The sequence below is a fragment of the Nocardia sp. NPDC006982 genome (genome assembly GCF_042869435.1).
GTDB lineage: Bacteria > Actinomycetota > Actinomycetes > Mycobacteriales > Mycobacteriaceae > Nocardia.
Genome location: NZ_JBIAFV010000013.1, coordinates 56080 through 112428, shown reverse-complemented (window position 1 = coordinate 112428; position 56349 = coordinate 56080). Strand labels below are relative to the sequence as shown.

Annotated in this window: 53 protein-coding genes and 1 riboswitch (2 of these 54 cut by a window edge); of the genes, 18 read left to right on the top strand and 35 right to left on the bottom strand. The window is 66.2% G+C overall.

Annotation, left to right across the window (positions count from 1 at the left end):
- The 3 genes from ACFYOW_RS36385 to ACFYOW_RS36375 form a co-directional block, all read left to right on the top strand.
- A protein-coding gene (locus ACFYOW_RS36385; protein ID WP_387294587.1) for an SAM-dependent methyltransferase crosses the window boundary here: on the top strand, window positions 1-612 show its 3' portion. It extends 27 nt beyond the left edge of the window; only the last 612 of its 639 coding nucleotides appear in the window; its start codon lies beyond the left edge, outside the window; the stop codon is at window positions 610-612.
- Window positions 613-681: 69 nt separating this feature from the next.
- Window positions 682-1938 (top strand): bifunctional glycosyltransferase family 2/GtrA family protein, encoded by a 1257-nt coding sequence (locus ACFYOW_RS36380; protein ID WP_327094245.1) that lies wholly within the window; start codon window positions 682-684, stop codon window positions 1936-1938.
- Window positions 1935-4007, top strand: a complete 2073-nt coding sequence (locus ACFYOW_RS36375) for an ArnT family glycosyltransferase (protein ID WP_387294586.1) — start codon at window positions 1935-1937, stop codon at window positions 4005-4007. Before ACFYOW_RS36380 ends, ACFYOW_RS36375 begins: the two co-directional genes overlap by 4 nt.
- Before the next feature lie 123 nt (window positions 4008-4130).
- On the opposite strand, the gene ACFYOW_RS36370 is transcribed toward ACFYOW_RS36375, so the two are convergent.
- Complete coding sequence (locus ACFYOW_RS36370; protein WP_387294585.1) at window positions 4131-4904, bottom strand: SDR family oxidoreductase; 774 nt, start codon at window positions 4902-4904, stop codon at window positions 4131-4133.
- Window positions 4905-5120: 216 nt separating this feature from the next.
- On the opposite strand from ACFYOW_RS36370, the gene ACFYOW_RS36365 reads away from it, so the two are divergent.
- Window positions 5121-5510 (top strand): hypothetical protein, encoded by a 390-nt coding sequence (locus tag ACFYOW_RS36365; RefSeq protein WP_387294584.1) that lies wholly within the window; start codon window positions 5121-5123, stop codon window positions 5508-5510.
- A gap of 40 nt (window positions 5511-5550) precedes the next feature.
- Window positions 5551-6585, top strand: a complete 1035-nt coding sequence (locus ACFYOW_RS36360) for a hypothetical protein (RefSeq protein ID WP_387294583.1) — start codon at window positions 5551-5553, stop codon at window positions 6583-6585.
- Window positions 6586-6705: 120 nt separating this feature from the next.
- On the opposite strand, the gene ACFYOW_RS36355 is transcribed toward ACFYOW_RS36360, so the two are convergent.
- Genes ACFYOW_RS36355 through ACFYOW_RS36325 form a run of 7 tightly spaced genes read right to left on the bottom strand, consistent with a single transcriptional unit; the run spans window position 6706 to window position 15881 of the window.
- A complete protein-coding gene (locus ACFYOW_RS36355; protein ID WP_387294582.1) occupies window positions 6706-7344 on the bottom strand; it encodes a TetR/AcrR family transcriptional regulator in 639 nt (212 codons plus the stop codon).
- A 4-nt stretch (window positions 7345-7348) separates the two neighbouring features.
- Window positions 7349-8131, bottom strand: a complete 783-nt coding sequence (locus ACFYOW_RS36350; protein WP_387294581.1) for an enoyl-CoA hydratase family protein — start codon at window positions 8129-8131, stop codon at window positions 7349-7351.
- 10 nt (window positions 8132-8141) lie between these two features.
- The gene (locus ACFYOW_RS36345) at window positions 8142-9302 is read right to left on the bottom strand and encodes an acyl-CoA dehydrogenase family protein (RefSeq protein WP_387294580.1); all 1161 of its coding nucleotides are present in this window, start codon (window positions 9300-9302) and stop codon (window positions 8142-8144) included.
- Window positions 9302-11422: an acetyl/propionyl/methylcrotonyl-CoA carboxylase subunit alpha gene (locus ACFYOW_RS36340; RefSeq protein WP_387294579.1), complete on the bottom strand. Its 2121-nt coding sequence runs from the start codon at window positions 11420-11422 to the stop codon at window positions 9302-9304. Before ACFYOW_RS36340 ends, ACFYOW_RS36345 begins: the two co-directional genes overlap by 1 nt.
- Window positions 11423-11428: 6 nt before the next feature.
- The gene (locus tag ACFYOW_RS36335) at window positions 11429-13027 is read right to left on the bottom strand and encodes an acyl-CoA carboxylase subunit beta (protein WP_387294578.1); all 1599 of its coding nucleotides are present in this window, start codon (window positions 13025-13027) and stop codon (window positions 11429-11431) included.
- Complete coding sequence (locus ACFYOW_RS36330) at window positions 13024-14172, bottom strand: acyl-CoA dehydrogenase family protein (protein WP_387294577.1); 1149 nt, start codon at window positions 14170-14172, stop codon at window positions 13024-13026. Before ACFYOW_RS36330 ends, ACFYOW_RS36335 begins: the two co-directional genes overlap by 4 nt.
- Window positions 14169-15881 carry an acyclic terpene utilization AtuA family protein gene (locus tag ACFYOW_RS36325; protein ID WP_387294576.1) on the bottom strand — a complete coding sequence of 571 codons (1713 nt, stop codon included), beginning with the start codon at window positions 15879-15881 and terminating at the stop codon, window positions 14169-14171. Before ACFYOW_RS36325 ends, ACFYOW_RS36330 begins: the two co-directional genes overlap by 4 nt.
- 157 nt (window positions 15882-16038) lie before the next feature.
- Here ACFYOW_RS36325 and ACFYOW_RS36320 point away from each other — a divergent pair, with 157 nt between their 5' ends.
- The gene (locus tag ACFYOW_RS36320; protein WP_387294575.1) at window positions 16039-16182 is read left to right on the top strand and encodes a hypothetical protein; all 144 of its coding nucleotides are present in this window, start codon (window positions 16039-16041) and stop codon (window positions 16180-16182) included.
- Window positions 16183-16348: 166 nt separating this feature from the next.
- On the opposite strand, the gene ACFYOW_RS36315 is transcribed toward ACFYOW_RS36320, so the two are convergent.
- From ACFYOW_RS36315 to thiO, 8 genes are all read right to left on the bottom strand, one after another.
- Window positions 16349-17272: an adenylate/guanylate cyclase domain-containing protein gene (locus ACFYOW_RS36315; protein ID WP_387294574.1), complete on the bottom strand. Its 924-nt coding sequence runs from the start codon at window positions 17270-17272 to the stop codon at window positions 16349-16351.
- Between the two features lie 369 nt (window positions 17273-17641).
- Window positions 17642-18400: an ABC transporter permease gene (locus ACFYOW_RS36310; protein WP_387294572.1), complete on the bottom strand. Its 759-nt coding sequence runs from the start codon at window positions 18398-18400 to the stop codon at window positions 17642-17644.
- The gene (locus ACFYOW_RS36305; protein ID WP_387294571.1) at window positions 18400-19407 is read right to left on the bottom strand and encodes an ABC transporter ATP-binding protein; all 1008 of its coding nucleotides are present in this window, start codon (window positions 19405-19407) and stop codon (window positions 18400-18402) included. The genes ACFYOW_RS36310 and ACFYOW_RS36305 overlap by 1 nt, the downstream gene beginning before the upstream one ends.
- 389 nt (window positions 19408-19796) lie before the next feature.
- Window positions 19797-20111: a hypothetical protein gene (locus ACFYOW_RS36300; RefSeq protein ID WP_387294570.1), complete on the bottom strand. Its 315-nt coding sequence runs from the start codon at window positions 20109-20111 to the stop codon at window positions 19797-19799.
- Between the two features lie 197 nt (window positions 20112-20308).
- On the bottom strand, window positions 20309-21469 hold the full coding sequence (locus ACFYOW_RS36295; protein WP_387294568.1) for a helix-turn-helix domain-containing protein: 1161 nt from the start codon (window positions 21467-21469) through the stop codon (window positions 20309-20311).
- Between the two features lie 125 nt (window positions 21470-21594).
- Entirely contained in the window at window positions 21595-22368 is a 774-nt protein-coding gene (locus tag ACFYOW_RS36290; protein ID WP_387294567.1) for a thiazole synthase, read from the bottom strand.
- Window positions 22361-22573, bottom strand: a complete 213-nt coding sequence (thiS, locus tag ACFYOW_RS36285) for a sulfur carrier protein ThiS (RefSeq protein WP_387294566.1) — start codon at window positions 22571-22573, stop codon at window positions 22361-22363. Before thiS ends, ACFYOW_RS36290 begins: the two co-directional genes overlap by 8 nt.
- Complete coding sequence (thiO, locus tag ACFYOW_RS36280) at window positions 22570-23667, bottom strand: glycine oxidase ThiO (protein WP_387294565.1); 1098 nt, start codon at window positions 23665-23667, stop codon at window positions 22570-22572. Before thiO ends, thiS begins: the two co-directional genes overlap by 4 nt.
- 57 nt (window positions 23668-23724) lie before the next feature.
- Between thiO and thiE the strand changes: the two genes are divergently transcribed.
- Window positions 23725-24435 carry a thiamine phosphate synthase gene (thiE, locus tag ACFYOW_RS36275; RefSeq protein ID WP_387294564.1) on the top strand — a complete coding sequence of 237 codons (711 nt, stop codon included), beginning with the start codon at window positions 23725-23727 and terminating at the stop codon, window positions 24433-24435.
- A 336-nt stretch (window positions 24436-24771) separates the two neighbouring features.
- On the opposite strand, the gene ACFYOW_RS36270 is transcribed toward thiE, so the two are convergent.
- Entirely contained in the window at window positions 24772-25479 is a 708-nt protein-coding gene (locus ACFYOW_RS36270) for an NUDIX domain-containing protein (protein ID WP_387294563.1), read from the bottom strand.
- Between the two features lie 114 nt (window positions 25480-25593).
- On the opposite strand from ACFYOW_RS36270, the gene ACFYOW_RS36265 reads away from it, so the two are divergent.
- The 3 genes from ACFYOW_RS36265 to ACFYOW_RS36255 are packed head-to-tail and all read left to right on the top strand — an operon-like array spanning window position 25594 to window position 30511.
- Window positions 25594-26973, top strand: a complete 1380-nt coding sequence (locus ACFYOW_RS36265; RefSeq protein WP_387294562.1) for a hypothetical protein — start codon at window positions 25594-25596, stop codon at window positions 26971-26973.
- The gene (locus tag ACFYOW_RS36260; protein ID WP_387294561.1) at window positions 26970-27947 is read left to right on the top strand and encodes a glutamate ABC transporter substrate-binding protein; all 978 of its coding nucleotides are present in this window, start codon (window positions 26970-26972) and stop codon (window positions 27945-27947) included. The genes ACFYOW_RS36265 and ACFYOW_RS36260 overlap by 4 nt, the downstream gene beginning before the upstream one ends.
- 5 nt (window positions 27948-27952) lie before the next feature.
- Window positions 27953-30511, top strand: a complete 2559-nt coding sequence (locus ACFYOW_RS36255; RefSeq protein WP_387294560.1) for a tetratricopeptide repeat protein — start codon at window positions 27953-27955, stop codon at window positions 30509-30511.
- Window positions 30512-30781: 270 nt separating this feature from the next.
- Here the strand turns inward: ACFYOW_RS36255 and ACFYOW_RS36250 are convergent, their stop codons facing one another.
- Window positions 30782-31990 carry an acetate kinase gene (locus ACFYOW_RS36250; RefSeq protein WP_387294558.1) on the bottom strand — a complete coding sequence of 403 codons (1209 nt, stop codon included), beginning with the start codon at window positions 31988-31990 and terminating at the stop codon, window positions 30782-30784.
- Between the two features lie 90 nt (window positions 31991-32080).
- The gene (gene pta / locus ACFYOW_RS36245) at window positions 32081-34153 is read right to left on the bottom strand and encodes a phosphate acetyltransferase (RefSeq protein ID WP_387294557.1); all 2073 of its coding nucleotides are present in this window, start codon (window positions 34151-34153) and stop codon (window positions 32081-32083) included.
- A gap of 94 nt (window positions 34154-34247) precedes the next feature.
- On the opposite strand from pta, the gene ACFYOW_RS36240 reads away from it, so the two are divergent.
- Entirely contained in the window at window positions 34248-34751 is a 504-nt protein-coding gene (locus tag ACFYOW_RS36240; RefSeq protein ID WP_387294556.1) for a nitroreductase family deazaflavin-dependent oxidoreductase, read from the top strand.
- Window positions 34752-35025: 274 nt separating this feature from the next.
- On the opposite strand, the gene fgd is transcribed toward ACFYOW_RS36240, so the two are convergent.
- The gene (gene fgd / locus ACFYOW_RS36235; RefSeq protein WP_387294555.1) at window positions 35026-36036 is read right to left on the bottom strand and encodes a glucose-6-phosphate dehydrogenase (coenzyme-F420); all 1011 of its coding nucleotides are present in this window, start codon (window positions 36034-36036) and stop codon (window positions 35026-35028) included.
- 335 nt (window positions 36037-36371) lie between these two features.
- On the opposite strand from fgd, the gene ACFYOW_RS36230 reads away from it, so the two are divergent.
- Window positions 36372-37169 (top strand): HAD-IIA family hydrolase, encoded by a 798-nt coding sequence (locus ACFYOW_RS36230; RefSeq protein WP_063047175.1) that lies wholly within the window; start codon window positions 36372-36374, stop codon window positions 37167-37169.
- Between the two features lie 138 nt (window positions 37170-37307).
- On the opposite strand, the gene ACFYOW_RS36225 is transcribed toward ACFYOW_RS36230, so the two are convergent.
- The 4 genes from ACFYOW_RS36225 to ACFYOW_RS36210 form a co-directional block, all read right to left on the bottom strand.
- Window positions 37308-37760 carry a MarR family winged helix-turn-helix transcriptional regulator gene (locus ACFYOW_RS36225; protein WP_387294554.1) on the bottom strand — a complete coding sequence of 151 codons (453 nt, stop codon included), beginning with the start codon at window positions 37758-37760 and terminating at the stop codon, window positions 37308-37310.
- Complete coding sequence (locus tag ACFYOW_RS36220; protein ID WP_387294553.1) at window positions 37757-38395, bottom strand: DJ-1/PfpI family protein; 639 nt, start codon at window positions 38393-38395, stop codon at window positions 37757-37759. Before ACFYOW_RS36220 ends, ACFYOW_RS36225 begins: the two co-directional genes overlap by 4 nt.
- A 40-nt stretch (window positions 38396-38435) precedes the next feature.
- Window positions 38436-38882, bottom strand: coding sequence for an RpiB/LacA/LacB family sugar-phosphate isomerase (locus ACFYOW_RS36215; RefSeq protein ID WP_387294552.1), 447 nt, complete (start codon window positions 38880-38882; stop codon window positions 38436-38438).
- Between the two features lie 87 nt (window positions 38883-38969).
- Entirely contained in the window at window positions 38970-39713 is a 744-nt protein-coding gene (locus tag ACFYOW_RS36210) for an SDR family NAD(P)-dependent oxidoreductase (RefSeq protein WP_387294551.1), read from the bottom strand.
- 145 nt (window positions 39714-39858) lie between these two features.
- Here ACFYOW_RS36210 and ACFYOW_RS36205 point away from each other — a divergent pair, with 145 nt between their 5' ends.
- On the top strand, window positions 39859-40341 hold the full coding sequence (locus tag ACFYOW_RS36205) for a DUF456 domain-containing protein (RefSeq protein WP_387294550.1): 483 nt from the start codon (window positions 39859-39861) through the stop codon (window positions 40339-40341).
- Between the two features lie 151 nt (window positions 40342-40492).
- Here the strand turns inward: ACFYOW_RS36205 and ACFYOW_RS36200 are convergent, their stop codons facing one another.
- Together ACFYOW_RS36200 and ACFYOW_RS36195 are read right to left on the bottom strand one after the other, a co-directional pair.
- Window positions 40493-41365 carry an amidohydrolase family protein gene (locus ACFYOW_RS36200; protein ID WP_387294549.1) on the bottom strand — a complete coding sequence of 291 codons (873 nt, stop codon included), beginning with the start codon at window positions 41363-41365 and terminating at the stop codon, window positions 40493-40495.
- Between the two features lie 124 nt (window positions 41366-41489).
- A complete protein-coding gene (locus ACFYOW_RS36195; protein WP_387294732.1) occupies window positions 41490-42905 on the bottom strand; it encodes an FAD-dependent oxidoreductase in 1416 nt (471 codons plus the stop codon).
- A gap of 356 nt (window positions 42906-43261) precedes the next feature.
- Between ACFYOW_RS36195 and ACFYOW_RS36190 the strand changes: the two genes are divergently transcribed.
- The 3 genes from ACFYOW_RS36190 (at window position 43262) to ACFYOW_RS36180 (ending at window position 45541) form a co-directional block, all read left to right on the top strand.
- Window positions 43262-43717, top strand: coding sequence for a hypothetical protein (locus tag ACFYOW_RS36190; protein WP_387294548.1), 456 nt, complete (start codon window positions 43262-43264; stop codon window positions 43715-43717).
- Window positions 43718-43782: 65 nt separating this feature from the next.
- Window positions 43783-43899: riboswitch (SAM riboswitch) on the top strand.
- Window positions 43900-43913: 14 nt separating this feature from the next.
- Complete coding sequence (locus ACFYOW_RS36185) at window positions 43914-44330, top strand: rhodanese-like domain-containing protein (protein WP_040686280.1); 417 nt, start codon at window positions 43914-43916, stop codon at window positions 44328-44330.
- Window positions 44327-45541, top strand: coding sequence for an O-succinylhomoserine sulfhydrylase (locus tag ACFYOW_RS36180; RefSeq protein ID WP_387294547.1), 1215 nt, complete (start codon window positions 44327-44329; stop codon window positions 45539-45541). Before ACFYOW_RS36185 ends, ACFYOW_RS36180 begins: the two co-directional genes overlap by 4 nt.
- A gap of 121 nt (window positions 45542-45662) precedes the next feature.
- On the opposite strand, the gene ACFYOW_RS36175 is transcribed toward ACFYOW_RS36180, so the two are convergent.
- Window positions 45663-46319, bottom strand: a complete 657-nt coding sequence (locus tag ACFYOW_RS36175; protein ID WP_387294545.1) for a hypothetical protein — start codon at window positions 46317-46319, stop codon at window positions 45663-45665.
- A 90-nt stretch (window positions 46320-46409) separates the two neighbouring features.
- A complete protein-coding gene (locus tag ACFYOW_RS36170) occupies window positions 46410-47156 on the bottom strand; it encodes a hypothetical protein (protein WP_387294544.1) in 747 nt (248 codons plus the stop codon).
- 366 nt (window positions 47157-47522) lie between these two features.
- Between ACFYOW_RS36170 and ACFYOW_RS36165 the strand changes: the two genes are divergently transcribed.
- The gene (locus tag ACFYOW_RS36165) at window positions 47523-47999 is read left to right on the top strand and encodes a hypothetical protein (RefSeq protein WP_387294543.1); all 477 of its coding nucleotides are present in this window, start codon (window positions 47523-47525) and stop codon (window positions 47997-47999) included.
- Here ACFYOW_RS36165 and ACFYOW_RS36160 read toward each other — a convergent pair.
- The 4 genes from ACFYOW_RS36160 to ACFYOW_RS36145 form a co-directional block, all read right to left on the bottom strand.
- On the bottom strand, window positions 47966-49177 hold the full coding sequence (locus ACFYOW_RS36160; protein ID WP_387294542.1) for a cytochrome P450: 1212 nt from the start codon (window positions 49175-49177) through the stop codon (window positions 47966-47968). The two genes, ACFYOW_RS36165 and ACFYOW_RS36160, sit on opposite strands and share 34 nt — an antisense overlap.
- A 46-nt stretch (window positions 49178-49223) precedes the next feature.
- Window positions 49224-49424, bottom strand: a complete 201-nt coding sequence (locus ACFYOW_RS36155) for a ferredoxin (protein WP_387294541.1) — start codon at window positions 49422-49424, stop codon at window positions 49224-49226.
- A 3-nt stretch (window positions 49425-49427) separates the two neighbouring features.
- A complete protein-coding gene (locus tag ACFYOW_RS36150; protein ID WP_387294539.1) occupies window positions 49428-49565 on the bottom strand; it encodes a hypothetical protein in 138 nt (45 codons plus the stop codon).
- A 340-nt stretch (window positions 49566-49905) separates the two neighbouring features.
- Window positions 49906-50550, bottom strand: coding sequence for a hypothetical protein (locus tag ACFYOW_RS36145; protein WP_387294538.1), 645 nt, complete (start codon window positions 50548-50550; stop codon window positions 49906-49908).
- A gap of 309 nt (window positions 50551-50859) precedes the next feature.
- Here ACFYOW_RS36145 and ACFYOW_RS36140 point away from each other — a divergent pair, with 309 nt between their 5' ends.
- Window positions 50860-54069 carry a BTAD domain-containing putative transcriptional regulator gene (locus ACFYOW_RS36140; RefSeq protein ID WP_387294537.1) on the top strand — a complete coding sequence of 1070 codons (3210 nt, stop codon included), beginning with the start codon at window positions 50860-50862 and terminating at the stop codon, window positions 54067-54069.
- Here ACFYOW_RS36140 and ACFYOW_RS36135 read toward each other — a convergent pair.
- From ACFYOW_RS36135 to ACFYOW_RS36125, 3 genes are all read right to left on the bottom strand, one after another.
- Window positions 54053-54814, bottom strand: a complete 762-nt coding sequence (locus tag ACFYOW_RS36135; protein ID WP_387294536.1) for an ABC transporter permease — start codon at window positions 54812-54814, stop codon at window positions 54053-54055. The two genes, ACFYOW_RS36140 and ACFYOW_RS36135, sit on opposite strands and share 17 nt — an antisense overlap.
- Window positions 54811-55755, bottom strand: a complete 945-nt coding sequence (locus ACFYOW_RS36130) for an ATP-binding cassette domain-containing protein (RefSeq protein ID WP_387294535.1) — start codon at window positions 55753-55755, stop codon at window positions 54811-54813. The genes ACFYOW_RS36135 and ACFYOW_RS36130 overlap by 4 nt, the downstream gene beginning before the upstream one ends.
- A 95-nt stretch (window positions 55756-55850) precedes the next feature.
- A protein-coding gene (locus ACFYOW_RS36125) for a TetR/AcrR family transcriptional regulator (protein ID WP_387294534.1) crosses the window boundary here: on the bottom strand, window positions 55851-56349 show its 3' portion. Its footprint extends 68 nt past the window's final position; the window shows 499 of its 567 coding nt (coding positions 69-567); its start codon lies beyond the right edge, outside the window — the gene reads right to left on this strand; it ends in the stop codon at window positions 55851-55853.

Below are 56349 nucleotides of genomic sequence, written 5' to 3'. Positions count from 1 at the left end.
ACCCAGGAGTTCTGGGAGGGGTTCTATCAGGATCGGGATCAGGTGTGGACCGGGAATCCCAATCCGTTGTTGGTGCGGGAGGCCGTGGAGCTCGAGCCGGGGACCGCATTGGACCTCGGATGCGGTGAGGGCGCGGACGCTGTTTGGCTTGCGGGGCTGGGGTGGCGCGTGACCGCGGTCGATGTGTCCCCGACAGCGCTGCGACGTGCGGCTGCACATGCCGACGAGGCGGGCGTCGGGGAGCGCATCACATTCGCGGAACATGATCTGGCGCAATCGTTTCCGGACGGCGAGTTCGATCTGGTTTCGGCGCAGTTCTTTCATTCGCCGGTGGCGCAGGACCAGGAGCGGACGAAGGTTCTGCGGCGGGCCGCCGAGGCGGTGGGCGTCGGCGGGGTCTTGTTGATTGCGGGGCATGCGGGATGGCCGTCGTTTGTCGAGGATCGGCATGACGTGCACTTTCCGACGATGGATGAGGTGCTCGACGAGCTGGCTCTCGGGCCGGACTGGAACGTGGAGACCAAGGATGCGGTCGAGCGGGAAGTCACGTGGCCGGAGGGGCAGGTGGGGCTGCGTACCGATACCGTGTTACGGATTCGGCGAGTGCGGTAGCCGCAGTCCCCAGGAACCTCACAGGTAGAGCCCAGCTAGGGTCCAGCGCGGTTCGCGAGGGTAGTCACCATGACCGAATCGACGACCGCCGCGCACCGGGCGGAAATGACCGAAACGGTGATCACGCCCGTGCTGGACGTCGTGATCCCCGTCTACAACGAAGAGGCCGACCTGGGTGTCTGCGTGCGGCGGTTGCACGCCTACTTGCGCGACGGGTTCCCGTTCCCGGCGCGGATCACCGTAGCCGACAATGCGAGCACCGACGACACCATGCAGGTCGCGCAGTTGCTCGCCGATGAACTCGATGACGTGCGGGTCGTGCACCTCGACGCCAAGGGCCGCGGCCGCGCACTGCGCGCGGTGTGGGAGCACTCCGACGCCCAGGTCGTCGCCTACATGGACGTGGATCTGTCCACCGACCTCAATGCGCTGCTGCCCCTGGTCGCGCCGCTGATCTCGGGCCACTCCGATCTGGCCATCGGCACCCGGCTCGACGCGGCGTCGCGAGTCGTGCGCGGACCCAAGCGCGAAATCATCTCGCGCTGCTACAACCTGATTCTGAAAGCCTCACTGCAGGCGCGCTTTTCGGATGCGCAGTGCGGGTTCAAGGCGATGCGCACCGATGTGGCGCGGCGGCTGCTGCCGTTGGTGGAGGACGGTGAATGGTTCTTCGACACCGAGCTCTTGGTACTCGCCGAGCGGGCCGGGCTGCGCATCCACGAGGTGCCGGTCGACTGGATCGACGATCCGGACAGCCGCGTCGACATCATCGATACCGCGCGCAAGGATCTGCTCGGCGTGTGGCGACTGCTGCGCGGACTGACGACCGGTGCGCTGCCGTTGGACGAGCTGCGTCGCTCGGTCGGTCGTGAACCACTGGTTCCCGGTGTGCCGTTGGGGATGGTCGGGCAGGTGGTGCGGTTCGCGATAGTCGGCGTCATCTCCACGCTCGCTTATATGCTGCTGTACCTGGTGTTGCAGCCCATGACCGGCGCGCAGGTCGCGAACTTCGTCGCGCTGCTGATCACCGCGGTCGGCAATACCGCCGCCAACCGCGCCTTCACCTTCGGGGTGCGTGGGTCGAATGGCGTTGTGTCACACCAATTCCAAGGCCTGCTGATCTTCGGCTTCGGCTTATTGGTCACCAGCGGATCGTTGTTCGCCCTGCACCGTTGGGCACCCGACGCCGCCGTTCATCTGGAATTGTTCGTACTCGTGGTCGCCAATCTCATTGCCACGCTGATCCGATTCGTCGGCCTGCGCTGGGTCTTCCGTAACCCGACCGCCACCCGCACGGCACTGGTCACCGAGGGCGGACAGCAGTGACGGCTACGCTCACGCCACCGTCGACAGCGGTACCGCCGCAGGCGCGCCCCGAGCGCGAGAGCGGCTGGGAATACCCGGCATTGGCGGTACTGCTGCTCGGCACCGGAATCGCCTACCTGTGCAACCTCAGTGCCAGCGGGTGGGCGAATTCCTTCTATTCCGCCGCGGTACAGGCGGGTTCGGAGTCCTGGAAGGCCTTCTTCTTCGGCTCCTCGGATGCGGCCAACTCGATCACCGTCGATAAACCACCGGCCTCACTGTGGCTTATGGAACTGTCGGTGCGGGCGTTCGGACTGAATTCCTGGAGCATCCTGGTTCCGGAAGTCCTGCTCGGCGTCGCCTCGGTGGCGCTGGTGTGGGCGACGGTGCGCAGGCCCTTCGGCCCGGCGGCCGGGCTCATCGCCGGACTGGCGCTCGCGGTGACACCCGTCGCCGCACTGATGTTCCGGTTCAACAACCCGGATGCGCTGCTGGTATTCCTGATGATCGCGGCGGCCTGGGCGATGACCAGGGCGGTCGAGGACGGGCGCACCCGCTGGCTGGTACTCACCGGCGTCTTCATCGGATTCGGATTCCTCACCAAGCAGTTGCAGGTGCTGCTGGTAGTGCCGACACTGGCGCTGACCTATCTGTTCGCCGGTCCGCCCAAACTCGGCAAGCGGATCCTGCAGCTGCTCGCGGCGGGCTTGTCGATGATCGTCGCGGCCGGCTGGTGGCTGCTCGCGGTCGAACTCTGGCCGGCTTCTTCGCGACCGTGGATCGGTGGGTCGCAAAACAATTCCATTGTTGAACTCACTCTCGGCTACAACGGTCTCGGTCGTTTGAACGGCAATGAACACGGCAGCGTCATCCCTGGTGGTGGCGATATGCCGCGCGGTGGCGGCGGCGGCGGTGGCGGCATGTGGGGCAGCACCGGCATCACCCGGATGTTCGAACCGGCGCAGGGCGGTCAGATCGCCTGGCTCATCCCCGCCGCATTGGTCGCACTGGTAGCGGGAATTCTGTTGCGCGGCAAGGCTGCTCGCGCCGATGGAAGGCGCGCGGCGCTGATCCTGTGGGGCGGTTGGCTGCTGGTGACCGGGTTGACCTTCAGCTTCATGGCGGGCATCTTCCACCAGTACTACACGGTGGCGCTGGCTCCGGCGGTCGCCGCATTGGTCGGTATCGGCGCGGTGCAGCTGTGGCGGGATCGGCACCGGCTGTGGGTCCGGTTGTTCGCGGGGCTCGCGGTCGGCCTGACCACCGCGACGTCATGGATGTTGTTGTCGCGCAGCTCGAGCTTCGTGCCGTGGTTGCGCTGGGCGGTGCTGGTGGTCGGTGTGCTCGCGACCATCGCGGTACTGCTGCCCGCACCGCGGAAGGTGGCACTGGTCGCGGCATTGGCCGCCGCATTCACCGGATTCGCCGGGCCCGTCGCGTATTCCGCCCAGACCGTTTCGACCGGACACGAGGGCGGGATCCCGTCGGCCGGACCGAATGTCGGGATGTTCGGGATGTTCGGGCATCGTCCCGGCGACGAGGGCGGCTTCGGTGGCCCAGGCGGCTTCGGGGGGCCAGGCGGTCCCGGCGGCGGTATGCCCGGTGGACGAAGCACTGACGGCCGCAATACGAATGGCGCTCAGGGTCGAGAAGCCAACATGCAAGGCAGCAACGAGGCCGCGGGCAATCCGATGATGGGCGGCCCCGCCGGTGGTCTGCTCGGCGCGAGCAGGCCGAGCGAGAAGGTCATCACGCTATTGGAAAACAATGGCTCCGACTACACCTGGGTCGCCGCGGCCACCGGCTCCAACAGTGCCGCCGGCTTCCAGCTGGCCACCGAACTGCCGGTCATGCCGGTCGGCGGCTTCAACGGCAGCGATCCCTCGCCGACCTTGGATCAGTTCAAGCAGTATGTCGCCGACGGAAAGATCCACTACTTCATCGGCAGTGGCAGTCGCGGCGGCGAGGATGGCGGTTTCGGTTTCGGCCGCTCCGGCACCAGCAGCGAGATCAGCAAGTGGGTGGAAGAGAATTTCACCGCGGCCGAAGTCGACGGCATCACCCTGTACGACCTGACCGCCGCCCACTGATCCACTGTGTCGGGATCCGCACCCCTGTGGGAAACCGCATCGGGTCCGGATCCCGACAACCAGTGCGGGGCCGGCGCGCAAAGCAATTCGCCCGGTGCGTGTGCCCCGGGCGATTGCTTTGGGTCAGGCGTACGTCGTTTCGAGCCACTCGGCGAACGTCGGACCCGCCAACTTCGCGTGCGCACCCGGCAGCAGGCCACCGTTCTCGAACTGCTCACGATCCGGGTTCGCCTCATCACTCGACTCGATCACCTGGGCAGGCGCACCGAGCTTCGCCGCGAGCAGGCCGGCCGCACCCGCCATGGTCTCCGGCTGCGGACCCGCGATCTCGGGGAACGGCCCGTCGAACGACTCCGGCGCGGGATGCACCGCCAACTCCACCAGCGCCTCGGCCACCGCACGTGCGGCGACCAACTGGGTGCGCATCTTCGGCAGGTAGGCAACCTCGCCCTGGGTCCCCCACTGCATCATCACCTCGACCAACTCGTGGAACTGCGCGGCCCGCAGAATCTGCACCGGCAGCGGCCCTTCCAGCAGCGCGGCCTCATGCGCCAGCTTCGCGGCGTTGTATCCGGCGAGCGATCCATCGATGCCGATGATGGACACCACGACCAACCGCTCGACACCGGCCTTCCGCCCCGCCTCGTGCAGGTTGCGCGCCGCGGCCCGGAAGAATTCGGTCGCGATGGTCTGGTCCGCGGACGGCGTGCTGGACGCGTCGATGACGACATCCACACCGTCGAGCGCTTCCACGAGCCCGACGCCGGTCTCGATGTCCACACCGTTGGCCCGGGAGAATGCGACGACCTCGTGCCCCTGCTCGTTCAGCACGTCCACGACGTGGCGGCCGAGCCGTCCGGTCGCTCCGGCAACCGCGATCTTCTTGGTATTCGACATGATTCCCGCTCCTGTTTTCGCTGCGCTGTTCCGCTTTCACAGTGAGGACGACGCAGGGCGCGCGAGTGTGACATGCCGTTTCGGACCGTTCCTCGAGATCCCTTTACCTGCTTCCTCGAAATCCTCTTAATGTGGCATTCATTCGAAACCCTTTCGCACGCCGCGAACTCCGGGAATGATGATCCAGTTGCGCCAACTCCGACCATCAGGAAAAACGTGAGAAGCATTTCGAGATTCGTCCTAACCGTCATCGGCGCACTCGTCGCCATCGCGCTCACCGTCGGCTTCGCCTCGACCGCGTCGGCCGCACCGGGTGAAGCGCCTCAACCGACCGCACCGGTCGCGACCGCGCCGATCGCCGCGGCAGCCGAACCGACTCCGCAGGCCGACCTCATCGGGCAGTGCCTGGCGCCGGGCGACACCATCGAAGTCAGGACACTGGTCGGCGGTCTGGTCGGCGCCACCATCGGCGGTATCGCGGGCCTGCCCCTTTTCTTTGTCGGCGCGATTCCGGGACTGGTCATCGGTGGGCTCCTCGGCGTCCTCATCGGTTCCACCTCCTACGCGGTCGACGAGGGCCACATGCAGCAGGCGGGACTCTGCTGACAGCGAATTCCCTTTAGTGGCAAGCTGTTAGCGTGCGCGTATGCGTTCGACCACCGATCGATTCATCGACGCCGTATTCGATTTCGAGAGCGCGGTGCACGCGCAGGACTCGCAGGCTCAGCAGCAAGCTCACTCGGAACTGCATCGCTGCTACCAATCAGCGACTCCGGACGAGCTTGCGCAGGGCGGGAAGCGGCTCGCCGAGCTGCTACCCGATGTGCCGACGGGACCGCGAGCGAATATCGCGGTCCTCATCGGCGCGTGCGTCGAGGGCGGTGCGGATCCTGTGGCTTGCGCACCCGGCGTGCTGGCGAATCTCGCGATAACACTCGGCGGCGCAAAGGAATTCGCCGAAAAGTGGACGGCGGCGGCCGATGGCGTCGACGTGCCCGACCCCGAACAGTTCGAGCTGGACCCGGACCTGTTCGAAATCTTCGGATTCGACCAGACGCTGGCGTGGTGGACGCTGGACCTCTGGAGCCGTGCGGGTCTGGCCATGTTGCAGCACAGGGAAGTTCGACAGAAGTTCGGACACTCCGGCCGCGAGATCATCCGGGAGCGGCACGACGCACTCGGCGAAATCTCCGACCGGTGGGACAAATGCCTCGGTTATGCGCTGATCGTGCTGGACGACGAGCCGGTCATCGTGCTGCACCGTGAGACCGGCACCGGCTACGCCATGCGAATGACCGGCATCGGCGACAACTTCCAATTGCACACCCTGGTCGCCCACGCCCTCATCGGCGGCGGACATATTCCGGGTGAGGCACCGGCGGCGGAGGCGGTCGCCATGTGCCGCGATATGCCCGGCATGGTGCACACCACCGGATCGTTCAATCTGGTTGCGCCGGACGGCAGCTGGATCTGGAACGAGGGCACGCCTTCCGATATTCCGGTGGTCGACGGCACCCGCCTGCTGGTGCTGGATCCGCCGCCGTACCAACGCACTTGGCCCGCGGGACGCTTCTTCCCGCATATGGTCGGTGACCTGACGCTGGAGCGGGTGCTCACCGCGGACGAGACGGCCGCCTGGTTCCGGCATGTGTCGCCGGCGAAGGATTCGAACCAGGACTAGCGGCTCACGCCTAGCGCTCCCAACGAATCGGCCCTGCCCGGCAACTCAGCCCTACCCGGCAACTCAGTCAGCCCCGCCCAGCAAACCAGCTCCGGCCCGGCAGCTCAGCGCCGCCGGGCGTCAGGACCGTGGGGCGTGCAGTGCGGCGTGCAGCGTCGCCGCCCATTGGGAGACGATCTGCTTGCGGCGCGCCGAGTCATCGGTCAGGACATCGGCCAGCCCGAGTCCGCGCGCCATATCCAGCGTCGCCTGAACGAGGTGATGGGCAACCGGATCGGCGTCGTCGACGCCGAGCGCCTCCACTGCCCGCCGATGCGATCTGCGCCCGAATTTGGCTTCCAGCGGCACAATTCGCTCCCGCAGCGCGGGATCGGCGGCCGCATGCGTCCACACCTGTAGCGCCGCCTTGAACAGCGGGCTGGTGAAGGATTCGACCAACCCCGCCACCACCGCCTCGGTGCGTTCGACCCCCTCGGCCAGCGCGGCCACCGACTTCGCCTCGTCCTTGGCCTGCTGGGTGCGGGTGTCGAACATGTACTCGAGTGCGGCCGTGATCAGGTCTTCCCTGGTCGGGAAGTGATGCTGGGCAGCGCCCCGTGACACCCCTGCGCGTTCCGCGACGACCGAGACCGTGGCCGCCGCCCAGCCCATTTCGGCCAGGCAATCGATGGTCGCCTCGAGCAGGCGCTGCCGGGTGGCCCGGCTGCGGTCCTGCTTGGGTTCGTGCGGCGCCACTGGGGGCCTGGAGATCGCTGCCATGGCGCTATTCTGCCCAGCTCGGTGGACGGCGCTGCAAAAAGGCCAGCATGCCCTCGTGCACCTCGGGTGTGCCGAAGAAGCTCGCCGAGCGGGTGGCGAGCTCCTCGGCGGAGCTGTCGAACTCGGCCAGGATGCCCGCGTTGACCAGTCGCTTGGCCTCGGCGAGCCCCTGCGGGGACCCCTTGCGCAGCTCCGCGCACAGCCGGGTAACCTCGGCCGCCGGATCGTCGGCGGTGATGGTTACCAGACCGATCTGCTCAGCGATATCCGCGCCGAACTTCTCGCCGGTGAGGTAGTAGCGACTTGCCGCGCGCGGGCTCAGCCGCGGCAGCAGAGTCAGCGAAATCATGAACGGCGCCAATCCGATTCGCACCTCGGTGAGTGCGAAACTGCTGCCGGGACCGGCGACGACGATGTCACAGGCCGCGACGATACCCATGCCGCCCGCGCGCACATTGCCGTCGATCCGCGCAATGATCGGCTTCGGTGTTTCGACGAGTCTGCGCAGTACGCCGATCATCACCCGGGTGCGCTCATCGGCGGCCACCGCCGGATCGGCATTGCTGGCCTCGGTGAGGTCCGCGCCCGCGCAGAAGGTATTGCCGGTGTGCGCGAGCACGATGCCGCGGACGGCGGGATCCGCCGCGGCATCGTCGAGGCCCTGAAGCAACTCGGCGACCAACCGCGACGACAGCGCGTTGCGGTTGTGCGGCGAATCCAGGGTCAGCGTGGCGAACCCGCCGCGCACCTCATACCGCACGTACGGAGCGGTAGACGTTTCGGTCATCGAGCCTCCTCTAGTACGACTTGGGCAGGCCGAGGGAGTACTGGGCGACAAAGTTGAGCACCATCTCCCGGCTGACCGGCGCGATGCGGCCGATGCGGGCCGCGGCGAGCATAGCGGCGAGGCCGTATTCCTTGGTGAGGCCCGCGCCGCCGTGGGTCTGGATGGCCTGATCGAGCGCCTTGATACTGGCTTCCGCCGCAGCGTATTTCGCTATATTCGCGGCCTCGGCCGCACCCATCTCATCGCCCGCGTCGTAGAGCGTCGCGGCCTTCTGCATCATCAGCCTGGCCAGCTCCACTTCGACCTTCACCGCGGCGAGCGGATGCGAAATGCCTTGGTGCGCACCGATCGGCGTCTTCCACACGGTGCGTTCCTTGGCGTATTCGACGGCACGGTCGATGGCATAACGCCCCATGCCGACGGCCATGGCCGCGCCCATGATGCGCTCCGGGTTGAGGCCCGCGAACAGCTGCATGAGTGCGGCATCTTCCTTACCTACCAAGGCATCCGACGGCAGGCGCACGTCATCGAGGAACAGTGTGAACTGGTGGTCCGGCTCGATGATGTCCATTTCCTGCGGCGTCTTGACGAAGCCGGGGGCATCGGTGGGCACGATGAACAGCGCGGGCTTGAGCTTGCCGGTCTTGTGGTCCTCGGTGCGCGACACGATGAGCACGGCCTCGGCCTGGTCCACGCCGGAAATGAAGATCTTGCGGCCGTTGAGGATCCAGTCGTCGCCGTCACGACGCGCGGTGGTGGTGATCTGGTGCGAGTTCGAGCCCGCGTCGGGTTCGGTGATGCCGAAGACCATCTTGGCGGTGCCATCGGCGAGTTTGGGCAGCCACTGCTGCTTCTGCTCATCGGTGCCGTATTTGGTGATGATGGTGCCGCAGATGGCCGGTGAGACCACCATCAGCAGCAGGCCAGCGCCCTGCGCGGACAGCTCTTCCATGACCAGCGCGAGTTCGTACATGCCCGCGCCACCGCCGCCGAACTCCTCCGGCAGATTCACGCCGAGGAACCCGAGTTTGCCTGCCTCATCCCACAATTCGGTGAGCGGTTCGTTCTTGCGTGCCTTCGGCAGCACGTAATCGCGGAAGCTGTACTTCGCGGCGAGCCCAGCGACCGCGGCCCGTAACGCCTTCTGCTCTTCGGTTTCGATAAAGCTCATCAGTTCTCCTGGGATTCGGTGGGATCGACGACGGCGAGCACGGCGCCGACATCGACCTGCTGGCCGACGGTGACATTGAGGGCGCTGAGCACGCCTGCGGCGGGCGCGGAGATGGTGTGCTCCATCTTCATGGCCTCCAGCCACAGAATCGGCTGGCCCTGTTCGACGGCGCTGCCGACCTCGGCACCGATGCGAATCACGCTGCCCGGCATGGGTGCGAGCAGTGAACCGTGCGCGACCTGATCGGCCGGGTCGCTGAAGCGCGGCAGTCTGCGTACCGATACCGGCCCGAGCGGGGAATCCACGCAGACCAGTTCGCCGTAGCGGGCGATGTCGAATTGCCTACGCACCAGGCCGCGTTCGCCCGGAACCGCGAGTACGACACGCTCGGGCTCCGCCTGCACCAATTCGAGTCCATCGTGACCGTCCACCGCGACACCGGTTCGGGTGAAGCGGTAACCGATGTCATGTGTCCCGCTGGTGCGACTTTCGTACGACTTGTGCTGTGACTGCGACGGCAGATTCCGCCAACCCGCGGGCAGCCCGCCGCCGACCCTGGCCGCCTTCCGGTTCGCCGCAGCATCCGCGAGCGCAGCGGCGACGATGGACAATGCCTCATCGGCTTCGGTTGCCAAAGGTGCGGAGAGCGAGTCCAATCCGTGCGTTTCGAAGAATGCGGTATCGGTGTCTCCGGCCAGGAATGCCGGATGCCGCAGCAGCCGCACCAGCAGATCGCGGTTGGTCACCAGACCGTGAATCTTGGCCCGCTGCAAGGCCGTTGCCAACAGCCGTGCCGCATCGCCGCGCGTCTCGGCGTAGGAGATGACCTTCGCGAGCATCGGGTCGTAGTGCACACCGACGACCGAACCGTCCACCACACCGGTATCCAGACGCACGCCTGGTCGATCGAGAACATCGAATTCGGTTACCACCGAAGGGATATCGAGACAATGCACCGTCCCGCTCTGCGGCTGCCACTCGTTCGCGGGATCCTCGGCATACAGCCGCACCTCGATCGAGTGCCCACGCAGCGGCGGCGGCGCGGCAGCCAACTCGCCGCCCGCCGCGACCTCCAGCTGAGTCCGCACCAGATCCAGTCCGGTGGTGCATTCGGTGACCGGATGTTCCACCTGCAGACGGGTATTCATCTCCAGGAAGAAGAAGTCGCCCGCCTCGTCGGCGAGGAATTCCACGGTCCCGGCACCGGTGTAGCCGATCGCACCGGCCGCCAGCCTGGCCGCCTCGAACAGCCGCTCGCGCATGCTCTGTCCATCGGCCACGCGCGCGGGCCCTGCGTAGTCACGCTCGGCTACCGCCTCCGGGCTTGACGCGCGCATGGCGTCGATCCGCTCGACCAGCGGCGACGGCGCCTCCTCGACCACCTTCTGGTGGCGGCGCTGAATGGAGCATTCCCGTTCGCCGACGGCCCAGATGGTGCCGTGGGTATCGGCCATGACCTGGACCTCGATATGTCTGCCGGTCTCCAGGTACCGCTCGCAGAACACCGTCGGATCACCGAATGCCGATTCGGCTTCCCGGCGCGCGGCGGCGATCTGCGGTTCCAGATCGGCGAGTTCGCGCACCACCCGCATGCCGCGCCCGCCACCACCGGCGGAAGCCTTGATCAGCACTGGCAGCTGTGCCGCGGTGACCTCGTCGGGATCGAGTTCGGCGAGTACCGGCACTCCGGCCGCGTCCATCATCTTCTTGGATGCGACCTTCGAACCCATCTGCTCGATGGCCTCGACCGGCGGGCCGATCCACACCAGTCCGGCCGCCAGTACAGCGCGTGCGAATTCCGCATTCTCGGAAAGGAATCCGTAACCGGGATGGATGGCGTCGGCACCGGTTGCCAGGGCGGCCTCGATGATCAGCTCGCCGCGCAGGTAGGTCTCGGCCGGGGTATTGCCCGGAAGGCGTACCGCCGCGTCGGCTTCTACGACATGCGGCGCAGCGGCATCCGCATCGGAATAGACCGCCACCGTGCCGATCCCCATGCGACGACAGGTCGCGAAAACCCGGCGGGCGATCTCACCACGGTTGGCCACAAGAACATTCGTGAAAGGCCCACCCGTCACCCGACCGCCGCCCCTCATCGAATCGCTACGCGATGCAGTCATTTTCCCTCACATCCGGAAGACGCCGAAGCCGTCGGCGCCCTTGACTGGGGCATTGTGAATGGCCGACAACGCCATTCCCAATACCGTGCGGGTATCACGGGGGTCGATCACACCGTCGTCGTACAGCCGCCCCGACATGAACATCGGCAGCGATTCGGCCTCGATCTGCGCCTCCACCATCGCTCGCATCCCGGCATCGGCCTCCTCGTCGAACGGAATGCCCTTGGACTCGGCGGCCGCCCGGCCCACGATCGAGATCACACCGGCCAACTGCGCGCCGCCCATGACGGCGGATTTCGCACTGGGCCAAGCGAAGACGAACCGTGGATCGTATGCGCGACCGCACATGCCGTAATGGCCCGCACCATAGGACGCGCCCATCAGCAGCGAAATATGCGGCACCTTCGAATTCGAGACCGCATTGATCATCATCGCGCCGTGTTTGATGATGCCCTTCTGCTCGAACTCCTTGCCGACCATGTAGCCGGTGGTGTTGTGCAGGAACAGCAGTGGCGTATTCGACTGGTTGGCCAGCTGGATGAACTGGGTCGCCTTCTGCGACTCCTCCGAGAACAGCACGCCGCGCGCATTGGCCAGAATGCCGACCGGATAACCGTGCAGTTCCGCCCATCCGGTAACCAGGCTGCTGCCGTACAGCGGCTTGAATTCGTCGAAATCGGAGCCGTCGACGACGCGGGCGATCACCTCGCGCGGATCGAACGGAATCTTCAGATCGGACGGGACGATGCCGAGCAGATCCTCCTGGTCGTACAGCGGCTCGATCACCTCCGCGCGCGGTGCCGGACCCTGCTTCTTCCAGTTCAGGCGCTTGATAATCGAGCGGCCGATGCGGATCGCATCCTGCTCGTCGACCGCGAGATAATCGGCCAGACCCGAGACGCGCGCGTGCATATCCGCGCCGCCGAGCGATTCGTCATCGGATTCCTCACCGGTGGCCATCTTGACCAGCGGTGGTCCGCCGAGGAATACCTTGGAGCGCTCCTTGATCATCACCGTGTAGTCGGACATACCGGGGATGTAGGCACCGCCTGCGGTCGAATTGCCGAAAACCAAAGCGATGGTGGGGATTCCGGCCGCCGATGCCCTGGTGAGGTCGCGGAACATCCGACCGCCGGGTACGAAGACTTCCTTCTGCGTCGGCAGATCCGCGCCGCCGGATTCGACGAGTCCGATCACCGGTAGCCGGTTCTGCATGACGATGTCGTTCATGCGCAGGTTCTTGCGCAGCGTCCACGGATTCGAGGTGCCGCCGCGCACCGTGGGATCCGGCGCGACGATCATGCATTCGACGCCTTCGACAATGCCGATACCGCACACCACGCTCGCCCCGACGTGGAAGTCGCTGCCCCACGCGGCAAGTGGGCACAGTTCCAGGAATGGCGAATCCTCGTCGATGAGCAGTTCGATGCGCTCGCGCGCGGTCAGCTTGCCGCGCTTGCGATGCCGGGCCAGCTTATCCGGGCCACCGCCCGCTATGGCCTTGGCGAATTCGGCCTCCACCTCGGTGAGTTTGCTGGTCATGGCCTCGGCCGCGGCCGCGTACTCCGGCGATGCGGTATCGAGTGTGGTGCGTAGTGTCGTCAAGACTGGTACCCCAATCGTTTCGCCGCCAGTCCGGTCAGGATTTCCGTTGTGCCACCGCCGATGCCGAGAATGCGGATATCGCGGTACTGCCGCTCGACCTCGGATTCGCGCATATAGCCGAGGCCGCCGAACAGTTGCACCGCCTGATTTGCCACCCATTCGCCCGCCTCCACGGCGGTGTTCTTGGCGAAGCAGACCTCGGCGATCAGATCGGTTTCGCCATCGGCGCTGCGCTGCACCACATCTCGGGTGTAGACGCGGGCCACGTCGATGCGGCGGGCCATTTCGGTCACGGTGTTCTGCACGGCCTGCCTGCTGATCAGCGGGCGGCCGAAGGTCTCGCGGTTACGCACCCAGTCCAGGGTCAGGTCCAGGCAGCGCTGGGCCTGCGAATACGCCTGCACCGCGAGCCCGACCCGCTCGCTGACGAACGCACCGGCGATCTGATAGAAGCCGGAATTCTCCGGTCCGACCAGATTCTCCACCGGCACCCGGACATCCACATAGGACAGTTCGGCGGTATCGGAGGCCAGCCAGCCCATCTTGTCGAGCTTGCGGCTGACCGTGAAGCCCGGCGTACCCTTCTCCACCACCAGCAGCGAAATGCCGCCGGAGCCGGGGCCGCCCGTGCGCACGGCGGTCACCACGAAATCAGCGCGCACACCCGAGGTGATGTAGGTCTTGGCTCCATTGACGATGTAGTGGTCGCCATCGCGGCGCGCGGTGGTGGTGAGGTGGCCGACATCGGAGCCGCCGCCGGGTTCGGTAATGGCGAGCGAGCCGATCTTCTCCCCGGCCAGTGTCGGGCGTGCGAAGCGTTCGATCAGGTCTTCATTGCCCGAGGCGATAATGTGCGGCACCGCGATACCGCAGGTGAACAGCGAGGCGAACAGGCCGCCGGAGCAACCGGCCTGATGCATTTCCTCGCAGACGATCATGGCGTCGATACCGTCACCGCCGGAACCGCCTGCGGATTCCGGGAATTGGATGCCGAGCAGTCCGAGCGCTCCGGCCTTCTTGTGCAGTTCGCGCGGGATCTCGCCGTCGCGCTCCCAGGCGTCGAGGTACGGAAGAACCTCGCGGTCGGCGAAACCCCTTACGGTGGCGCGCAATTCGCGCCGTTCCGGCGTATTCCACGGACTCATAGCAACTCCAATGGGATATCAACATGACGCGAGCGCAGCCATTCGCCGAGCCCCTTGGCCTGCGGATCGAAGCGGGCCTGGTAGGCCACACCCTGTCCGAGCAGACCCTCGATGATGAAGTTCACGGCACGCAGATTCGGCAGTACGTGCCGGGTGACGGTCAGCGGTGCGGCCTCGGGCAGCAGTTCCTTGATCCGCTCCACAGTCAGCGTATGCGCAAGCCAGCGCCACTGCTCATCGGTGCGAACCCACACGCCGATATTCGCATTGCCGCCCTTATCGCCGCTGCGGGCCAGCGCAATCGTGCCCAGCGGTGCCCGGCGAGTTCCGTTGGTGGACAATGGCTCCGGCAGCTCCGGTCCGGCCACGTTCGCCAACTCCAGCGTGTCCGACGCGGGTGCGATATCGACGCGCGTGCCCTGCGGCAACACCGCCGCATGCGGTACCTCGGCGGCATCGACGAATCCCGGTGTGTACACGCCGTACGGCGAACCATTGCCGGGCAGGCTGGTGAAGTTGGTACCCGGATAACTGGCCAACGCCAGCTCGACCGCGACATTGGAGAACGAGCGGCCGACCTTGTTCGGATCCGGATCGCGAACCACACAGCGCAGCAAAGCGCTTGCCTGCTCCTCGGTTTCGGCGTCGGGCCGGTCGAGCCGCGCCAGCGTCCAGGTCAGCTCCGCAGGCCGCACGGGCAGCCAGGACTCCAGCTGTCGTTGCGCCAGTTCGGCTTTCGCTTCGATATCGAGTCCGGTGAGCACGAACTCCATCTCATTGCGGAAACCGCCGAGAGTATTGAGCGAAACCTTGAGCTGCGGCGGCGGTGCTTCGCCGGTCACCCCGCTGATCAGCACCCGATCCGGACCTTCTTGACTCAGCTCGATCGTGTCCAGCCGCGTGGTGACATCCGGCCCCGCATAACGCGCACCCTGGATCTCGTACATCAACTGTGCCGCAACGGTATCCACCGTGACCGCGCCGCCGGTGCCCTGATGCTTCGTGATGACACTGCTGCCATCCCTGCGCACTTCGGCGATCGGAAAACCGGGCCGTCCGAGATCGGCCAGCTCGGTGAAGAACGCGAAGTTACCACCGGTGGCCTGTGTACTGCACTCGATGACATGTCCGGCCACCACCGCACCGGCCAGCTGGTCGTAATCGGTTCGCCCCCAACCGAAGTGAGCGGCTGCGGGGCCGACGATCACCGAAGCGTCGGTGACCCGGCCGGTGACCACGATATCCGCGCCCGCATTCAAACATTCGACGATGCCCCAGGCACCGAGATAGGCATTCGCGGTCAAAGGTGACCCGAGGCCGAGTTCGCCCGCTCGACTGAGCAGGTCGTCACCCTCGACATGCGCGACCTTGGCATCCAGTCCGAGATCCGCCGCAACCTTGCGCAGCTTCTCCGCGAGCCCGGCCGGGTTGAGACCGCCCGCATTGGTGACGATCTGAACATTGCGTTCCAGCGCCAGCCCGAGGCAGTCCTCGATCTGCCGGACGAAGGTCTTGGCATAGCCGAGGCTGGGATCCTTCATGCGGTCCCGGCCGAGGATCAGCATGGTCAACTCGGCGAGATAGTCCCCGGTGAGCACATCGAGCTGCCCGCCCTCGAGCATCTCCCGCATGGCGCTGAGCCGATCACCGTAGAACCCGGAACAGTTGCCGATTCGGATCAGCTCCGGATCGGCGGCCAGCATACTCATCAGCTGGAAGGCCCTCCTGTGCGGCGAACCGTCCCGGCGCGCCGCGTTGCGCCGCCGGTGGAGTCCGCGTTCCGGAGTCCAGCATCACACCCGGTCCAGAAAAAAGCAAGCACGCGTGCTTGTTAATCGAGCAGCGCACGCGAGGCAGAATGACCAGATGTCGTCCGTCATCCTGTTCGCGCTGGCCGGGTTCCTGCTGGGCGGGGCCTACTCCACCTGGAAGACCGCCCGCCCACTCGCAATCGCCCTGATAGCGCTCGCCCTCCTAGCAGCTGCGGGCGCGGTCGTCTGGTTGATGTAGCCCCACTCGACCACCACGGAGCGAGTCTTACGAGCGACGTTCGCGGCCCGTCTCGCGTCCGAGTCGTCGAAGCGCATGCGACGAAGTCGCGAGTCTCGACGACGCGGACGCGAGACACCAGGGGGCCGCGAACACGCCGCGCCGAAGGCGCTGCAATCAGCACAGCTCAGTTCTTCGACAGGCGGAAGATCCGTAGATCCTCCGGCACGCCGCTCAGTGGTGCGGCGAATAAACTGCGCCTATACGGCTTGACCGAGAACCCGAGCTCCTCGAGCGTCTCCGGTTCGACGGACTGCAATGTCGCGTGGGAAAGCATGGTGTTGCCGTTGCCGCCGGCCTCCATCACACGGGCGGCGATCGTCACATCCACGCCGAGCCAGTCCCCACCGATCTCGCGCGGCGAGCCGGTGTGCAGACCGATCCGCATCTGCGGGCGATAACCGCGCACACTGACGTCGGCCAGATTCCGTTTTGCCTGCACAGCGGCGCGCACCGCACGATCGGCCGAGGTGAACACCGCCATCACGCCGTCACCCATGCGCTTGACCACATGACCGCCACGGTCGGCGATCGGCGGCTCGATGGCCTTGGCAACCCCGCGCAACAGTTCGAGGGTCGCCTCATCGCCCGCCGAGAGCGACCAACTGGAGAACGCCACCAGGTCGGTGAACATCACAGTTATTTCTTCGCTACCTCGACCGCCGCCTACGCGCTCCAACATGGCCTGCCAGACCTGCAGCGCGCCGAACCCGATTTCCCGGGCCGCGCTCGGCGTATCGCCGACCAACTTATCCGCCGCGCGCGCAACCGCGCGGGCACCACCCGGACCCGAAACCGACAGTGGGTCACCGAAAGACGGGTCACCGGGCAGTTGTTCGCGCGCCTTGCGCAGTACGCCGATGAGGTCGGGCCGCTGATTCGCGGCATTCACCAGTGCGGAAAACTGTCCGCGTCGAATCCCCGAGCCGGGACGACGAGCGGATCGGTCCTCATCAGCGGGTACCAACGGTATGGTCACCTCGGACGGAACGCCCCCGTTGTCTTCCGGTTCCATCCCCGGCTCAGCACCGCCGGAAGGTGTTTCGGTCACGCCCCGAGCGTATCTCAGCCGACCAACCGTCGGCGGGTTACTTATTGTCGCCACCTGTGCCCCCTCGATCAGACTGAGCGGGCACTACGCCGGGTCCGCCAATGGGTAACTCACTGGTTGCCGACTCCGAGAGTAGCCAGCATCGATTCTGGATGGAAGCGGTGCCGGGCTTAGTTTCCGGGATGTTCACATACGGCCTGGATTGCCCGAATACATACACCGGCCCGGTGTGGAAGGGGATTCACACACCGGGCCGATGTTCGCATAGTCCGCCGGGCAGTGGCGGACAGTGCGCGGGGCGCTCGGACCTCCCGACAAGGTCGGCACCCGTCACCCGAGCGGCGAGGGAGGGCAACTCGGGTAGTTCAATCATGCATCGCGTTGGTTGACCATAACCAGTGCAGCGCCGAAGACAATTGCGACGAAAGCCGCGAAGTAGAGCAGGCCACCCCACGGTCCCCAGTGCCAGTTGGCCGTGGATTCCGAGGCGCTGTAGAAGTGGCTCGCATTCGCGAAGGGCAGGAACGGCTGCACATTGCGCCCGAAGCTGCCGAACGCGCCGAGCAGCGGCTCGATCAGCAGAGGCCAGAGCACGATCAGTGAAATCGCCGCGGCCGACTGCCGGACCAGCACCCCGATGCCGACCGCCAGGATCACGCTGAGCAGGGCATAGACCGGAATGCCGTAGATCTCGCGCCAGGCATCGCCGCCAGAGAGCGTGAGGTTTTTGCTCGCATCGCCGCCGATCGCCTTGGCGATCGCGAAGGCGGCGAAGGCCAGCACGATGGTGAGCACCGCGCCGTACACGCCGACCAGACCCGCCTTGGTGGCGATCACCTTGGCGCGATGCGGTGTCGCCTGGTAGGTGGTCCGGATGATGCCGAAGCGGTATTCGCTGGTCACGGTCAAGGTGGCCATGATCATCAGGACCATCACGCCGAATCCGCTGATCCCGCCGACCGCGGTGCCGACGGTCAGGTCGAGCGCATTCTCCTTGCCCGACGACGAACGGGCCACCGCCGCGAACAGCGCGGCCAAGCCGAGGGCGAGCACCACCACGATCGCCGAGCACCACCACGGCGACCGGGTCGAGGTGAGCTTGATACGTTCCGCTGCCAGCACGCCCATCAGAGCGCACCTCCCATCGCTGTGTAGGACGCGGGGCCCTGCGTGGTTTCGCGAGCTGCCGCCTCCGGGCCTGACGCTCCCGCCGGGTCGAAACCTTCGCCGTGGTACTGCACCGCGCCGCCGGTCATCCGCATGAATGCCTCCTCCAGCGAAGCCCGCTGCGGCGCCAATTCGTACAGGGTGATGTCGTTCGAACCGGCCAGCTTGCCGACCGTGTCGCTGGTCACCCCGGCCACGACCAATGCGGCGCCGTCCTGGCCCGTGCCGTCCTCGCGGACGGTCATGCCATTGGAGGTGAGCAGGCTGCGCAACTGCTCGAGCTGCGGACTACGCACGCGCACCGACTGTTCCGAGGCGCGCTCGATGAATTCCTGGGTGGTCGAATCGGAAATCAGCTGACCACGTCCGATCACGACCAAATGCTCTGCGGTCTGGGCCATTTCGGAGAGCAAATGGCTGGAGACCAGCACCGTCCGCCCCTCTGCCGCGAGCCGCTGCATGAAGCGGCGGATCCAGAGGATGCCCTCGGGGTCCAGGCCGTTCACGGGCTCGTCGAACAGCAGTACCGGCGGATCGCCGAGCAGCGCCCCGGCCAGGCCGAGCCGCTGCGACATGCCGAGGGAGAAGCCACCGGCATTCTTACCCGCCACCTCGGACAGGCCGACCAGCCGCAGCACCTCGTCCACGCGGGACATGGCGATCTCGTTCGAGGCGGCCATCCACTGCAAATGCGCGCGGGCCGAACGGTTCGGATGCACCCACTTGGCATCCAGCAGCGCACCGACGGCGCGCAGCGGATGGTCCAGCTCGTGGTACGGCTTGCCCTGGATCAACGCGGTGCCCGCGGTCGGCTTGTCCAGGCCGAGGATCATTCGCATGGTGGTGGATTTACCGGCGCCGTTCGGCCCAAGAAAGCCCGTCACCTGTCCGGGTCGAACGGTGAAGGAGAGATCTTGAACCGCGACGGTCTGCCCGTAATGCTTGGTCAGGCCCCTCAGCTCGATCATGATGACCAGCTTTCCTCATTGCGCGGCCACGCGCGTCATTAAATGGTGCCGAGTTCAATCATCCTCGAGGATGACGAAGGCCCCGGGCCGCATCAGGGAATCTCCCCGACCGATGTCTCCGTTAACGGGCCGCGCGGTTAACGGGCCACGCGCGGCAGGTCTCCGGAAGGCCAGTCGTTGGGCGTAAGCGAACAGGGGCTTACTCGTCGTCCCCATCATCGCAGTCATGGGTCGGCCAGCACACCGCACCGACGAGCACCGCCAGCGGCAACCCGGCCGCCACGGCCAACTCGAACACAACCGTCCCGCTCACGACCGCGCCTCGCTGACGCTCGGCTCCGTCGTGCGCGTTTGCGCACTGTGCTGATGGTTCACTCGCTGGCGCTCGCTCACCGCAGCCGCCCGGAAGGCGCGACCGCCGCCCAACGATGGAACGACAGCCGCGGCAGCACGATCTCCACGTCGGCCACGCTCATGATCGCGTTCACCGCAAGCACATTCAGATGTTCGAGCGACGGCGCGATCACCGCATCCACATCAGCACAGCGCACCTGGTCGACCAGCGGTAGCGGCGATGATTCCGGCGGCCAGATCAGCGCATACCCGAGCCGCTGCGCCAGCCGCCGCACCTGCGCGGCCTCCCAGTCCGCCGCCGAACTGATATCGAGGTCGACCCATCCCAACGCGGTCGGCTCTTCTCGCATCGCATGTACCCCCTCGTTGACGTGATGGGCACCCGCCGCGGAGGTGCCGAAGGCGTCAACCCGGCGGCGCGTGCTACCTCGAGAGTCACCCCGGGGGCCTACGGCACTCAATGGCACTTCGATGAGCGACATCGTGAAAGTGCCACAGCGAAGGCACCGCCCAGGAAGCAGCGGGCACACGAAAGGTATTGGTGCGCTTAATATTCCAGGCGGACCAGATCTGCCAGTTCGCGCATTTCGTTGGTGAGAGTGCGCCGCCGGGTGATGATCCGGCCGACCAGGTCCCGAGCCATTCGCTGCTCGATCAACCACGGCCGGGCTTCGTGCGACAGGCGGAACAGGGTTTCGAACGCCGCGTCGTAGCGACGTAGTTCGATATGCGCGTGAGCGATGTCGAGCAGATGCCGATTCCGGTTGTCCGAGGTCGGCCGCAGACCCGCCGGTACGTTGCGGGCAAGTCGGAGCGCCAGGTCCGGGCGATCGTCCACGACCGCGTTCTCCACCCGTTTCATCGCGACCGTCGCTGGGTCGAAAGTTGTCCAATATTGGTGGTAGCCGCCCGGTTGGCGGCGAACCGCGACCGCCCCGGCCTGGGCGAGCCGCATCATGTCGTCGGCCTCGTCGGACCGGTTGTCCCTGATGGCTGCCGCGGACGCCCGTAGCAGCAGCCAACCCCAAGTGGAGATCTCCTGTGTGGTGGCCACCGACAGTCGCGGCTCAACCCGATCGGCCCACTGCGTGGCAAGCTTGCGAACCCTTTCGAACTGCCGCTCGACCAGCAGCAGCCAGCACAGGGTCACCACAGCCGACGCCGCGTCGAGCACATTGCCGGTTGCCTCGGCTTCGGCCAGGGAACGCTCGAGCGCCACGCGTGCCGGCGGCAGCTGACGGGTCTGGACCAGCACCGAACCGGCAAGTTGCAGAATCCGGGACCGAATGAGTGGAGACCCGGCGTAGCCGTCCTCGATCAGCCGAGGCAATACGGCGGCGAGCCTTTCGTATTCGTTGTCGTGGTACAGCTTCACGGCACCGCTGAGGGCTTCCTCCATTGCACGATCGGCCACTGCCTCACCATCATGCACATGGTTCGGCGACAGGATGGCCGTACGGGTCGGCAGCCAAAGGCTGTTGCCGCTGCTCTCCAGCGCCCCAGGATTCGGGCCGAGCAACACCGACACCGGGCACTCCAGCGCGACGGCCATCCGGCGCAAGGTCTCGATCCGGGTGTCGTCGCGCTCACCCTGTTCGATCTTGCGGACCAGCGACACCGAGACGCCCGAAGCCTGTGCAAGCTCCCGCTGTGTCAGTCCGCGCCGCTTCCGAACCGATTGCAGGCGTTCGCCGAGATCCGCGCCCATGATCCGAGCCTACGGGCATGTGAATGCGGCCGTAGGAGTATGCGCGGCCTCCAGCGCTCGCTTCACGCGCCTGACTTGCGCATATCGACGCGCGCCGAACCACGCGCGACAGGGTCTCCCCTGACTCAGCGGGCCGGTGACGAGGCTTGGGCCCAAAAGCGTTTGGGGATGCGGCCTGCGTGGCGGGCCAGGTGGCCCGCAGTGACCGCAGAGCGCATGGCCGATGCCATGAGGGCCGGGTGCTGGGCGCGGGTGACGGCGGTGGCGAGCAATACCGCCGAGCAGCCGAGTTCCATGGCCAGCGTGGCGTCGCTCGCGGTGCCGATGCCCGCGTCGAGGATGACCGGGACGCCCGCAGCCGCCACGATCATCTCGATATTGTGCGGATTGCCGATGCCGAGTCCGGTGCCGATCGGGGCGCCGAGGGGCATGACGGCGGCGCAGCCTGCGTCCTCCAGTCGGCGGGCCAGGATCGGGTCGTCGGTGGTGTAGGGCAGCACGACGAATCCGGCGTCGACCAATTGCTCTGCGGCGGTCAGCAATTCGATCGGGTCGGGGAGCAGGGTGCGCTCGTCGGCGATCACCTCGAGTTTGACCCAATTGGTGTCGAGCGCCTCGGCGGCCAGTTGCGCGGTGAGCACTGCCTCGGCGGCGGTGCGACAACCAGCGGTATTGGGCAGTGGCATGATCTCGAGGCGTTTGAGCAGGTCGAGGACGCCGGTGCCACCGACGGCGTCGACCCGGCGCATGGCGACCGTGGTGAGCTCGGTGCCCGAGGCGATGAGCGCCTCCTCCAGCACGGCGAGGTTCTCGGCGCCGCCGGTGCCCATGATGAGGCGGGAGCCGAACCGCTTGCCCGCAATCTCCAGTGCGTCAGGGGTTTCCAGTGCGTCAGCCACCCTGAACCGCCGTAAGCACTTCGATCTCCCAGCCGCGACCGACCGGCTCGTCCCAGCGGGACTTCGGGAAAACCGCACCGTCCACCGCGAGCGCGACGCCCTGCGACGGCAACCCGAGACGATCGAGCAGTTCACGCACCGTGAGGGATCCGTCGAATTCGTGGTCCTGCCCGTTCACGGTGACACCGATGGGGACCGAGGTCATCGAACTCCTCCTGCAGATGTAGCGAGTGACGGCGGGTGCGCCGTCGAAAAACGTTGGGGGTCGGCGGCTTTCGCGTCATCGAGCGATTTGCCATCGAGCAGGCTCAACACCGCGTCGACGGTGAGCGGCACCGCGAGCATGCCGTTGCGGCCGTGTCCGGTAGCCACCACGATCCGGTCGGTGAGCCGTCCGATCACGGGCAGGTTGTCGGGAGTGCCCGGCCTGGATCCGGCACTGGCCTCGGCCAATTCGTACTCGCCGATACCGGGCAGCACCGCCTCGGCGTCGGCGATCAGATCACGGACTCCGGCGACGGTCACCGTCGTGTCGTAGCCCGCCTCGTATTGTGTTGCGCCGACGACGATTCCATCCGCGCGCGGCACCAGGTAGACCTGCCTGCCGTGCACGCGCGCGCGAATCACGCGCTGCGGCGGGGGTGTCGCGCCCGGACGATGGCGCAGGCGCAGGATCTCGCCCTTCACCGGGCGGACCGGGAGTCCGGGCCACAGCAGCGACGACGCCGCGCCCGCGGCGAGCACGATTTGGTCGTGCGGCAGTGCGTCCAACGCGTCGACCGTCTCGGCATGCATCTCGACTCCGGCTGCGCCACAAGCTTTTTGGAGAGCATCCAGCAGTCGCCGATTATCGATGGCGGGTTCAGCGGCGCCGCGCAGACCGGCGCGCACGGTGCGAGCCAGCGCGGGTTCCAGCGCACGCACACCGGCTCGGTCGAGCACCCCGAGCTCATGGCCTCGGCCGCTGACCCATTCGGCCACGGTGCGCAGATCGGCGGCATCCGCGCCGTCCAGCGCGACCGTCAGGGTTTCATCGGCGACGAATACCGATACGCCGGTAGCCGATTCCAGCCGGGCGGCGAAGTCGGGCCAGCGAGCCAACGAGGCGGCGCCGAATTCCAGGACCAGGTCCTCCCCCGGCCAGCCCTCGGACAGTGGTGCGAGCATCCCCCCGGCAACCCAGGAGGCGCCGGAGCCGACGGTGGGATCGAATACGGTGACCGACCATCCCGCCTCGGCCGCCCGCCAGGCGGCGGCGAGTCCGATGGCGCCGCCACCGACGACGGCCAGAGTCCGCATTTGATCCACCTGCCTCACTATTCGCATCCCCACGGTAGCGCGACTACGGTCGAGCACGTGCAACCCTCCCACCAGTTCCGGTCCCTACCGCCCAGGGAGCGTTTGGCTACCGCCCGGCTGTATCTCTGCACGGACGCACGCAGGGAGAAGGGCGACCTGGCCAGGTTCGCCGAGGCCGCCTTCGCGGGCGGTGTCGACATCATTCAGCTCAGGGATAAGGGGTCGCCCGGCGAGGCGAAGTTCGGCCCGCTCGAGGCCAAGGCCGAGATCGGCGCACTCGCCGAATTGAAGGCCGCGGCCCGCAGGCACGGCGCACTGGTCGGGGTGAACGACCGTGCCGATATCGCGCTCGCCGCCGGGGCCGATGTGCTGCACCTCGGACAGAACGATCTGCCGCCGTGGTACGCGCGACGCATTCTCGGACCCGATGTGGTGATCGGGCGCTCCACCACCAACCGCGCGCAGGCCGGGCTCGCGGCGGTCGACGAGAACGTCGACTATTTCTGCACCGGACCGGTATGGGCCACGCCGACGAAGCCGGGACGTCAGGCGGCGGGCCTGGACCTGGTGCGCTCCACCGCGGACGCCCATCCGACCCGTCCGTGGTTCGCAATCGGCGGCATCGACGCCGAACGACTACCCGAGGTGCTGGCGGCGGGAGCCGAGCGCGTCGTCGTAGTCCGCGCGATCACCGAAGCCCGCGACCCCGAAGCAGCCGCACGGCACCTCAAAACCGCGCTGCTCCACAACTCGGCTCATCGAGGGTAGTCAATTGGTCGCTCCACAACCCACCCGCAACCACCATTCGACTACCGTCGACGAACTCTCGAGAACGCAACCACAGCCAGTGGACTGAGCTGGTAGCCACGGGCTGACCACCCGACTGCGGGAGGTAAGCCGGGTACGGCACACGACGCACCCAGCACGGCCAGGAAAACCACGAGACGGCAGACGACATTGGGGCAGCCGCCGCCGAGGAGTCGGTGCAGGACAACAAGACCCACCACAGCCCAGTCAACCCGAACAGGACGACCACGCCTGAAGCTCAGTCCGCTGCCCACTCAATCGGCTGCGGGCTGCTAACTGATGTCGGAACACGCACTTTCAGGACAAAACCTGGACTCGGGTGAGCGACAGGATCGAATCGGCCGGGGCGGTCTCCGAATTCGCGTCTGTCTGCACGGCGTCCGTCGCATCGATATCCGCGTCGACGATGCGGGCGTAGGCACCGGGGCCTTCGGGATCCGCGTGCAACCAGACGAAGCCCTGATCGGCGAGGTCGACGGTACGAGGCAGCGCGGCCGCGACCGTACCGGCGTCGTCCACATCGATGTCGTCGAGGCGGACACGCGCCGGAGCCGCCCGCAACGCAGGCCAGGAGGCGGCGAAGCCGGGGTGTAGCGGATGGCTGTCGACCTCGTCCTCGGGAACCCAGGCCAACGCACTGCTCTCCCGGTTGCGACTGGTCGGCAGAGTCATGACGGCATCGGCGACAACGGTGGTGTATGTCCAGCCGCTCAATGCCGTCGCGGTGATTCGCTCGCCGCGCACTCGAACATCGGCGGGATCGATGCCCGCTTCTTCCCATGCCTCGCGGACCGCCGCGTGCACCGGGGTCTCGTGGCTGTCGCGGGCGCCGCCGGGCAGCGCCCAGGTGCCGCCCTGATGACTCCACGGCGCGCGGTGCTGCAACAACACCGCAGAACCGCCGCCCGCGAGCGGGGCGCGCAGCAGAAGTCCGGCGGCGCCGAAGCGGCCCCAATGCCGCAATCCGTCCGGGTCGCGTGACCAACCGTCACCGTCACCACGCATCTGGTTACCATCCTCATCTAGCCGTCGCGCGGTTGTTTCACACGCCACGGCGCCGGTAAGACCACAATAAGCTCCCAGCAGGAGCACATGTGCGCAGCAACCGGGGAGGTGGAGATGGCAGCGCTCGACTCGACGACGGCCCCGCGGCCGCCGTCGGTCACGGCCGATGTCGGGCCCGAGCGGCTGGACGTGCCGCGCGAAGCTGGGCTGCGCGCCCATCTGGACCCGGCCAACCTACGATCCTTCGCGCTATCGACACCGGGCCGGCTCATCGCCATCGGTCTGCTGCTCATCGGCCTGTGCCTGGCCGCGGGCATGATGACCGCCTCGACGGTGAGCGATCGCCAGCAGGCGCTGGAGATCCTGCTCGACGACACCGAGCCGGATGCGAACTCCTCCCACCACCTCTACACGTCGCTGTCCATCGCGGACGCCGCGGCGAGTACCGCGTTCATCGCGGGCGGCCTGGAACCGGAGACCGTGCGCGATCGCTACAGCCAGGCGCTGGGCGAGGCGTCCGCGGAATTGGTGACGCAATCGGGTCACGCGGCCGGACAGGCCACCGACGACGACCCGGATACCCGACTGCGTACGGGCATCGCGACCGGCCTGCCGGTCTACTCTGGTCTGGTCGAAACCGCCCGCGCGAACAATCGCAACGGGTACCCGGTCGGCGCCGCGTATTTGAGCGAGGCATCGAATCAGATGCAGACCGTCCTGCTGCCGATGGCCGCACAGCTGCAGAGCCATCGCTCCGATGCCGTGAGCGCGGCCCAGCGGCATCACGTGCAGCCGCCGTGGCCCGCGATCGGTGTGCTGATCTTGGCGCTGGGAGCACTGGTCTGGGCGCAGTTCGATCTGTCGAAGCGCTGGCACCGCGTGCTCAATCCGGGACTGCTGCTCGCCTCCACCGGGATGCTGATCCTGTTGGCGTGGACGGTGGTCGCCGGATCGGTCTCGGCCGCGGAGATGATCGGTGGCCGAGACCACGGCGCGGTGCCGAGCTCCCGGCTGACCGAGAGCCGCATCCTCACCCAGCAGGCGCGTTCGGCGGAGACGCTGAAGCTGGTGCGCCGCGACGCCACCGGCGATTACGACCGGACCTACGAGTCCAGCGTGACCCGGATCAACGAACTGCTCAGCGGCTATCCATCCGATGCGCCCGCAGCCGATGAGATCGCGAAGGCCCGTGAGGCGCTTACCCGTTGGCGAGCGGCCCATCAGCACATGAACGACACCCTCGCCCGCGGCGATTTCATCGGGGCGGCGACGGTGGCGACCGGGCCGGGCTCGGCGGATGCCGCGGCACAGGTGGAAGCACTGGACGACGCACTAGGCCTGGCCCTGGACGCGACGCGCAATACGTTGCGCGACAACATCTCCGGCGCGGCCCGGTCACTGGATTTCCTGGCACCGGGCGCGATGGTGTTGGGGATACTCGCCGCAGGCTATGTCGGCCTCGGTATCTGGCCGCGACTTCGGGAGTACCGGTGAACCGCGTGCGCGGGCTACTCGCCGCGCTCGCCGCAATCGCCCTGCTCGCCGGGTGCGCAGCGGGCTCGGACACGATCGATACGAAGACCACCAAATACACCGAACCGCCGCTTCCCGCCAAAGCCGTTTCGATACCGACGGACTCACCGATTCCAGCCGAACGCGACGAGCAGTGCGGCGATCCGACCGCGAGTCTGCGACCCACCGGGGCGGGAGCGGCCGCCCGTGGCCCGACGATCGATGCGATTCGGGCCCGCGGCCGGCTGGTGGTCGGCTTGGATACCGGCAGCAACCTTTTCAGCTTCCGTGATCCGGTGAGCGGCACCATTGTCGGGTTCGATGCCGATATCGCCAGGGAGGTCGCGCGCGATCTGTTCGGTAGTCCGGAGCAGATCGAGTACCGCAGTCTCGGGTCCGCGGAGCGCGAGTCCGCGCTGCAGAATCACGTCGTCGATATTGTCGCCAAGACGATGACGATCAACTGCGAGCGGCGGCAGAAAGTCAGCTTCTCGACCGTCTACCTGCACGCGAATCAGCGCGTGCTCGCGGTGAAGAACTCCGGTATCCGAAGTCTGGCCGATTTGGCCGGTAAGCGGGTGTGCATCGTATCCGGCACCACCTCGCTGGATCACATGCGCCGCGAGCAGCCCGGCGCGACCATCCTCACCGTGCCGACCTGGGCCGACTGTTTGGTCGTGCTGCAGCAGCGTCAGGTCGACGCGATCAGCACCGACGACGCCATCCTCGCGGGTCTGGCCACGCAGGACTCGTCGTACACCGAGTTGGTCGGCCCCAGCATCAGCGTCGAGCCCTACGGCATCGGAATCCCCAAGGGCAACGACGATCTCGTCCGCTTCGTCAACGGCACGCTGGAGCGCATCCGCAATGACGGCACATGGGCCCGGCTGTACCAGCAATACCTCATCGCTCTAGGGCCGGTCCCAGCGCCGCCCGTCGCGACCTATCAGGACTGACGGCGATGACATCACCGCACGATGCCACCGATTCGACCGAGGGCGAGCCGAAGGAACCCGCCGAGGAATCCGGACAAAATGCAAGGGCAGCCGCACTTTACGAACCACCCGAACCGGGCTCCGCGGCCATCGAGACGATCAGGTGGTCACCGGATACCGGCCCGGAGGCCGAAAACCTGCGTCCCGAGACCACTTCCGGCACCGGGGGGACCGAGGGCGAAAATGCCGGTGCCGCTTCCGGTGAGACGGTTCGTCACCAGCCCGCCGCCGCCGAAACGATCCGTGAGCACCGCGCCTCCCACAAGGCCATCGGCTACCAGCCCGCGTCCGGCGAAACTGCCCGCCGCGACAATATGGCCGCCGAATTCACCGTAGGCGCATGGAATGCCCCGGAGCCGACCTCCGCCGCGACCATGCGCACCTCCGGACGCAGTGTCCGCACCGCGCGCTCGCGACCGACTACGCGCAAACTCGGCGCCGGGCTGGTCACGATTCCGAATATCCCGCCCGCCGATCCACGCACCGCGGTGCTCGCCGATCCCGTCGTCTCCGAGGGCAGGCGCTTCTGTTGGCGCTGCGGCAATCCGGTCGGCCGCGCCACCGCGACCCGCCCCGCGACAACCGCGGGCACCTGCGAAACCTGCGGTGCGCCATATGATTTCCGCCCGTCACTGCACGACGGCGATATGGTGTCGAGCCAGTACGAGATCCAGGGCTGTATCGCGCACGGTGGACTCGGCTGGATCTATCTCGCGATCGACCGCAATGTCAGCGACCGCTGGGTCGTCCTGAAGGGTCTGCTGCACGCGGGCGATACCGAGGCGCAGGCGGTGGCCGTCGCCGAACGCCAATTCCTGGCCGAGGTGGCACATCCCAGCATCGTCAAGATCCACAACTTCGTCGAGCACACCGGACCGGACGGCGAGTCGATCGGCTACATCGTCATGGAGTACGTCGGCGGCCGCTCGCTGCGCGATATGCTCGACACCTATCCGCGGCCGGAGCGGATGCCGGTCCCCGAGGCGATCGCATATCTGCTGGAGATCCTGCCCGCGCTGGAGTATCTGCATTCGATCGGGTTGACCTACAACGACCTCAAACCCGACAACATCATGGTCACCGAGGATCAGGTCAAACTCATCGACCTGGGTGCCGTCACCACCATCGATGCCTACGGAAACCTATACGGCACCAGGGGTTTTCAGGCACCCGAGATCGCCAGGACCGGACCGACGGTCGCCTCGGACATCTACACCGTCGGGCGGACGCTGGCCGTGCTGACGCTGAGCATGCCGATGGAACAGGGACGCTATCTCGACGGCATTCCCGACCCCGCCGACCATCCGGTGCTCGAACGCTACGAGTTCTTCCATCGCCTGCTGCTGTGCGCGACCGATCCCGATCCCGCGCGCCGCTTCCCCTCCGCACGCGTCATGTCGGCGCAGCTGGCCGGGGTACTGCGCGAGATCCTGTCCATGGAGACCGGCGCCGAACATCCACAGCTGTCCACAGTTTTCAGTCCACAGCGCGGCAGCTTCGGCACCGAGGAGTTGATCAGCCAAACCGACGCCTATGCCGACGGCATCGCCAGAAGCAATCTGCTGCGCGCCGTCGAAGTGGCTGCCGCCCTTCCGGTTCCGCTCATCGATCCGACGGACGCATCGGTGCCGGTGCTCGCGGCCGTGGCACATCCGGAACCGAACGATGCGCTCGCGGCGTTGCAGGAGGCACATGAGCGCGCCGTGGCCGATCCCGAAAAAACCCAGGAGACATGGGATCTGGAGCTGACGCTGGCCGAGGCAAAGCTCCGGCTCGAACTCGGCGAATCGGCGGCGGTGCTGCAGATGCTGTCACCGCTGCCCGGCGATCACGATTGGCGCATCGACTGGTACCTGGGCCAGGCCCAGTTGCTCGAGTTGGATTACGAGCAGGCCTACAACAGCTTCGATGCGGTACTGCGAGTGCTGCCCGGCGAGATCGCGCCCAAGCTCGCACTCGCGGCGACCGCGGAACTCGTTCTGCAGCATTGGGATTCGGACAACCACGAACAGTGGCGGGCTTATGCGGAGAAGTTCTACGCCACTGTCTGGCGCACCGATCGCGCCGTGGTGAGCGCAGCATTCGGCCTGGCCAGGCAGTCGGCCGAGGCGGGTCAGGTCGACGAGGCCGTGCGTGCGCTCGACGAGGTACCCGCCGCCTCCCGGCACTACACAACGGCCCGGATGACCGCGGTGTGGCTATTGCTCACCGCCGCCCCGATCGCCGAACTCCCCGAATCCACCCTGCACCTTTCGGCCTCGCGCGTCGTCGGCCTGCCGAGTGGGGAGAGCCGCAAGACCCAGATGCGCGTGCTCGTCCTCGGTGCCGCGCTGGCCTGGCTGCAATCGGGCAATACGCCCAGGAGCGACGGGACGACCCTCTTCGGCGCGCCGTTCACCGAGCGCGAGCTGCGTGCGGGCACCGAGGCCGGGCTGCGCGCCCTGGCCCGCAGCGCCCCCGGCCGCAATCACCGCTATGCGCTGGTCGACCTGGCGAATTCCATCCGAGCCAAGACCTGGATCTGATCGCTGCAAAGCAAAACCCGGCCGGGAGGGAACGCCGGCCGGGCTCGGATCTCGATTCGCGGAGCAGTCGGCACACCGATGATCCCCGGGGTTCCGCGCTTCCGGCCCGCCCCGGGGGCAGCCGGAGCGGGCACATCGGGAGCGGCGAGGGCATCGCGGACCCGATAGCGGCGGAGGTTCGGCCCCGGTTACGGCGTCCGGCGCGAACCTGATCCGATACCAATACTGCCGCAGCGAGTGTGAGGATTCCGTGAGGTTTTCTTGAGCCGCTCAATCAGCACGCTGAGCTGCGACAACGCGGAGTGCGGCCTGGGCGATCGCCAGTTCCTCATTGGTCGGCACGACGAGCACGGCGACCTCTGCGTCCGGTGCGGAGATGTGCCGGGCCGCGCGGTCTTCCGCGGTATTGCGGTCGGGATCGACTTGAATGCCGAAGCGGGACAGCCCGGCTAGTGCGTCGGCGCGGACCTGCGGGCTGTTCTCACCGACGCCCGCGGTGAAGGTGATGGCATCGACACCGCCGAGCTCGATCAGATACGCGCCGAGATAGCGGCGCAGGCGGTGGATGTACACGTCGTAGGCCAGGCTGGCGGCGGCGTCCCCCGCGTCGATGAGCCGCTGCAACTCACGGAAGTCGTTGACGCCGGATAGTCCCTTGAGTCCGGCATTGCGGTTCAGCATTTCGTCGATCTGATCGACATCCATGTGGGCCGCACGGACCAGATGCGCGAAGATCCCGGGATCGAGATCGCCGCCCCTGGTGCCCATCACCAGCCCCTCCAGCGGGGTGAGGCCCATAGTGGTGTCGATCGGGTGTCCGCAGCGGATGGCCGACGCCGATGCGCCGTTGCCGAGGTGGAAGATGATCTGATTCAGGTCCGCGGGATCTCGATCGAGTAGCGCAGCGACCCGGCCCGAAACGTACTCGTGCGACGTGCCGTGGAAGCCGTACTTCCGGATGCCATGCGCGGCAGCCAGTTTCGCGTCGATGGCGTAGGTCTTGGCAGCATCGGGCAGGCCGTGGAAGAACGCGGTATCGAACACCGCGACCTGCGGTACACCGGGCAGCAGTGCACGCGCACTTTCGATGCCCGCGACATTGGCCGGATTGTGCAGCGGCGCAAGCGAAGACAGGTCGGATATGGCCGCGACCACGTCGTCGTCGATGAGCGTCGGCCGGTAGAACACTTCGCCCCCGTGCACCACGCGGTGCCCGACCGCGCGTACCCCCGCGGCGGCCAGATCGTGGCCGGATTCGGCGAACACATCGAAAACCAGCCGCAGCCCCGCCGTGTGATCGGCGATCGGCTCGCGACGTTCGGTGGTTCGGCCATCAACCTTGTGCTCGATCCCGGCCTGCTCCTCGCCGATCCGATCGACCATGCCGGATGCGACGACGACACCCGATTCCGGGTCCAGCAGTTGGTATTTGATCGACGACGAGCCGGAATTGATCACCAGCACCAGGTCATTCGTCATACCAGCACCTCCTGCATCACGCGCGTGCCCCGCACTCGGTCAGCAACCGCGAACCCGGCCGCATTGTTCCGCCGTGTGCCACACCGCACATCAGCCTTCCTGCGCCTGGATCGCAGTGATAGCAACCGTATTGACGATGTCGGCGACGAGCGCACCGCGAGACAGGTCGTTGACCGGTTTGCGCAGCCCCTGCAGCACCGGACCGATCGCGATCGCACCGGCGCTGCGCTGAACCGCCTTGTAGGTGTTGTTACCGGTGTTGAGGTCGGGAAACACGAAGACCGTCGCCCGCCCGGCCACTTCGGAATCCGGGAGTTTGGTGGTGGCCACGGTGGGTTCGATCGCGGCGTCGTACTGGATCGGGCCCTCCACCGGGAGTTCCGGCTCGCGCTCGCGAACCAGTTTGGTGGCGACGCGCACCTTGTCCACATCGGCGCCGCTGCCGGATTCACCGGTCGAGTAGGACAGCATCGCGACGCGCGGGTCGATGCCGAAACGGGCCGCGGTCTGCGCCGAGGAGATCGCGATATCGGCCAGCTGCTCCGAGCTCGGATCGGGCACGACGGCGCAGTCACCGTAGGCGAGCACCCGATCGGCCAGGCACATGAGGAACACGCTGGAGACGGTGGAGACGCCCGAAACGGTCTTGATGATCTCGAAGGACGGCCGGATGGTGTGCGCCGTGGTGTGCGCGGCGCCGGAGACCATGCCGTCGGCGATACCCTTGTGCACCATCGTGGTGCCGAAATACGAGATATCGGCCATGGTTTCGCGGGCGCGCTCCAGTGTCATGCCCTTGTGTTTGCGCAATTCGGTGTACTCCGCGGCGAATTCGTCGAGGTAACCGGAGGTGCGCGGGTCGAGTACCCGTGCGGCCGAGATATCGACGCCGAGTTCCGCGGCGCGGGCGCGCACCGCAGCCTCGTCACCGAGAATGACCAGATCCGCGATCTTGCGCTGCAGCACCCGCCCCGCCGCGCGCAGGATACGGTCGTCGTCACCCTCGGGCAGCACAATGGTCTTGCGGTCCGCCCTGGCGCGTTCGATCAGCTGATACTCGAACATCTGCGGCGTCACCACGGAGGTATCCGGAATTTCGATGCGCTGCAACAACTCCGACGCGTCGACATGCTGTTCCATCAGGGCCAGCGCGGTGTCGACCTTGCGCGGGCTGCCCGCCGACATGCGGCCACGGGTGCGGTAGGCGGCGCTGGCGGCGTCGTAGGTGCCCAGTTCGGTGGTGAGGATCGGCAGTTTGGGTTTGAGGCCGTTCATCAGCCTGGCGATGGCCGGATGCGGCAGCATGCCGCCGTTCATGATGATGCCCGACAGCGACGGAAAGCCTTCCGCCTCATGTGCATTCACGACACTGAGCAGCACGTCGGAGCGATCGCCCGGCGCGATGACCACGACACCGTCGACCAACCGCTCCAGAATATGTTCGGCCGTCATGCCGCCGACCATGACCTGCAATGCCTCACGCTGCAGCAATTCCACATCGCCGCTGTACATTTCACCGCCGATCGCGGTGCACAGCTCAGCCATTGTTGGCGAAATCAGCAGCGGCACTTCGGGTAACGTCCAGGACGGTACATCGAAGCCTTTGAGGGCAACGCCGACTTCGTCCAATTGCGCTGGATCGCAACGGTTCGCGATGATCGCCATCAAGTGCGCGTGTTCGAGGGACAGCTCGTGTGCGCACAGCTCGGCCAGCTGCTCGACCTCGTCCGGAGTACGGCCGGAACCGCGCACGACCAGCAGTACGGGCGCGCCGAGGTTCACCGCGATGCGGGCATTGAAGCGCAGTTCGCTCGGGCTGGCCACATCGGTGTAGTCGCTGCCGACGATCACCACCGCGTCACACAGCTTCGCGACCTCGTGGAACCGCATCACGATCTCGCTGATCGCGGCATCCGGATCGGCGTGCACCTGCTCGTAGGTGACGCCGATGGCCTGCGCGTAGTCGATATCGGCGGTGCTGTGCTCGAGCAGCAGTTCCAGAATGTAATCCGGCTCGGTGGTCGAGCGGGTGATCGGCCGGAATACGCCGACCCGGGCAGTGGTCGCGCACAGCATCTGGAGCATTCCGAGGGCCACCGTCGATTTTCCGGTGTCACCCTCCGGAGATGCGATGTACACAGCGGATGGAGCGGTATCGGCCATGTCCGTGAGCTTAGTGAACCCGCGGCTACCCAGACCGTGCGGCGAGACGGCGATCACGAATTCCTATTCGCACCGATCCGGATATAGTCCGGGCATGGCTGAGCAATTCCCGAAGCGGCAGTGGGGTTCGAACACCAATTTTCTTGCCCGCCTAGCGACCAAGCTCGCATCTACCAAACCCGGGTCGTGGCTGATTCGGAAGGTCACCCCGCTGGATCGGGCCATCCTCGAGCGCACCGACGCCAAGTACACCCTCCTCGGCCCGATCGGTGCACCGGTCATGCTGCTGACCACCACCGGCCGCAAATCCGGTGAGCCGCGCACCCAACCATTGCTCTGCCTGCACGAAGGCGACACCATCTACGTGATCGGCAGCAACTTCGGCCAGCAGCATCATCCGGCCTGGACCACCAACCTGCTGGCGAACCCTAATGCCACCGTCGCCATCGCAGGCCAACGCATCCCCGTCCGCGCCACCCTGGTCGAATCCGACAAGGACGCCCTGTTCGCCCGCTTCGTCGAGATCACCAGTGCCTACAGCGTCTACCGCACCCGCACGGCCCGAGACCTCCGCATTTTCGCCCTCACCCGCGCCTGACCAACCCCTTCCAATTGCGGGAATCGGCTCAGCGCACCGAGGCGAGTCTCGAATGGTCGCTGCGGGACTCATCGCGGCCATCATCCGACTCGCCTCGATCGAGCATTTCTCCTGAGCTGGCCGAGCATCGCAGACCAGTCGCGGCTCAGCCGAGAGCACGGCGGCTCGAGCCAGGTCGGCCGAAGAGGTCGAGGAAGCCGAACCCGCCGCATTGCCATGTCCGGCCGAGCATCGGCGGGTGGGCCCGACGTTGCTCGGCCGGTGCGGTTGCGGCTCAGCCCAGGGCGCGGAGGCGGGGAGCCAGGTCGCGCTGGAAGAGGTCGAGGAAGCGGGACTGGTCGTGGCCGGGGGCGTGGAAGACCAGGTGGTTGAGGCCGGCGTCGAGGTACGGCTTGATCTGTTCGACGGCCTGGTCCGGATCGTTGGCGACGATCCAGCGCTTGGCGATCTGCTCGATCGGGAGGGCGTCGGCGGCGGCCTCCATTTCGATCGGGTCGGTAATGGAGTGCTTCTGTTCGGCGCTCAGCGAGAGCGGGGCCCAGAAGCGCGTATTCTCCAGTGCCAGTTCGGGATCGGTGTCGTAGGAGATCTTGATCTCGATCATCCGGTCGATCTGCTCGACGGCGCGTCCGGCCTTGGCGGCGCCCTCCGCGACGGCGGGCATCAGCTTCTCGGTGTAGAGATCCATGCCCTTGCCGGAGGTACAGATGAAACCGTCACCCGCGCGACCCGCATAGCGCGCGACCAGCGGTCCGCCCGCGGCGATGTAGATCGGGATGCCGCCCTTGGGCACGTCGTAGATCGAGGCGCCGACGGTCTTGTAGTACTCGCCGTCGAAGTCGGTGCGTTCACCGGTCCACAGCGCGCGCATGAGGTCGACGGATTCGCGCAGCCGAGCGAAACGCTCCTTGAATTCCGGCCATTCGCCGGTGTAGCCGGTGGCGATCTCATTGAGCGCCTCACCGCTGCCGACACCGAGCATGATGCGGTCGGGGTACAGACACCCCATGGTCGCGAAGGCCTGCGCGATCACGGCGGGGTTGTAGCGGAAGGTCGGGGTGAGCACCGAGGTGCCGAGTTGGATGCGTTTGGTGCGCTCACCGACCGCGGCCATCCAGGCCAGCGAGAACGGCGCATGCCCGCCCTTGTGCCGCCACGGCTGGAAATGGTCGCTCACCGTTGCGCTGTCGAGGCCGTGTTCCTCGGCGGCCACCGCGATTTCCACCAATTCCCGCGGTCCGAACTGTTCCGCCGACGCCTTGTATCCGAGCTTGAGATCACCCATATGCGCCACTCCTGTCGCTTCGCTCAACGGTCCGTGCGGGAGGTTCCGCACACCGTCGGCCGCCTGAATCCCGCGACCGCATCCCGGTACAACCGCAAGGGCGACACGGGAGTTCCCGAGCCCATCGGCCTACCTGAGCGCTGCGCGATCGGTTCTCACACGGCCTCCCCTCGACCATAGTCAGCGCCATTCGACGAGGTGTGCCGGGTCGCACCTGGGCCATCGCATAGCCGGTGGGCATCACATCCCTCCGCGGGATGCCCACTGGATGTGGGGATGGTCGCATCGGGACTGGTATTCGCACGGTGGACGGGCGGATAGCCGACAATTGGCTTGTGAGTACACCAGATGAACCGATCCTGTCCTACCTCACCGATATGGATGGGGTGCTGGTGCACGAAGACCATCTGGTGCCCGGCGCCGACAAGTTCCTGGCCGAGCTGCGCGGCAACGAGATCCCGTTCCTGGTGCTCACCAATAACTCGATCCGCACGCCGCGCGATCTGCAGGCCCGCCTGCGCCACACCGGACTCGATATTCCGGAGGAGGCGATCTGGACCTCGGCGCTGGCCACCGCGACCTTCCTCAACGACCAGCGCCCCAATGGAACCGCCTACGTGGTCGGCGAATCCGGACTCACCACCGCGCTGCACGAAATCGGCTATGTGCTGACCGATAGCGATCCGGACTACGTGGTGCTCGGCGAAACCCGCACCTACTCCTTCGAAGCGATCACCACCGCGATCCGCCTGGTCGACCGGGGTGCGCGCTTCATCGCCACCAACCCGGACGCGACCGGACCGTCCCGCGAGGGTCTGCTCCCCGCGACCGGCTCGGTGGCCGCGCTGATCACCCGCGCGACCGGCAAGGAGCCGTACTACGTCGGCAAGCCGAACCCGCTGATGATGCGTTCGGCACTGCGCCGGATCGGCGCACATTCACAGTCGACGGTGATGATCGGCGACCGGATGGACACCGATATCGTCTCGGGGCTCGAGGCGGGCATGCGGACCGTCCTGGTCACCACCGGCATCTCCACTCGCGAGTCGGTCGAGCAATTCCCCTACCGCCCGACCCTGGTCGTCGATTCGGTTGCCGACCTGGTTGGCCGAACCGATAAGCCCTTCGCATGACGCGCGCAGATTCGCACCCTGTACCGACGCACACCGGGCGCGTGAGCGGATTCGCTCATCCGGTCATCGACTGGGCCGAATGACGACCGGCTGACTACTGGGTGGCAGCGTCGGAGTGAGCGCGTTCGGAATCGGTCATCAGGTCTGATCGGTAATGGCGTCGAGCGCAGCGGAGAGTCGCGTCATGACCTGGGCGGTCAGCGCGAATTGCTCGGCACCGAGTTCATCGGCGAGCTGTTTCGCCATGACCCTGTGCTGCGGATTGATGCGCTTGATCGCCTCGCGCCCCGCGTCGGTGACCGCAACGAGTTTGGCCCGGCGGTGCGCCGGATTCGGCTGGTACTCGGCAAGTCCCTTGTCCACCAACAGATCCGCGATGCGTTGCACACTCTGCCTGGTGATCCCCATGGCTCGGGCGATTCCGGCCACCGGCAGCGGTTCGCGCAGCACCGCGCCGAGCACCTGCCACCACGCCGCCGTGATTCCCCCGGGAGCGGCCAATTCCTCTGCGATGGCGAGGAATTGACCGTTCAGCTGGAATGAGGTGATCGCGACCGTTGCGAAGAGTTCCTGCTCCGGCGTGTCACTCATACCGTGGCGACCCGTTGCGCCTCGTACTCGGAAAGTGCGGCAAAGCCCGCCGGATCGCTGTGGCCGTACAAGCGGTACCACGCGTCCAGCACATGCGGTTCATAGACATCGAGCCTGCGCAGCACCTCGCGGGCGAATTCGAAGGGCGCGGTCGGGCCCGCCGTGATGAGATCGCCGTCCAGTACCGCCGCCTGGTCCAGATAACGATCGCCGCCCGAATATCCGCTGTAGGCAAGGTATTCCGCGGCCGCACCGGTATGGGCGTGGTTATCGAGAAGCCCTTCCTTCGCCAATCCGAAGGTGGCACCGCAGATCGCCGCGACCGGAACCCCCGCATCCAGAAACTCCCGCGCCTTGTGCACGAAGGGCATGAGTTCGCCGGTCTCCCAGGTGTCGGCGCCGGGCAGGATCAGCATCGCGCTCGCGGCGGGCGTGAGATCGGCGAGCACCATATCCGGCACGATCCGCATCCCACCCGTCGTGATGATCGGATCGGCGGTGAGTCCAACGGTCTGCACCCGGAATGTCCCCGGCGCCTTCTGCCAGCTGGGCCGATTGATATGCGCGGTCGCCGCACCGACCTCCCAGTCGGCGAGCGTGTCGTAAACGGCCGTGTGAACTGTTTTCGTAGGCATGACAGCATGCTGTCATATTTGACAGCATGCTGTCAATGTCTCAGTGTCCGCGTTCGATCTTCGACAGATGTGCGATATTGGCGCGGTCCTCCACATCAGCACTCGGTAGACCGCCGAACCACGCGTCCAAGATCTCCGTCAACTCCGCCCTGGAAGTCGAACGCAGGCTCAGCGCAAGCACATTCGCGTCATTCCACTTCCGCGCACCAGCCGCCGTCACCGCATCACCACACAGCGCGGCCCGGATCCCCGCCACCTTGTTGGCGGCAATAGAAGCCCCGGTCCCCGTCCAACAGCACACCACCCCCTGCTCCGCCCGCCCCTCGACCACATCCCGCGCCGCCGCCTCACTGGCCCAAGCCCAGTCGTTGCGCTCACTATCCGACAGCGCCCCATGCACCAACGTCTCGAACCCCCGCCGCCCGAGCTCAACCACCAGCTCCTCGGCCACCCCCACCCGCTCATCCGCCGCAACCGAAATTCGCATACCCCAAGCGTAATAACGTCCCTACCACCTAGCCCGAAAACCTCGAGCGGCCTGTCCTCGGTCCCAAGGGGCAGGCCACCGCACCGGTCACCAGCCGACGGGGCCGAGGCGATCAATGAAGATCCCGGTCGGCCCGTCGGCGTCGATCGTCGCGAGTTCGAGAATCGAGTCGGTGCCCTCGGTGACCGTCAGCTGGCCCGTGTGATTGTTCATATCGGTGGCCGCGAATTTACGATTCGCGACCTCACCGGGAGTCGCGACATTGAACTTGATCTTCGGGAGTGCCTGGGCGTACCGCACAGTGATCATGTTCAGCGCCGCTTTCGACGAGCTGTAGGCGAGCTCGTGCATCTTCGAGACGGGCTGCTCCGGATCGGTCACGACCGCGAAGGACCCGCCACCACTCGACACCATCACCACCCGCGGGTTGTCCGCCGCCTGCAGCAACGGCAGAAACGCATGCGTGACCCTGATCGGTCCGTACACGTTGGTGTCGTAAACCGAATGGATTTCGTCAGCGGTCGCGTCCGCGGGCGCGACAATATTCCCCGGTGCACCGGCGTTGTTGATCAATACATCCAGCCGGTCGGTGTACTCGCGCACGAGCCGTACCGCATCCGACACCGACTTATCCGAGGTCACATCCAGCGGCACCATCACGACGTTCACCCCCTCAGCGGCAAGTTTGTCCGCGGCGGCCTGTCCGCGAGCTGCGTCGCGCGAGCCGAGGAAAACCGTCCACCCCTGTTCCCCGAGCCGCCGCGCCGCTTCGAGACCGAGGCCCTTGTTGGCTCCGGTGATCAACACTGTGGTCTGTTCCGTGTTTGTCATGCCCACTAAGACGCACCGGCCGGCTCGTGCTGTGACAACCTGTGAGCGGCCTCACAAAGACCGGGAATCGACACTGTGCACCGACCCCGCGAGTAGGCCAGAATCCTGGCAGCATGACTAGACGCGGAAAGCGGAGGGACCGGCAGTGTCAGCTTGGGGTGAGGTCGTTGTCGGCCTGGTAATTCTGGTCGGGCTGGTCGGGATCATCGTTCCGATACTGCCGGGGGTCATTTTGATCTTCGGCGCCATTGCCGTGTGGGCGTTCATGACCGGGGGCGCCACGGCGTGGATCGTATTCGCCATCAGCACAGCGTTCTTGGTGCTGTCCGGCGTCATCAAGTACACGTGGCCGGGCCGGAAGATGAAGGATGCGGGCGTATCCAATCGCGCGCTGTTCATCGGCGCGATCTTCGGCATTGTCGGCTTCTTCATCATCCCGGTGGTCGGGCTGTTCGTGGGATTCGTTCTGGGCGTATACCTTTCGGAGCTGCAGCGACTCCGCGACAACCAGCCTGCTTGGCAGGCAACGGTTCACGCGCTCAAGGGTGTGGGCCTGTCGATGCTCATCGAGCTCTTCGGTGCGCTGCTGGCGACCGGGGTGTGGGTCATCGGTGCCATCGTGAGCTGAGTCGAGGCGAGCATCGATGGCGTGCTGCGGGACTACGAGGCAGTGTCGGCGATAACGCCGACGATCAGCACGATGATGGCTCCTACTACGGCCAGGATGATGGCAAATGAGCAGAAAGCGCGGCGACGACCGGCCCACGGCCGGGTCGTACTCACTCGATGGCGGGGAACGGAATCGTATCGGCTGGTTCGAGTTTCGGTAGCTCATCGCGCCGCAGCGGCAGGGTCGGCTGCTCGGTGCGGTGGATCGGCAGGGTCGGCGTCGGATCGGCCTGGATCGCCCGTTCGCGGGCGGGCAGTCGATAGAACGCCCGCGCGTTGTCCTCCAGCACCTTGAACATATCGGTGCCCACCACATCGCAGATCAGGTCGACATCGGAATCCCGGAACGGTCGCCCCGCGCGGGTGCCGGGCAGATCGGTGCCGAACATCAGCGCCTCGGGATTGACCGCGTGGATCCGGCGCAGCGTATCGGCCACTTTCATGTGCACCCGACCGAAGCCGGTCGCCTTCACCCGCGCACCGCGATCCACCAGATCCAGCAGATACGGCAGACCCTCCTCGGACATGCCGAGATGGTCGATGGAGAAAACCGGCAGCTTCGAGATCACCGGCTGCATCGAGGTGAGCATGTTGCCGTCGATATACATCTCGACATGCCAGCCGACGAGGTCGTGCGCGCGCAATGCCTGCAGCGTCATCGCGGTGATATCCGGGGCCGCGCGCTTGACGTTGAACCGAAGCGCACGCACACCGATCCGGTCGAGTTCGATGATCTCTTCGTCGGTGGCGTCGGGGTCCAGCGCGGTGACGCCGACCCACCCTTCGCCGAGCTCGGCCAGCGCCGCTTTCAGATAGGTCTGATCGGTGCCTTGAAAGGATCCGCTGACCACGGCGCCGCCGCCGACATCGAAGCGCGACATACGCTTTCGATAATCGGCGATGGTGAACGGGTCGGGCAGGTAGCCCTCGTTCTCGGCCAGCGGGAACCGCGGGTCGAAGATGTGGAGATGGGCATCGAACACTTGTACAGAATGCCTCAGAGACGGAATTTCCGCTGCGGCAGACCCGACAGATTTTGTGCTGCCGCAGCCGTGTCGGATTGTCGAGAACCACAGGAGGTGACGATCACCCCCCGTGGCGTTCGCACTAGACCTTGTGCGGCTCGCTCGCGCGCAGCATGTCCTCGCGCTCGACGACCTTGACGCGCTCGCGGCCCTCCGGCTCGCCGAGGGCGCGCTCGTGTGCGTCGAGGCGGTACCAGCCCTGCCAGGTGGTGAACGGGATGCCCTTGCTCTCCAGGAATTCGGTGACCGCATCCAGTTCCGGCTTCGCGGCCGGGGTGAAGTTCACGCTGTCGTCGAGCAGGCAGGCAACGGTCTCGTTGGCGTCACCCTTGGTGTGGCCGATGAGGCCGACCGGACCGCGCTTGATCCAGCCGGTGACGTAGGTGGCGGGCAGATAGCGGTCCGCACCGTCGGCATCCTCGTCGGCCAGGACGCGTCCGGCCTCGTTCGGAACGACACCGGCCTGATCGTCGAACGGCAGGTTGGTGAGGTTCTGCGACAGGTAACCCACGGCGCGGTAAACGGCCTGGACGTCCCAGTCCTTGAACACGCCGGTGCCCTTGACATTGCCGGTGCCGTCGAGCTGGGTGCGCTCGGTGCGCAGGCCGGCGACCTTGCCGTCCTCGCCGAGGATCTCGGCCGGGGACTCGAAGAAGTGCAGGAACAGCTTGTGCGGGCGGTTACCGACATCGCGGATGGCCCACTGCTCGAGGGTGTTGGCGATCATGTCGACCTGCTTGGAGTGCCTGCGCGCGGCCTCGGAGCCCTCGTCGTAGTCGATGTCCTCGGGATCGACGATGACCTCGATGGTCGGGGAATGGTCGAGTTCGCGCAGCTCGAGCGGGGTGAACTTGGCCTGCGCCGGGCCGCGGCGGCCGAAGACGTGCACCTCGACGGCCTTATTGGCCTGCAGTCCGTTGTAGACGTTCGGCGGGATCTCGGTCGGCAGCAGTTCGTCGCCGGTCTTGGCCAGCACGCGCGCCACGTCGAGTGCGACATTGCCGACACCGAGGACCGCGACCTTCTCCGCCTCCAGCGGCCAGGTGCGCGGCACGTCCGGATGCCCGTCGTACCAGGACACGAAGTCCGCGGCGCCGTAGCTGCCGTCCAGGTCGATGCCGGGGATGGGCAGCGCGCGGTCGGCGTTGGCGCCGGTGGAGAAGATCACCGCGTCATAGAACGTGCGCAGATCGTCGAGGGTGATGTCGGTGCCGTAGTCGATATTGCCGAGCAGGCGGACCTGCGGTTTGTCCAGCACCTTGTGCAGGGCGGTGATGATGCCCTTGATGCGCGGATGGTCCGGCGCGACGCCGTAGCGGATCAACCCGAACGGCGCGGGCATGCGCTCGTACAGGTCGATGCTCACCTCGGCATCGGACTTCATCAACGCGTCGGCGGCGTAGATTCCGGCCGGGCCCGCGCCCACGATCGCGATGCGAAGCGGGCGAGACCCCGCGGTGTGCGCGTCAGGCCCGGAGGAGGCAGCTTGCGTAACCACGGAGGGCCCGCGCACACCGCTAGTCGACTCAGCACTCTGTTCGGTCATCTTTTACGCGCACCCTTATGGTCGAAACAATTGACGGCGTCAGTCTTAGCTTAGGCTAACTTGACGCACCCTCTCGGTCGCATCTGCTGATGCGAACAGGCGGCCATCTCGGCTATGACAGCCACGCCGCAGTCTCGCGATTCTATCGGTGGCACAGCGCGCACCCTGCGGCGGTGCGTACACCGGGTGTTTGCTGCCCCCGGCCCACCTACCGTGACTACCCGCTCTGCGCACATCTATCAAATCCGCGCGGCGCAGGTTCCGGGGCCGAATGCCGGATACCGCCGTCCACCAGGGATGATCGACCCATGACAGAGCAGCAGGGCACCGATGAAGAACCCGTAATCGAGGTCGATCAGACCGATCGTCGCTCCATCGCGCCGTTCATCGCGGCGGCCGTCTTCGCCGCTGTCGTGCTGGTCGCGATCGTGCTCGGTGCGGTGCTTTCGCCCGCTGAGAAAAATGTCACAGAATCGGACAAGATCGCGGCCGCGGTGCAGCGCTACGCAGAGGCCCGCGCCACCACCGACAACACGCCGCCGCCGGGCGTGGCCTGTCAGGGCTTCGACGAGAGCAAGACGCCGCTCGCCGGTCAATTCGGCGGGGCCGCGGCCGGAAAGTCGATCAAGGTCACCAAGATTGAGAATGCGATGGTCGACGGCGATAAAGCCAAGGCGACGGTGACCATCGCGGTCGAGGGCCGGGAGACCCCGGCAACCTGGAATCTGACCCGCTCCCAAGACCGATGGATCGTCTGCGGTTGATTCCTTCTGCGCGGTGCGAACTGGGGTTTGACATGGCGGCCCCTGCCCAGGCAATCTCATTTTCGGGTCATGAGTACCAGCGCCAAGCCCCGGCTGGCTGGTCGGCAACCCTCCTCCGCGGTGGGGTGCTCCGGGTGACGACCTGGCCGCGCACCGAAACCCAGGTGCGGCAAGCGTGGATTCACAGGAGGATCGCATGACATATGCCGGTGACATCACCCCACAGCAGGCGTGGGAGTTGTTGCAGGACAATCCCGAAGCTGTCTTGGTAGACGTGCGCACCGAGGCCGAATGGCGTTTCGTCGGTGTGCCGGATACGACCTCGATCGAACGGCCGACGGTGCTGATCGAATGGGTCGACAGCAACGGCGCCCGCAACGGTGAGTTCGTCGAGCAGCTGACCAAGGCGCTGGAGGGTCGCGATCCGGCTGCGCCCGTCGTCTTCCTCTGTCGCTCCGGACAGCGTTCCATCGGTGCGGCGGTCGCCGCGACCGGGGCCGGCATCGCCCCGTCGTTCAATGTGCTGGAGGGCTTCGAAGGCCCGATCGATGAGCTCGGACATCGCGGCGGCTCCGGCTGGCGCGCCATCGGCCTGCCCTGGCGGCAGTCATGATCACCGGCGGTTCGTTCGACAAGCCACTGCCCGAGGGTGTCGGTCCCGCGACGCTCGGCGTGCGAGGTGGCCTGCGCCGCTCGGGATTCGAGGAGACCGCTGAGGCGCTGTACCTGTCCTCCGGTTTCGTCTATGAGAGCGCCGAGGCGGCCGAGGCGGCGTTCACCGGCGATATCGAGCATTTCGTCTACTCCCGCTACGGCAACCCGACGGTCGCCATGTTCGAGGAGCGCCTGCGTCTGATCGACGGCGCCGAAGCATGTTTCGCTACCGCGAGCGGCATGTCGGCCGTATTCACCGCGCTAGGTGCGCTTTTGGGCTCGGGCGATCGACTTGTGGCCGCGCGCAGCCTGTTCGGCTCGTGCTTCGTGGTGTGCAACGAGATTCTGCCGCGCTGGGGTGTGGAGACGGTCTTCGTCGACGGCGATGATCTGGATCAGTGGGAGCAGGCGCTTTCGGTGCCGACCCAGGCCGTGTTCTTCGAGACACCGGCCAATCCGATGCAGACCCTGGTCGACGTGCGCCGGGTGACCGAACTCGCGCATGCCGCAGGCGCGAAAGTGGTGCTGGACAACGTCTTCGCCACGCCACTGCTGCAGCGCGGTTTCGAACTCGGTGCGGATGTGCTGGTGTATTCGGGCACCAAACACATCGATGGTCAGGGCCGGGTGCTCGGTGGTGCGATCCTCGGCGCCCAGGACTACATCGACGGTCCGGTGAAAAACCTTATGCGCCATACCGGTCCGGCGCTGAGCCCGTTCAACGCATGGACCCTGCTCAAGGGTTTGGAGACGATGCCGCTGCGCGTGCGTCACTCGACCGAATCCGCACTGCGCATCGCCCGCTTCCTCGAGGGCAACAAATCCGTCTCGTGGGTGCGCTACCCGTACCTGGACTCGCATCCGCAGTACGACCTGGCGACCAGCCAGATGAGCGGCGGCGGCACCGTGGTCACCTTCGAACTGAACGCGCCGGAGGCCGAGGCCAAGAAGCGCGCCTTCGAGGTCCTCAACCGCCTGCGCATCATCGATATCTCCAACAACCTCGGCGATTCCAAAACCCTCATCACCCACCCCGCCACCACAACCCACCGCGCCATGGGCCCCGAAGGCCGCGCCACCATCGGCCTGTCCGATGGTGTCGTCCGCATCTCGGTTGGACTGGAGGATGTCGAGGATTTGCTGAGCGATCTGGACCATGCGCTCAGCTAGATGTATGAGGCTGTGCTGTCGGTAACGCCGGTGTGGAGTCGGCTGGCTGGTGGCTGGTTTCCGGCGACGGCCGCCGCCATCGGGGATGCGGCGCGCTCTATCGCGCCGCATTGCTGATCACCTAATTCGCAGGTTTCAGAGAGTTCTGCGCCCATTTAGTCGTCCCCTCGGGCGCGTTGAGCGTGTCGATCAGCTCCACGGCCGAAAGCATCAGGACCGGCCCCCCGGCGACAATTGTCCCCAGAACGCCGCCGATCCCCGCACCGGCGATCGCGGCAGGTATGCAGCCCACCGCGAACAGCGGCAAACCCACAATGCATCCGGTAACGCCCCCGACGACCAGACCGATCACGGTGCCGACGAATGTGCCGAGCGTGGCGGCGAGCCCCAATCGGGTCGAGAACTCCGCCATCGCAGCCTGGTTCTCGACGGGCGATGCGACCGGCGCGGCAGCGGGTCGCAGCTCACCGGGCGTCAACCTCAGCTCCTTCGCGTCTTTGCTGAGTGCGGAGTCGACGGTGAGCACCTTGTCGCCCACGGTGATTCGCGTTGGCACGACCAGCACGGGTGCGCCGCTCTCATCGCGAATGGTGAACGAGCTGTGATCGTGGTCGAGTACGAAGGTCCCTCCAGATAGCGTGGTTGTCACAACACGTTCCACCGAGGTGACCTGGTACTCGATGTCATGTTCGGCGGATGCTTCCGCGTGGGCGGTTACCGGCGCGATTGCCGCAACGCATGCGATACCGATCGCCGCGATGCGCGAGGTTTCGATCACGAAATGTCCTTTTCTATTGGGTTCGACACCGAAGAAGTCGGCAGAGGCCTCGATCAGCTCGAAGCGGGGGATGGCATAGATGTAGGCGCGTCAGTCGCCATCGTGCCCATCCGAGAAGTAACTGGGGACGCACGCGCGATCCAGCCGGGCGGGATAGGGGTCGCCCAATCGGACCGGTAGGTGGCCCTTCCGGTACGCACGGTCTACGTGGATCTGCGATAGCGGTTCGGAACCGAGTGCCCGGAACTCCCACCGTGTTCCGGTGGAATCCGGTTGCCAACCGTCCGGATCGATCGCGTATACGCGCTGGACCAGTCGGTCGACGACAACGATGGCGTAATGGGCGTTGCGTCTGGCGGCGCTGCTCACCCGCCACCATCGCCGATCTCGCTCGTAGTGCACTTCGGGAGAGCGGACGGCAGACGGCCCGGCATCAGGCCACGGCTGCGAGATGATGAGCGCAATACGTTCACCGGCCGCGGTGAGGGTGCCCCAGCGCTGATAGGTATGCGCCCGGTCCAGGCCCGTGACGGAGGCGACGTCGCCCAGTCCCGCCGTATGGTCGAGAGCGGCGGCCGCAGCTTCCAACATCCCGGCGTCGATCTCGTTCGCGAGCACACTGTGCACTCGCAGCAGGGCTAGTTGGAACTCACGCGCCTGCACGAATTCCAGCTCACCGTCTTCATAGCGCGTCCAGGCCTGTGGCCCGAGCCCGCTCAGTTGGCCGGCGAGGCCGACGAGGATGGTTCGGACGGATCGTGACAGCCATAACCGTTCAGTTGCCCACATATCGCGCGCAAAGGCATACGCGCCGCCGTTTACTTGTAAATCAGTCATAGCCATGGACTTTAGCGAGGCGGTACATCCAGTTCACGGATTTACCGGATCGATCTTAATTAAATTTCTTCCACGGATTCTCTTTGGTAGCCAGATATTCGCCAACTCTGGATGGCTCGTTGGTAGCTACCTTTTGCTCGATCTCGAGGACATCAGTGGAAACGGTCTTCCGGTCCACGACATCCGCTCGCACAGAACCTGGACCCCGATAGCAGACCTCGGGCAAGGCGAATGCCCGAGGCCCTCCCCCAATCGATCGGCCGGCGTAACGATGTGGCGTCCCACCACCGACGCCCGGGCATATGTGCGTTCCACGAACACTGCTCGAAAGGGGAGTACACACTGATTGCGACACCGACGAATCCGATGACGTCCACGGCCGCCGCCATGGCCAACCGGTTCGATTGGTCGATCAGCCACGCCGACGACATGCTCGTGGTGACGTTCGGGGCGGAACGGGCCGGAATCGAGCTACCCGCTCCGCTGCGAATCGGGGTGGAGTTGTTCTTCCAGGACAACGGCCTTTCGGGACCCACCATCGCGATCGGTGGTCCGGTCGGGCGCCATATCCGGCTCGTCACCGGCATCAGCAAAGCCGATCGGGCCATCGAGTACCTCCAAAACTGCGGGGCGGTGCTCCACGTCGGCCGCGCCATATGGCCCCTACCCCCCGTTTCGGGACTCGGCCTCGCATGGTCGGCGGACGGCGGACACGGCCATCGCATCCCTCCGCTCGTAGCGGTCGCCGCCGCGGTTCGAGCAGTACGTCTGTACACCCCCGACGGACTCGAGCAACTGCCAGGGCAGGGTCACCAGGTGACCGGCAGTTCGTGGACGCCGTAGATATTCATGTCGGTCCTGAGTTTCACCTCGTCGGCGGGGATGGCGAGTTCGAGGGTCGGTAGGCGACGCAGCAGTCCGTCGAAACCGGCGCGCATTTCGATGCGAGCCAGTTGCTGGCCGAGGCATTGGTGGATGCCGTGGCCGAAGGCCACCAGACCGCGCGCCCTGCGGTGAATGTCCAGGGTGTCGGGGTTGTGGAAGCGCCGGGCGTCGCGGTTGGCGGCCAGCAGCGAGATAACTACGGTCGATCCCTTGCCGATCGTTTCGCCGCCCAGTTCGATGTCCTCCGTGGCGTAGCGGTAGAAGATATCGGCCACGGACAGGTAGCGCATGAGCTCCTCGACCGCATCGGGCACCAACTCCGGGTCGGCACGCAGTTCGGCCAGCTGCTCGGGGTGCTCCAAGAGCGCAAAGGTGCCGAGTCCCAGCATGTTGGCGGTGGTTTCATGCCCCGCGAGCAGCAGCAGGAAGGCGATGCCGGTCAGTTCCTCGATGGTGAGGTCGTCATCGCGGGCCAGATCGGACAGGATGTCCTCACCGGGTTCGGCGCGTTTGCGCGTGACAAGTCCGGCCAGGTACATGGTCATTGCGCCGTACGCGGCCATCTTCTCCTCGAGCGCCTGGTCCTTGACGAGGAACTTGGCGGAGTTGACCTGGAAGGTGTCCCGGTCCTCGTAGGGAACACCGAGCAGTTCGCAGATCACCAGCGAGGGCACCGGCAGCGCGAACGCCTTGACCAGGTCGACCGGCGGGGTCAGGCCCGCCATCTCGTCCAACTGCCGCTCGACGATGTCGATGATGTGCTCTTCGAGCTGCTTCATGCGCTTGACGGTGAAGGCGCCGGTGAGCTTGCGCCGCAGCCGGGTGTGGTCCGGCGGGTCCATGGCGACGAACAAGCCCGGGATCTGTGGGGAAGGCTCGGTAGCGACCGGCATGCCGGGGGTCTCGTACGGCACGTGGACAATGCCGATGTCCTGGCGGGAGCTGAACCGGGTGTCGGCCATGAGCTGGCGGACCTCCTCGTAGCCGGTGACCAACCAGCCCTCGTGACCGTCGGGGAAGACGAGGGGACTGACCGGGCGAGCCTCGCGCAGGCGGGTGATTTCGCGAGGCGGGTCGAAGGGGCCCGCATTGCGTTCCATGGGGAGGCCGTGGGGGACGGGAACCGTTTCACTCATTGGGTTTTCCTGATCAGGTAGTAGAGAAAGTTGGGAAGCAGGGGCGCTAATCGCGGGAGACGATGCTGATCGCGCCGGACGGGCACACTTCGGCGGCCTCGCGGACGGCCGCTTCCCACTCGGGCGCGGGTGTGAGGTCCAGCGGCACCACCCGGCCGTCCGCGGCGTCCTGGTCGAACACTCCAGGGGCGGTCAGTACGCACATGCCTGCGCCGATGCAGCGCTCCCGGTCCACTCTGAGTTCCATTGCTTATCCCTTGTTCCAAGTGACCGGGAAGGACCGCGCGCCGTAGATCAGCGCGTCGGTGCGCAGCTCGATGCCATCGGGGATCGCCTTGTCCCCGTATGCCTTCCGCGGTCCAGAAGCTGAAGTTGCTGAACTGTTCACATGAACACTGTCGTCGGCCCGGCTGATATCGACCTGACACCGAACTGACACGGTGTTCGACCTGGTCACACCGCCGCAGCCACACCCGGCGAATTGCCCACCAGCACAACTCCGTCCATCTCCGTGACGGTCACTACTGGCGTTGATCGTCGTACCGGTTCGAAGCGGCCACGCGGCCGTTCGGAAAATCAACGGGCCGAGATCATCTCGGGCAGCCACACCGCAGTTCGAAAGTGCGACCACAGGCAAGCCGACCGCGCCCCCGGCGCACGACGCTGATGTGGCGTCGTGCAGCCGGTGTGCGACATGCGTAGGCAGGCCAGGGCTGCGAGCCGGGGCACTAGGCGGCGATGGCGTGCCGAATGATGATGTTGCCGTAGGAGTTTCGCGCATAGACCTGCACGGTGTCCTCGTTGCGCTCCGTCCGGTCGACCGGTTGCATCTGGTTCTGCACGGTGCCGTGCTTGGCGTTGGTTTCCAGCCGGGCCGCGCTGCCCGGATGGATGCCTACCTCCAGCTCGCCCATGGAGGTTTCCAGCCGGAGCACGCCGCGCGATGCTTCGCCGATGCGGATATTGCCCTTGGCGGCTTTCGCGGTCACCGAACCGAGCGGGCGCTCGACGATGATGTCGCCGGCGGCGATCTCCAGCTCGCACTGGCCGAGTTCGCCGGTGCCCAGCAATCGGCCCACACCTGCGGTGCCCTGGAGCCGGGACCCGGTGGGTACCTCGATGGTCACCTCGATCGACGGATTGCCGCCGAACGGTGTGTAGGTCCGCCAGTCCTTCGGCGTTTTCACGGTCAGCGTGCCCGCGACGAAATCGACCATGGTCTGCTCGGCGGCGCGCACGTCACCCTTCTTGGACGCATCGGCCGGCCGGACCTCGACGATGGTGTCGGTGCGGTCGGAGGCGATGACCGTTACGTTGCCGGAGAGCACCTCGACGGTGACGGCGATCGGTTCCGGGGTCTGGAACGTAGTCATGGCTGTTACTCCTTCAGCGTGGTGTGTGGGCCGGGTCAGCGGACCCAGCCGGTGGTTGCTGTGTTGTTGACGTGAACACTGTCGCGAGCCCCGCTGATATCGACCTGACACCGCTCTGACACGCGCACTGACACGGCGTTCGGCCTGGTCAGAGCCGATAAGGAGGGACGAACAGGCACCGGTCCACTTGCGACAGTGCCGCATATCGCGCGGACGGCGGCATCGAATTGCCTGTCCGGGCAACATGTTCCGCCGTCGGAGCGTTGTCATCCCGGGGGCGGGCCGCGCTGATCTCTCGTTCACGGCAAAATGGTCCGGGTGCAGATCGCAATGCTTGGACCGCTCGAAATCCGACTAGACGACGGCGGATTGATCGAGGTACCGGGCACCCGGTTGCGGGCGCTGTTGATCGCCCTTGCGCTCGAACCCGGCCGCGCGGTCCCGAAAGCCACGCTGGTCGATTGGATTTGGGGTGAACAGCCGCCCTCCGACGCGGCGAACGCCTTGCAGGCACTGGTCTCCCGGCTGCGGAGGGTGCTGCCGGACGGGTCGCTCGACGTGCAGACGGGCGGATACCGGCTGGCGGTGGAATCCCACGCTGTCGACGCCGTGCGGTTCGAAAAGCTTCTCGACCAGGCCCGCGGCGGTGCCGACGCGCAACAGGCCGAGTTGCTGCGCGAGGCCCTCGACCTGTGGCGCGGTGCGCTGCTGCAGGACATCGGTGTGCAGGACAGTGAAGCCGCCGACGCGGTGATCACCCGGCTCGAGGGGCTGCGCCTGGCCGCAACGGAAGATCTGTACGAAGCGGAGATCCGTCTCGGCCGGGGTGCGGAGCTGGTCGCCGAGCTGACCGAGCTGGTGGCCCGGCATCCGGTGCGGGAACGGCTCGTCGCCGCGCTGATGCGGGCATTGGTCGCCGCCGGTCGTGGCGCCGAAGCACTGGTCGTGTACCAACGTGCCAGGGAAGCACTCGCCGACACGCTGGGCGTGGATCCCGCACCGGAACTCTCCGCACTGCACGTTGCGCTGCTGCGCGGCGAAATCGGAGCGCAGGACAACGACCGCAAGACGAACCTGCGGGCCGAGTTGACCAGCTTCGTCGGCAAGAACGGGGACATTGCCGCGGTGCGCGAACTCATTGCGGCACATCGGCTCACCACGGTGACCGGGCCCGGTGGTTCGGGGAAAACCAGGCTGGCCTTGGAAACCGCACGGACCCTGCTCGACGACCTGCCCGACGGGGCCTGGCTGGTCGAACTCGCGTCCGTCGGCGCGAGTGGTGACGTGGCGCAATCGGCGATCGCCGCACTCGGGCTCCGGGATGCGCTGCTCGGCGCCGCACCGAATGCGGAACCGCTGGATCGGCTCATCGCGGCGCTGCGCGAGCGCGAGACGTTGTTGATCCTGGACAACTGTGAACATGTGATCGACGCCGCGGCCGCATTCGCCCACCGGCTGCTCGGGGAATGTCAGCGGCTGCGGATCCTCGCGACGAGCAGGGAACCGCTCGGTATCACGGGCGAGGCGTTATGGCAGGTCGTGCCGCTGGCGTTGCCCGCCGAGGACGCGGACCCCGGCGAGATCGAATCCAGCGCCGCCGTTCAGCTGTTGCGGGACCGGGCCGGTGCGGTGCACAAGGATCTCGCGGCCGATGCCCGCACACTGTCGACCATGGCGCGCGTCTGCCGTGCGCTCGACGGGATACCGCTGGCGATCGAACTGGCCGCGGCCAGACTGCGCACCATGTCCCTCGATCAGCTCGCCAACCGCCTCGACGATCGGTTCCGCCTGCTGACCGGCGGCAGCCGTACCGCGATTCCGCAGCACCGGACGTTGCGGGCGGTGGTCGACTGGAGCTGGGAACTGCTCACCGACGCCGAACGGATGGTGCTGCGCAGGCTTGCGGTGTTCTCCGGCGGCGCGAGTTTGGAAGCGGCCGAGCAGGTCTGCGCGGACACGGGCGGCGGGCCCGAAGGGCAGGGGGGTGGGAAAAACACAGCGGTCGAGCGGTGGGAGGTACTGGAGTTGCTGACCGCGCTGACCGAGAAATCGCTGCTGCTCTCCGTGGAGGACAGTGCTCCGCCCGCCGGCTCACCCGGTGGGCTGCGCTATCGAATGCTCGACACCATCAAGCAGTACGCCCGGGAACGGCTCGTGGCGTCGGGGGAATCGGAACTTGTACGCCGAGAACATCTTTCGTACGTCACCGAACTCGCCGCGAGCGCGGAGCCGCACCTGCGCCGCGCCGACCAACTGGAGTGGCTCGCCACGCTGGAGGCCGAGCACGACAACATCGCCGTCGCGATGCGTGGCGCGCTCGCGGCCGGGGACGCGGCCGGAGCGATGCGGCTCGCGGCGGCAGCGGGCTGGTATTGGTGGCTCAGCGGGCACAAGGCCGAGGGCATGGAGCTGATCACCGCGGCCGCCGACCTGCCCGGCGAGGTGGACGATGAGACCCTGGCCATCGTGTACGGGCTGATCGTGCACTTCATGTCCTCCGGCCCCAATGACGAGCGCCAAGTGGACGAATGGATCCACAAGGCATACCGGTTCAGTCGGCGCAGTCGGTCCCGCTACCCCCTGCTGGCGTTCACCGCAGCGCTGGAACACATGTTGCAGGGGCCGGACCAGTATCTGTCCGCGTTCGAACCGCTGCTCACCGACGATGACCCCTGGGTGCGTGCATTGGCCCGGCTGCTCCTCGGCAGGATGCGGATCGTGCTCGGCCAGGACGGGCGGGAGGCGGACGAGTATCTCGAGACCGCGCTGGCCGAGTTCCGTGCCATCGGCGAGCGCTGGGGGATTTCGTTCGCGCTGACCGAGCTGGCGGATCGAATCGCCGTGCGCGGCGAATTCGCCACTGCCTGTGTATATTTCGATCAGGCGATCGCGGTGGTCACCGAGGTGGGCACGATCGACGATATCGTCCGAATGCGCTCGCGGCAGGCGCAGCTGCACTGGCTGCTGGGTGATGCGCAGGCGAGCGCGGCGGCCATGGCCGAGGCGCAGCGGTGCGCGGATCAGTCCGCCTGGCCGAACACCCTGGCTGTTCTGGCACTGGAGAAGGCGGAACTGGCCCGGTGGAGCGGCGACACCGAGCAGACATACCGTCAGATCGACGTCGCGACAACCGCGCTGGGCAACGATGCGCAGCAGGCGCAGATCAGGGCGGTGATACACAACCTGCTCGGCTATCTCGCAGGCGGTCTCGACGAAGCCCGCGAAGAATACGCAGCGGCCTTCGAGGCGGCGTCCGAGGCGGGATACGCGCCCCTCATCGCCCAGGTACTCGTCGGAATCGCGGACCTGGCGCTGCGTGCCGACCAAATCGAGCAGGCCACGCGGCTGCTCGCGGCGAGTGCCGGAGTACGCGGCCTACCCGATCGTTCCCAACCGGACGCGGCCCGCATCGAGCAGACAGCACGACATCGCCTCGGTGAAGCGCGCTTCACCGAGGCGATGACCGAGGGTGCGGAGGCGGACTGGCGTGAACTGGTCGCGACTACGCTCGCTTGTTGAACGTGGCACGTGACCACAGGAATCCGACGATGGCGAACCCGGCGCACCAGGCCAGCGCGGCGGCCGTGTAGCCGCCCGACGGGTGACCGTTGAGAAATCCACGCAATGCTTCGATGATCGGCGTGAAGGGCTGATACTGCGCGAACTGCCGCACGCCCTGTCCCATCTTGTCGGCAGGCACGACCGCGCTGCTCACAAAGGGCAGCATGATCAGCGGCACCACGCCCATGCCCGCGGATTCCGGAGTCTTCGCAGCCATACCCAAGGCGACCGTGAGCCAGGACGCCGCGAAAGAGGTCGCCGCCATGATGCCGATCGCGCCGAGCCAGTCGAGCGCGGTCGCGGGCGGCCGGAACCCCAGTGCGAAGGCCACACCGATAACGGCCGTGATGGCGACCGCGTTGGTCAGTATGGTGGCCACGACGTGACCGGTCAGTACGGCGCTACGGGAGACATCCATGACCTTGAACCGGTTGATGATGCCCTTCGTCATGTCGGAGCTCACCGATACCGCGGTGCCCGACAATCCGTAGCTGATGGCCAGCAGGATCATGCCCGGTGTCGCGTAATCGATGTAGTGCTCGCCGACATCGAAGGCGCTGCCGAACACGTAAACGAAGATCAACATCATCACGACCGGCATCAGAGCCGCGTTGAATACCGTGACCGGAGTCCGGGCGATGTGTTTGAAGTTGCGCCGCAGCATGATCGTCGAATCGGCCAGCGGTGCGGTAATGGTGCTCATTGTGCGTTGGCCTCCGTGGTCGCGTGACCGGTCAGGGAAAGGAAGACATCATCGAGGTCGGGGGTGTGGACGGAGACCTCATCGGCCTCGATCGCGATATCGGCGAGCCGATCCAGCAGGTGGCGCAGTGATTTCGTGCCGCCGTCGCCTGGCACCCGCAAGGTCAGAGCCTCGTCGTCGCGGGTGGAGCCGGGCAGGATGCCCGCCGCCGCATCCAGTTCCGTGACAGTGGTGAACCGGAGCCGGATGTGGCTGCCCGGTACCCGGCGCTTGAGATCGTCGGGAGTGCCCTCGGCGACTATCCGGCCCTGGTCGAGCACCGCGATCCGGTCAGCCAGCTGATCGGCTTCCTCGAGGTACTGGGTGGTGAGGAAGATGGTCACACCATCGGCCGTCAAATCCCGCACGATTTCCCACATCGTGCGGCGGCTACGCGGATCCAGCCCCGTTGTCGGCTCGTCCAGGAAAACGATTTCCGGCTTGGTGACCAGCGTCATCGCCAAGTCCAGCTTCCGGCGCATACCGCCGGAATAGGTCGCTGCCCGCTTTCGCGCCGACTCCACCAGATCGAATCGTTCCAGCAGTCCGGTGACCACCCGCTTGGCCTCGCCGCCCCGCAGACGGTGCAGATCCGCCATCAACTGGAGGTTCTCTTCCCCCGTCAGCAGATCATCCACCGCCGCGAACTGCCCGGTGACCCCGATCGCCGCGCGCACCGCCTTGGTCTCGGACGCGATATCGTGCCCGGCGACATGCGCCGTGCCCGCATCGGCCTTCAACAGCGTGGTCAGCACGTTCACTGTCGTCGTCTTGCCCGCCCCATTCGGACCGAGCAGCGAAAAGATCGTCCCCGCACCGATATTCAAATCAATGCCATCGAGGACGACCTTGTCCCCGTAGGCCTTTCGCAGCCCGGAAGCCGCAATTGCTGAAGTTGTCATGCGACGACTGTCATCGGCCGGCCTGATACTGACCTGACACCGACCTGACACGTCCACTGACACGGTGTCGCACCTGGTCAGCTCGGGTCCGAGGGTTAGGCCGTCGGGCCGCAGGCGATGTCGAGGAAGGCTCGGCGGAGCAGCGCGGTGATCCGCTCGGGCGGGGCGTCGCGCAGTCCGTCGAGCTGGAGCAAATGCCGGCCGATGACGGTGCCGATGGTGATCGCGCCGATGAGCCCGGCGCGCAGGTCCGCATCATCGTCGGCCAGGTGTCCGGCCGCTTGCCGCTGCCGGGACACCATGGCGAGTTGCACTTCGGCGGCGGCGTCAGGGTGGGTGAACATGGACCGGATCGCGGCGAGGGCGTCGGTGGGCTGCTGGGCGAGCTTGGTTTCGAGGGCCGTGAGCAGCTGGCCGGCCGCCTCTTCGGGCGTGCCGGTCACCAGGTCTTCCTGCTCGAAACCGGAAGCCTGGGCGAAGAGGTTGTCTTTCGACCCGAAATAGCGCATCACCAGTCCGGGATCGGTCTGCGCCTCGGCGGCGATCGCGCGAATGGTGGCCCGGTCGTAGCCGACCTCTGCGAACAACCGCCGG

What these genes read in the sequence shown, in the direction of transcription:
- ACFYOW_RS36355 (WP_387294582.1), bottom strand. Translation starts at nt 7,344, where the DNA reads ATGGCAGCGATCTCCAGGCCCCCAGTGGCGCCGCACGAACCCAAGCAG.
- ACFYOW_RS36135 (WP_387294536.1), bottom strand. Translation starts at nt 54,814, where the DNA reads ATGAGCACCATTACCGCACCGCTGGCCGATTCGACGATCATGCTGCGG.
- ACFYOW_RS36360 (WP_387294583.1), top strand. Translation starts at nt 5,551, where the DNA reads ATGCGTTCGACCACCGATCGATTCATCGACGCCGTATTCGATTTCGAG.
- ACFYOW_RS36320 (WP_387294575.1), top strand. Translation starts at nt 16,039, where the DNA reads ATGTCGTCCGTCATCCTGTTCGCGCTGGCCGGGTTCCTGCTGGGCGGG.
- ACFYOW_RS36240 (WP_387294556.1), top strand. Translation starts at nt 34,248, where the DNA reads ATGGCTGAGCAATTCCCGAAGCGGCAGTGGGGTTCGAACACCAATTTT.
- ACFYOW_RS36250 (WP_387294558.1), bottom strand. Translation starts at nt 31,990, where the DNA reads ATGACGAATGACCTGGTGCTGGTGATCAATTCCGGCTCGTCGTCGATC.
- ACFYOW_RS36270 (WP_387294563.1), bottom strand. Translation starts at nt 25,479, where the DNA reads ATGCGTGGTGACGGTGACGGTTGGTCACGCGACCCGGACGGATTGCGG.
- ACFYOW_RS36145 (WP_387294538.1), bottom strand. Translation starts at nt 50,550, where the DNA reads ATGACTACGTTCCAGACCCCGGAACCGATCGCCGTCACCGTCGAGGTG.
- ACFYOW_RS36165 (WP_387294543.1), top strand. Translation starts at nt 47,523, where the DNA reads ATGACGTCCACGGCCGCCGCCATGGCCAACCGGTTCGATTGGTCGATC.
- ACFYOW_RS36305 (WP_387294571.1), bottom strand. Translation starts at nt 19,407, where the DNA reads ATGATCGAGCTGAGGGGCCTGACCAAGCATTACGGGCAGACCGTCGCG.
- ACFYOW_RS36130 (WP_387294535.1), bottom strand. Translation starts at nt 55,755, where the DNA reads ATGACAACTTCAGCAATTGCGGCTTCCGGGCTGCGAAAGGCCTACGGG.
- ACFYOW_RS36380 (WP_327094245.1), top strand. Translation starts at nt 682, where the DNA reads ATGACCGAATCGACGACCGCCGCGCACCGGGCGGAAATGACCGAAACG.
- ACFYOW_RS36225 (WP_387294554.1), bottom strand. Translation starts at nt 37,760, where the DNA reads ATGAGTGACACGCCGGAGCAGGAACTCTTCGCAACGGTCGCGATCACC.
- ACFYOW_RS36370 (WP_387294585.1), bottom strand. Translation starts at nt 4,904, where the DNA reads ATGTCGAATACCAAGAAGATCGCGGTTGCCGGAGCGACCGGACGGCTC.
- ACFYOW_RS36140 (WP_387294537.1), top strand. Translation starts at nt 50,860, where the DNA reads ATGGTCCGGGTGCAGATCGCAATGCTTGGACCGCTCGAAATCCGACTA.
- ACFYOW_RS36340 (WP_387294579.1), bottom strand. Translation starts at nt 11,422, where the DNA reads ATGACTGCATCGCGTAGCGATTCGATGAGGGGCGGCGGTCGGGTGACG.
- ACFYOW_RS36330 (WP_387294577.1), bottom strand. Translation starts at nt 14,172, where the DNA reads ATGAGTCCGTGGAATACGCCGGAACGGCGCGAATTGCGCGCCACCGTA.
- thiO (WP_387294565.1), bottom strand. Translation starts at nt 23,667, where the DNA reads ATGCGGACTCTGGCCGTCGTCGGTGGCGGCGCCATCGGACTCGCCGCC.
- ACFYOW_RS36345 (WP_387294580.1), bottom strand. Translation starts at nt 9,302, where the DNA reads ATGAGCTTTATCGAAACCGAAGAGCAGAAGGCGTTACGGGCCGCGGTC.
- pta (WP_387294557.1), bottom strand. Translation starts at nt 34,153, where the DNA reads ATGGCCGATACCGCTCCATCCGCTGTGTACATCGCATCTCCGGAGGGT.
- ACFYOW_RS36220 (WP_387294553.1), bottom strand. Translation starts at nt 38,395, where the DNA reads ATGCCTACGAAAACAGTTCACACGGCCGTTTACGACACGCTCGCCGAC.
- ACFYOW_RS36300 (WP_387294570.1), bottom strand. Translation starts at nt 20,111, where the DNA reads ATGCGAGAAGAGCCGACCGCGTTGGGATGGGTCGACCTCGATATCAGT.
- ACFYOW_RS36155 (WP_387294541.1), bottom strand. Translation starts at nt 49,424, where the DNA reads ATGGAACTCAGAGTGGACCGGGAGCGCTGCATCGGCGCAGGCATGTGC.
- ACFYOW_RS36310 (WP_387294572.1), bottom strand. Translation starts at nt 18,400, where the DNA reads ATGGGCGTGCTGGCAGCGGAACGTATCAAGCTCACCTCGACCCGGTCG.
- ACFYOW_RS36190 (WP_387294548.1), top strand. Translation starts at nt 43,262, where the DNA reads ATGACAGAGCAGCAGGGCACCGATGAAGAACCCGTAATCGAGGTCGAT.
- thiS (WP_387294566.1), bottom strand. Translation starts at nt 22,573, where the DNA reads ATGACCTCGGTCCCCATCGGTGTCACCGTGAACGGGCAGGACCACGAA.
- ACFYOW_RS36255 (WP_387294560.1), top strand. Translation starts at nt 27,953, where the DNA reads ATGACATCACCGCACGATGCCACCGATTCGACCGAGGGCGAGCCGAAG.
- ACFYOW_RS36180 (WP_387294547.1), top strand. Translation starts at nt 44,327, where the DNA reads ATGATCACCGGCGGTTCGTTCGACAAGCCACTGCCCGAGGGTGTCGGT.
- ACFYOW_RS36215 (WP_387294552.1), bottom strand. Translation starts at nt 38,882, where the DNA reads ATGCGAATTTCGGTTGCGGCGGATGAGCGGGTGGGGGTGGCCGAGGAG.
- ACFYOW_RS36350 (WP_387294581.1), bottom strand. Translation starts at nt 8,131, where the DNA reads ATGACCGAAACGTCTACCGCTCCGTACGTGCGGTATGAGGTGCGCGGC.
- ACFYOW_RS36210 (WP_387294551.1), bottom strand. Translation starts at nt 39,713, where the DNA reads ATGACAAACACGGAACAGACCACAGTGTTGATCACCGGAGCCAACAAG.
- fgd (WP_387294555.1), bottom strand. Translation starts at nt 36,036, where the DNA reads ATGGGTGATCTCAAGCTCGGATACAAGGCGTCGGCGGAACAGTTCGGA.
- ACFYOW_RS36160 (WP_387294542.1), bottom strand. Translation starts at nt 49,177, where the DNA reads ATGAGTGAAACGGTTCCCGTCCCCCACGGCCTCCCCATGGAACGCAAT.
- ACFYOW_RS36185 (WP_040686280.1), top strand. Translation starts at nt 43,914, where the DNA reads ATGACATATGCCGGTGACATCACCCCACAGCAGGCGTGGGAGTTGTTG.
- ACFYOW_RS36325 (WP_387294576.1), bottom strand. Translation starts at nt 15,881, where the DNA reads ATGAGTATGCTGGCCGCCGATCCGGAGCTGATCCGAATCGGCAACTGT.
- ACFYOW_RS36295 (WP_387294568.1), bottom strand. Translation starts at nt 21,469, where the DNA reads ATGGGCGCGGATCTCGGCGAACGCCTGCAATCGGTTCGGAAGCGGCGC.
- ACFYOW_RS36265 (WP_387294562.1), top strand. Translation starts at nt 25,594, where the DNA reads ATGGCAGCGCTCGACTCGACGACGGCCCCGCGGCCGCCGTCGGTCACG.
- ACFYOW_RS36170 (WP_387294544.1), bottom strand. Translation starts at nt 47,156, where the DNA reads ATGACTGATTTACAAGTAAACGGCGGCGCGTATGCCTTTGCGCGCGAT.